We start from the raw sequence: 55,959 nt of genomic DNA, 5'->3' as shown, positions 1-55,959 counted from the left end.
TGCATGGTGACCTCGGTGCCCCACGGCGTCTCGGTCAGCCCCACCTCGGCGTGCACCGGCACCGTCCCGGCCACCGGCCGCATGGAGGTCAACGCCACCTGCGGCGTGGACGGCTCGGCCGGCGGCTGGACCAGCGCCACCCCGACGCCGGCCAGCACCGCGAGCGCGGCGGCGGCGAGCGCGGTCAGCGCGTACCGGCGGCGGGAGCGGGACCGCTCGCGGCGCTTGCGCTCCCGCGCGGCGTCGAGCAGCGCGGGCACCCGCGACGTCTCCGGCCCGACCTCCAGGAACTGCTCCAGGCCGGCCGGGTCGAGCCGGCCCAGCAGGCCGGGCAGCACGGCGATCTCGGCCACCGCCTCCCGGCACTGGGCGCAGCCGGCCAGGTGCCGCTCGTAGGCGACCCGGTCCGCCGGGGCGAGGGCACCAAGCACGTACGCCCCGTCGTCGTGCGCGAACTCGCAGCGTGTCATCCGGTCACCCCCATCTCGGCCAGCGCCAACCGTAGTGAGCGCAGCGCGTAGTGGGTACGCGACTTCACCGTGCCGGGCGGTACGCCCAGCCGCGCCGCCGCCTCCGCCACCGAACGCCCCTGGTAGAAGCACTCGACGAGCACTTCCCGATGGGTCGGGCTGAGCCGGTTGAGCGCCTCGGCCACGGTCCACGCCTCCACCGCGCGCTCCGTCTCGTCGACCGTCTCGGCGGTCTCCGGCAGTTCGTCCGTGTACACCTCGCCGACCCGGGCCGAGCGCCGCCGCCAGGCGTCGATGGCCAGGTTCCGCGCCGTGGTGAACAGCCAGGCGCGCACCGAGCCGCGTCGCGGGTCCAGCGACTCGGGGTGCCGCCAGGCGCGCAGCAGCGTCTCCTGCACCAGGTCCTCGGCGCGGGGCCGATCGCCGTTGACCAGCCGCAGGGCGTGCGCGTACAGCGCGTCGGCATGCTCGTCGTGCAGCGCGCGCAGCAGTTGGGCGTCGTGGTCGCTGATGGCGGTACCTCGCTTCCGGCGGCGGGGAGACCGGCGATGTGTACGCCCTTCCATACGTGCCGTGTCGCCGAACGGTTCAGCCGCAGGTCACGACGGAGCTGTTCACGTCCGGTTCAGCTGCGGGCCGACCGCCGCTCACGGCGCCCTGGCAGCGTCCGGCGGGTGAGCGCGGGCTCCCTCGCCCGTGCGCCTTCCCCCTCGTCCGATCTGGAGGCTCCACCTCATGAGCGACCGGCCTCGCCTGCTTCCGCTGCTCGGTGGCACCCGCCACGGCAGCCGCGACGCGATGACCTGTCTGTACCGGTGCGGCAACGCCTGCGACCACCCGGTGCCCAACCCGACCGACAACCCGTACTTCGGGGACGTGGTCGACACCGAGATCTCCCGGCGCGGCGTGGTCCGGGCCGGCGCGGTCGGCGCGCTGGTGCTCGGCTTCGGCGGCGCCGCGGCGGGCGCGCTGGCCGGGTCCCCGGCGGCCGCCGCCCCCGCCGCTCCGCCGGTGCCCGGCGAGGGCGGGGTGGCCGCCACCGGCCCGGGGCGTCCCGGCAGCGGCGCACTGACGTTCAAGCCGATCCCGCCGAACAAGCTCGACACGCTCGTGGTGCCGAACGGGTACGACCACTCGGTGGTGATCCGCTGGGGTGACGAGGTCGTGCCCGGCGCGCCCGCGTTCAACCTGGGCCGGCAGACCGCCGCCGCCCAGTCCAAGCAGTTCGGCTACAACAACGACTTCGTCGGCGTGCTGCCGATCGACCGTCGGCGCGCGCTGCTCGTGGTGAACCACGAGTACACAAACGAGGACCTCATGTTCCCCGGCTTCACCAGCCAGGACGCGCTGACCGTGGAGCAGGTGCGGGTGGCGATGGCCGCGCACGGCATGTCAGTGGTCGAGTTGGAGCGGGTGGAGAACACCGGGCAGTGGCAGCCGGTACGGCGCGGTCGGCGCGAGTACAACCGCCGGGTCACGGCGCTGGCGACGAAGTTCGAGATGACCGGCCCGGCGGCCGGGTCGGCGTGGCTGCGTACCGCCGCCGACCCGAAGGGCCGGACCGTCGTCGGCACGCTCAACAACTGCGCCGGCGGCGTCACCCCGTGGGGCACTGTGCTCTCCGGCGAGGAGAACTTCAACCAGTACTTCGTCGGCGGCGACGCGGTGGCCGAGGAGCAGAAGGCGAAGCTGACCCGCTACGGCATCCCGACCGACGTGCGCTACCCGAGCGGCAGCCGCAAGTGGGACCGGGCGGACGAGCGCTTCGACCTGGCCCGGCACCCCAACGAGGCGAACCGGTTCGGCTGGGTCGTCGAGATCGACCCGTTCGACCCGCAGTCCAAGCCGCGCAAGCACACCGCGCTGGGCCGGTTCAAGCACGAGGGCGCGAACGTCATCGTGGCGCGCGACGGCCGCGTGGTCGCGTACATGGGCGACGACGAGCGCTTCGACTACCTCTACAAGTTCGTGTCGGACAAGAAGTTCATGCCGGGCAAGTCCTCGGTGGCCCGGCGGCACAACCTGACGCTGCTGGAGTCGGGCACGCTCTACGTCGCCAGGATCGAGGGGGACAGCCCGGCGGCCGAGATCGACGGTTCCGGCAAGCTCCCGGCCGACGGCGGCTTCGGCGGCCGGGGCCGCTGGATCAAGCTGGTCAGCGGCAACCGCTCGTACGTCGACGGCATGACCGCCGCCGACGTGCTCACGTTCACCCGGCTGGCCGGGGACAAGGTCGGCGCGACGAAGATGGACCGCCCCGAGGACGTCGAGCCGAGCCTGCTCACCGGCAAGGTGTACGTGGCGCTGACGAACAACAGCGACCGCGGCAAGGCGGGCAAGGCCCCGGCTGACGAGGCGAACCCGCGCAACAGCAACCGGCACGGGCAGATCCTGGAGCTGGTCGAGGACCGCGGCGACAACACGGCCGAGACCTTCGCCTGGTCGCTGCCGATCGTCTGCGGCGACCCGGCCGACGCCTCGACGTACTTCGCCGGGTACGACAAGACCAGGGTCTCGCCGATCTCCTGCCCGGACAACGTCGCCTTCGACGCCACCGGCAACCTGTGGATCTCGACCGACGGCAACGCGCTGGGCAGCAACGACGGCCTGTTCGCCACCGCCGTGGAGGGCCCGGAGCGAGGTCACCTGAAGCAGTTCCTCACCGTGCCGCTCGGCGCGGAGACCTGCGGCCCGTTCATCACCGGTGACAACCGCTCGGTCTTCGTGGCGGTGCAGCACCCGGGCGAGGTGACCGGCGCGTCGGTGGAGAACCCGGCCTCCACCTGGCCGGACGGCGACTTCGCCAAGCCCGGCGTGGTGGTCGCCTGGCGCCTCGACGGCGGCCCGGTCGGCAGCTGACCCACCCCGGGAGCGGTCCGGCGCTGGTCCGCTCCGCGAGGGGCCGTCGACCCACCAGGTCGGCGGCCCTTCGTCAGTTCTCGGAGGCGATGCCGTCGGCGATCGACCTGGCGGCGGTGAGCAGCTTCGCGCGGACCACCCGGGCCGAGGTCATCATCTCGCCGGCCGGCAGCGCGCACGCCAGCACCACCCGGCGCTCGATGTCCTTGTCCGGGGCGACGAGCACCGCCGCGCACGCCACGCCCTGCCGGAACTGCCCGAGTTCCAGTTGCATGCCGCGCCGGTCACCGGCGGCCAGGTCGGCCTCGAACGCCTCCACGGTGGTGAGGGTGGCGGTGGTGAACGGGCGCATGCCGTACTCGCGCAGGTAGCGGAAGCGCTGTTCGGTGGTGAGCGTGGCGAGCAGGCTCTTGCCGAGCGCGGTGGCGTGGGCGCCCTCGTCGAAGCCCGGCACCAGGTCTTCCAGGAAGGGCGAGCGCGGTCCTTCGGCGGAGGCGGTCACCGCCACCTGCCCGCCGATGAAACGGCCGAGGTAGTGGCTCCAGCCGGTGTCCGACGCCGCGCGGCGCAGCGCCTCGCCGACCGCGGGCGGCCCGCGGAACGCGGTGACCAGCTCGCGGTAGCGGTCGGCGACCTCCAACCCCACGATGTACGTCCCGTCCTCGCGCCGGATCACGTAGCCCTCGTACGCGAGCGTGCGCACAAGGTGGTAGGTGGTGGCGACTGTCAACTCGCAACGCCGGGCGATCTGCTTCACGGTGAGCCCTCTCGGCGCACGGCCGACCGACTCGAGCACTCGAAGCGCGCGGGACACGCTGCGGATCAGGTCCGAGGGTTCCGCCAAGGGGTCGCGCACAACCACCTCCGCCGCCGGGGACTTACACCATATGAAAAACCGGCCGAGTGCGAAATGCCTGTTCGGATGGAGGATGCCAGATCACCGGACACAGACGGTAGGTCGACGGACACGATGAGCAGCCAAAACGTGCGGGCGTAGGGTGTGCTCGCAATGACTGAAACAGTTTCGCAAGACGCGCCCGCGTCGGCCCGGCGGGCGGTCCGGGCGGGCGTCGGCGCCACCGTGACCACGATCGTGTGCGTCCTGCCCGTCTTCCTCGTCGGCGGGCTCGCCGTGCAGCTCGGCGACGAACTCCGGTTCAGCCCGGCCGGCCTGGGCCTGGCCGTCTCGATCTACTTCGGCGTGAGCGCGCTCGCCTCGGTGCCCTCCGGGGCCCTGGTCGAGCGGTACGGCCCGGCCACCGTCGCCCGCGCCGGCATCCTGCTCTCCGCCGCCTCCCTGCTGGCCGTGGCCGGGCTGGCCCGGTCGTACCCGATGCTGGTGACGCTGCTGGCGCTCAGTGCCGCCGCCAACGCCCTCGGACAGCTCGCCAGCAACGCCGCGCTCGCCGAGCACGTGCCCGCCCACCGGCAGGGGCTCTCGTTCGGCGTGAAGCAGGCCGCCATCCCGGTCGCGACGCTGCTGGCCGGCGTGGCGGTCCCCACCGTCGCGCTCACCGCCGGCTGGCGCTGGGCCTTCGTGGTCGCCGCCGGGGCGGCGCTGGCCGCGCTGCCGGCCGTACCCCGGACCGGACGGGACCGGCACGCCCGGGCCGCCTCAGGGGGCCGCTACGGCGGCACCGCCCCGCTCGTGGTGATCGGGCTGGCCGCGACGCTGGCGGCGGCCGCGGCGAACGCGCTGGGCACGTTCCTGGTCGACTCGGCGGCGACGCGGGGTCTCTCCCCCGGCCTGGCCGGCCTGACGCTCACGCTCGGCAGCGCGGTGTGCGTGCTGGCCCGGGTGGGCGTCGGCTGGCTCGCCGACCGGCGGGCCGACGGGCACGTCGGGCTGATCGCCGGGATGCTGCTGACCGGGTCGGTCGGCCTGATCCTGCTCGCGGTGGCCGGCTCCGCGCCGCTGGTCGCGGGCGTGGTGCTCGGCTTCGGGCTCGGCTGGGCCTGGCCCGGGCTGATGAACTTCGCGGTGGTCCGGCTGCACCCGCAGGCCCCGGCCGCCGCCACCTCGATCACCCAGACCGGCGTGTACGCGGGCGGTTGCCTGGGCCCGCTCGGCCTGGGCGCGCTGGCCGGCGCGGCCGGCTACCCGGCGATGTGGCTGACGGCGGCGGCAGCCATGCTCGTGGCCGCCGTGCTGATGCTGCTCGGCGCCCGCCTGCTCCGCCGCGCCCCCGCGCTCGGCTGACCGCCCTCGCCCTGGGTGCGGGGGTCAGCTGGTGCGGTCGGCGATGTAGTCGCAGAGGGACTCCAGCGCGCGGCGCGCCGGGCTCTCGGGCAGCGGGGCCAGCCGGGCCCGCGCGTCCTCGGCGTAGCTGCGCACCGTCTCCCGGGCCCGCTTGAGCGCCGGGGACTCCCGCAGCAGGCCGAGCGCCTCGGCGTGCAGCGCGTCGTCCACCAGCGGGCCGGTGGCCAGGATCTCCCGCAGCCGTACGCTCGCCGCGTCCGCGTCGTCCGAGGCCAGCGCGTAGAGCACCGGCAGGGTGGGCACGCCCTCGCGCAGGTCGGTGCCGGGCGTCTTGCCGGACTGGATCGACTCGCTGGAGATGTCCAGCAGGTCGTCGGAGAGCTGGAACGCGACGCCGATGATCTCGCCGTACCCGGCGAGCGCCTCGATGTGCTCGGGCGACGCGCCGCCGAACATGCCGCCGAAGCGGGCCGACGTGGCGATCAGCGAACCGGTCTTCTCGGCGATCACGTGCAGGTAGTGCGCGACCGGGTCGTCGTCGCGCGGGCCGACCGTCTCGGCGATCTGGCCGTGCACCAGCCGAGCGAACGTGCGCGCCTGCAGGCGCACCGCCTCCGTGCCCAGTTCGGCGGCGATGTCCGCGGCCCGGGCGAAGAGGTAGTCGCCGACCAGGATGGCCACCGAGTTGGTCCAGCGGGAGTTGGCGCTCGGCGCGCCCCGCCGCACGGCGGCCTCGTCCATCACGTCGTCGTGGTAGAGCGTCGCCAGGTGGGTGAGTTCCATCACCACGGCGGCCGGGACGACCTGCGCGGCCTCCGGGTCGCCGAACTGGGCGCTCAGCGCCACCAGCAGCGGGCGGAACCGCTTGCCGCCGGCCTCGACCAGGTGCCGGGACGCCTCGGTCACCAGCGGGTCAGCGCTCGCCACGCTCGCCCGCAGGCTCGTCTCGACCCGGTCGAGCACGCCCAGCACCGAGGCTTCGACGCGCGGGTCCGCGAGGTGCAGGCCGAGCGCGCCGAACTGACCTGAACGCTCGCCAGCCGGATTCGCCACGTCCTCAACCATGCCACACCCGTTCGACCTGCTCGTCGAGGGGGATACGGGCCGGGGGCCGGCACGCCACGGCGTACCGGCCCCCGGTGGGATCACGTCGGTCATCTGACGAATTCGGCAGCACCGGTGGTCAGGTCGAGCAGCGGACCGGGGACCACACCCAGCGCCAGCGTGGCCACCACGCCGATGACCAGCGCCGCCGAGGTGAGCGCGCCCGGCACGGTCACCGTCGGGGTGGACTCGCCCGGCTCGGACAGCCACATCATCACCACGACCCGCAGGTACGGGAAGGCCAGCACCATGCTGGTCAGAACACCGGCGATCACCAGCCACGCCTGGTTCGCCTCCAGGGCCGGGCCGAAGACCGCGAACTTGCTGGTGAAGCCGCTGGTCAGCGGGATGCCGGCGAAGGCCAGCAGGATGAACGTGAAGATCGCCGCGAAGAAGGGCGAGCGGCGGCCCAGCCCGGCCCAGCGGGACAGGTGGGTGGCCTCCCCGTCGGCGTCGCGCACCAGCGTCACCACGGCGAACGCGGCGAGCACCGAGAAGCCGTACGCGGCCAGGTAGAACATCGTGCCGGAGAGCCCTTCACGGCTCGGCGCCAGCACACCGACCAGCAGGTAACCGGCGTTCGCGATGGACGAGTACGCCAGCAGCCGCTTGATGTCCGTCTGGGTGACCGCGAGCACCGCGCCGACCAGCATGGTCAGCACCGCGATCGCGCCGAGCACCGGGGTGAAGTCCCAGGACGCCCCGGCGAACGCCACGTGGAAGACGCGCAGCAGCGCGCCGAACGCGGCGACCTTGGTGCAGGCGGCCATGAAGCCGGTGACCGGAGTCGGCGCGCCCTGGTAGACGTCCGGCGTCCAGACGTGGAACGGCGCGGCGGCGGCCTTGAACAGCAGGCCGATGGCGAGCAGCGCCATGCCGGCGAAGAGCAGCACCGGGCTGGACGAGGAGTCGGTGACCGCCGCGTGCACGGTGGCGAAGTCCACGCCGGCCCCACGGCCCGGGATGCCGGAGGTGAAGCCGTAGATCAGGGCGACACCGAACAGGAAGAACGCCGAGGCGTACGCGCCGAGCATGAAGTACTTCAGCGCCGCCTCCTGGCTCAGCAGACGCCGGCGGCGGGCCAGCGCGCAGAGCAGGTAGAGCGGCAGCGAGAAGACCTCGAGCGCGATGAACATGGTCAGCAGGTCGTTCGCCGCCACGAAGATCAGCATGCCGGCGATCGCGAACGACATCAGCGGGTAGACCTCGGTGGCGCCACCGACGCCCTCGGCCTGCCGGCGGTCCTCGGCCGACTCGGCGGTGACCGCGGCGTGCGCCACGAACGCGCCGCCCCGCTCCACCGTGCGCTCGCCGACGAGCAGCAGCGCCATGACGGCCAGGACCAGGATCGCGCCCTGGAGGAACAGCGTGGGCCCGTCGACCGCGATGGCCCCGCCGATGGTGATGAGCCGGGCGTCCGCGTTCAGGATCACCATCACGATCGCCGCAAGCATCGCCACCAGGGCGAGCCCGAGCTGCACCGCGTTGCGCAGCCGACGCGGCACGAACGCCTCGACCAGGATCCCGACCAGGGCCGCGCCCAGCATGATCAGGATCGGAGCGAGCGCCGCGTAGTCGATCGACGGCAGCTTCAGTTCACTCACTTCGCGGCCTCCTGGACGCTGCCGACCTCAGGGGCGGGATCGGACTTGCCGACGTCCTGCATGGTCGCCTGGACGGCGGGGTTGATGACATCGGTGACCGGCTTCGGGTAGAAGCCGAGCAGCACGATCAGCGCGATCAGCGGCGCGACGACGACCTTCTCGCGCAGCGTGAGGTCCCGGCGCATGCCCTCGACCTCGGTCAGCGCCGGGTTCAGCGTGCCCTGCGTGGTGCGCTGCACCATCCACAGCACGTACGCCGCCGCCAGGATGATGCCGAGCGTGGCGATCACCGCGACCGGCTTGTTGACGGTGAACGTGCCGATCAGCACCAGGAACTCGGAGACGAACGGCGCCGTGCCGGGCAGCGCCAGCGAGGCCAGACCGGCGAAGAACAGCACGCCGGCCAGCACCGGCACGAGCTTGCCCGCGCCGCCGAAGTCGCTGATCAGGGCCGAGCCGCGCCGGGCGATCAGCATGCCGACCACCAGGAACAGCAGGCCGGTGGCCAGGCCGTGGTTGAGCATGTAGAGCACCGCGCCGGTGCCGGCCTGGGTGGTGAAGGCGAAGATGCCGATGCCGATGAACCCGAAGTGCGCGATCGAGGTGTACGACACCAGCCGCTTCAGGTCGTTCTGGCCGACCGCCAGCAGCGCGGCGTAGATGATGCCGATGACACCCAGCGCCAGCGCCCACGGCGCGAACCACCGCGACGCCTCCGGGAACAGCGGGAGGCAGTAGCGCAGGATGCCGAACGTTCCGACCTTGTCCAGCACGCCGACCAGCAGCGCGGCGGCGCCGGCCGGGGCCGCGCCACCGGCGTCCGGCAGCCAGGTGTGGAACGGGAAGAACGGCGCCTTGATCGCGAAGGCGACGAAGAAGCCGAGGAACAGCCAGCGGGCCGTGTCGGTGGCGAACTCCGCCTGGCTCAGCGCCTGCCAGTCGAAGGTCTTCCCGCCGACCACCCAGAGGCCGATCACCGCGGCCAGCATGAACAGACCGCCGACCAGCGAGTAGAGGAAGAACTTCACCGCCGCGTACTGCCGCTGGTGGCCGCCGTAGCTGCCGATCAGGAAGTACATCGGCACCAGCATGACCTCGAAGAACACGTAGAACAGGAAGACGTCGGCGGCGGCGAAGACGCCGATCATCGTGCACTCGAGGACGAGCAGCAGCGCGAAGTAGGCGGGCACCGAGCGCTTCGACGCCTCGGCGTCGTGCCAGGACGCCAGGATCACCAGCGGCACCAGGATCGCGATCAGCATCAGCATGACCAGCGCGATGCCGTCCACCTCGAAGGTGAAGTTCACGCCCCAGTTCGGGATCCACGGGTACGACTCGCGGAACTGGAACCGGTCACCACCGGCGGAGAAGGCGAACCACATCACCACCGAGAGCACCAGCACCAGCAGCGACCAGCCGAACGCCACCAGCTTGGCCAGGTCCGGACGGCTGCGTGGCAGCAGCGCCACCACCAGGGCGCCGACCAGCGGCGCCACGGTCAGCACCGAGAGGAACGGGAAGTTGGACATTATTCGGCCTTACCTCCGTCGTGACTGCGTGGCCCGCCGGCGGGGGCGGCCGCGTTGAGGTCGATCACGCCAGCCACCCCGCCTGCACCGCCAGGAACGCCGCGACCACGAGCAGCGCGCCGGTCAGGATCGAGGTCGCGTACGACCGCACGAAGCCGGTCTGCAGCCGCCGGAGCCGGCCCGAGCCCCCGCCCACGGCGGCGGCCAGGCCGTTGACCAGCCCGTCCACGCCCCGGTTGTCGAGGAACACCAGCGCCCGGGTGAGGAAGATGCCCGGCTTCTCGAAGACCGCCTCGTTGAAGGCGTCCGTGTAGAGGTTCCGGCGCGCGGCGGTGACCACCACGCCGGCCGGCTGCGGCTCGGTGGCCGTACCGCCCCGGAACAGGAACCAGGCCAGCCCGGCGCCCAGCACGGTGACCAGCAGCGACAGCGCGGTGAGCAGCCAGTGCGCCAGCACCGGCGCGTGCTCCCCGCTCTCGCCGCCGAGCCCGTTGGTGGCGGTGAGCCAGTCCGGCACGGAGGTGGCGAGCAGGAAGCCCGCGCCGACCGAGCCGATCGCCAGCAGGATCAGCGGGATCGTCATCAGCTTCGGCGACTCGTGCGGGTGCTCGATGTCCTCGGTCCAGCGCTTCGGGCCGTGGAACGTGAGCACGAACAGCCGCGTCATGTAGAACGCGGTGAGCCCGGCGCCGAGCAGCGCGGCCAGGCCGAACAGCCAGGCCGTCCAGCCCTCCCGCTCGAACGCGGCCACGATGATCGGCTCCTTGGAGAAGTAGCCGGAGAACGGGAACATGCCGATGATGGCGAGCCAGCCCATCATGAACGTCAGCCAGGTGACCTTCATGTACTTCGACAGCCCGCCGAAGCGGCGGATGTCCACCTGGTCGTTCATGCCGTGCATGACCGAGCCGGCGCCGAGGAACATGTTGGCCTTGAAGAAGCCGTGCGCCAGCAGGTGCACGATGGCCAGCGCGTACGCTCCGCCGCCGAGCCCGACGCCGAGGAACATGTAGCCGATCTGGCTGACCGTCGACCAGGCCAGCACCCGCTTGATGTCGTCCTTGGCCGCGCCGATGATGCAGCCCATCAGCAGCGTGAGCGCGCCGACGCTGACCACCACGAGCTGGAGCGTCTCGTTGGCCGAGAAGATCGCGTTGGAGCGGGCGATCAGGTAGACGCCCGCGGTGACCATGGTGGCCGCGTGGATGAGCGCGGACACCGGGGTCGGGCCCTCCATCGCGTCCGGCAACCACGCCTGCAGCGGGAACTGGCCGGACTTGCCGGCCGCGCCGAGCAGCAGGAGCAGGCCGAGCACCAGCACGGTGGTCGAGGTCATCGAGCCGACCCCGTTGAACACCTCGTCGTACTGGGTGGTGCCGAGCATGGCGAACATGATGAAGATGCCGATGGCCAGGCCGGCGTCGCCGACCCGGTTCATCAGGAACGCCTTCTTGCCGGCGGTGGCCGCGCTCGGCCGGCCGTACCAGAAGGAGATCAGCAGGTACGACGCCAGACCGACGCCCTCCCAGCCGAAGTAGAGCATCACGTAGTTGTTGCCGAGCACCAGCAGCAACATCGCGGCGACGAACAGGTTGAAGTACGCGAAGAACAGTCGCCGGCCCGCGTCGTGCGCCATGTACTCCACGGCGTAGAGGTGGATCAGGAAACCCACCCCGGTGATCAGCAGGACGAAGACCGCGGCCAGCGGGTCGAAGAGCAGACCGAAGTCCACCCTCAGGTTGCCGACCGCCATGAAGTCCCAGAGGCTCAGCTCGACCTGCTTGTTCTCCAGGCCGCGAAGCTGGAAGAAGTAGGTGAGACCGAGCAGGAAGGCGGCGCCGATGGCGCCCACGCCGAGCCAGTGGCCCCAGCGGTCCGCCCGCTTGCCGAGCAGCAGCAGGATCGCCGCGCTGACCAGCGGGATCGCCACCAGCAGCCAGACCGAGCCCAGCATCCCGTCCGCCGTGGCGAAGGTGACGGCCTCGGCTGGCTCAGACTGGGCGATCGTCAGAATCTGTTCCACCACGAGCCCCTCAGTACTTCAGCAGGTTGGCGTCGTCGACGCTCGCCGAGCGCCGGGTACGGAAGATCGCCATGATGATCGCGAGACCGACCACGACCTCGGCCGCCGCGACCACCATCACGAAGAACGCCATGATCTGGCCGTTCAGGTCGCCGTTGATCCGGCTGAACGTGACCAGGGTCAGGTTGGCCGCGTTGAGCATCAGCTCGATGCACATGAACAGCACGATCGCGTTGCGCCGGACCAGCACGCCGACGGCGCCGATGGTGAACAGCACCGCCGCGAGGATCAGGTAGTAGTCCGGGGTCATTTGTCCGTCCCCTTCGGTGCGGTCTCCTCGGCCGTCAGCTCGCGCACCGGCAGGATCTCCGGGATGCTGCGGTCGGTCAGCCGGCCGTCGGGCAGGCGGGCCGGGGTGGCCACCGAGGAGGAGGTGGCGTAGACACCCGGGCCGGGCTTCGGGCCGGGGTAGTTGCCGGGGCGGAACCGCGCCTTCATGGTGGCGATCTGGTCCATCCGGTCCGCCTTGCGCCGCTCGACGTGCGCCAGCACCATCGCGCCCACCGCGGCGGTGATCAGCAGCGCCGAGGTCAGCTCGAAGGCGAAGACGTACTTGGTGAACAGCAGCCGGGCGATGCCCTGCACGTTGCCCTCGGCGTTCGCCTCGTCGAGCCCGGCCGCCGGCACGCCGTCGAGCGCGCGGTACAGGCCGCTGCCCACCAGGCCGGCGAAGCCGAGCCCGAGGACGACGGCGGCGACCCGCTGGCCGCGCAGCGTCTCGATGAGCGAGTCGGAGGCGTCCCGGCCGACGAGCATCAGCACGAACAGGAACAGCATCATGATCGCGCCGGTGTAGACGATGATCTGCACCATGCCGATGAACGGCCCCGCCTGGAGCACGTAGAACACGCCCAGGCAGAGCATGGTCAGCACGAGCCAGAGCGCGGAGTGCACCGCGTTGCGGGCCCACACCATGCCGACCGCCCCGAGCAGGGCCAGCGGGGCGAGAATCCAGAAGGTGACCTCCTCACCCCCGGACACCTGGCCCGCAGCGGCGAGCACCGTTGCCGAGGTCATGCCTTGCCTCCCTTGCCCGCCGCGGCGGCGGACCGCTGCTCGGCCTGCTCGGCGCCGGGGAAGGTCACGCCGGGGTGCTCCTCCACCTGGTACCGGCCGGGGCCCATCGGCGAGCGCTCGGCACCGGCCGAGGTGCCCGGGTTGGTCAGCGCGCCGACGTAGTAGTCCTTCTCGCTGTCGCCCAGCCGCATCGGGTGCGGCGGCTGCTCCATGCCTTCGAGCAGCGGCGCGAGCAGCTGCTCCTTGGTGAAGATCAGGTCCTGCCGGTTGTCCCGGGCCAGCTCGTACTCGTTGCTCATGGTGAGCGAACGGGTCGGGCAGGCCTCGATGCAGAGCCCGCAGAAGATGCACCGGGCGTAGTTGATCTGGTAGATGCTGGCGTACCGCTCACCCGGGGAGAAGCGCTGCTCCTCGGTGTTGTCGCCACCCTCCACGTAGATCGCGTCGGCCGGGCAGGCCCAGGCGCACAGCTCGCAGCCGATGCACTTCTCCAGCCCGTCCGGGTGCCGGTTGAGGATGTGCCGCCCGTGGTAGCGCGGCGCCGAGACCGGCGGCTTGAACGGGTAGTCGGTGGTGACGACCTTCTTGAACATGTGCGAGAAGGTGACACCGAAGCCCTTGAACGTTCCGGTGATCGCGCCCACGTCACACCTCCCTGGAGTCCGGGCCGGCGACCACGTTGGCCGGCTCCCGCTCGGCGAGCACGCGCTTGGTACGCGGGCTCGGCGGAACCTGAAGATCCATCGGCGGCAGCGGGAAGCTGCCGTACGGCCGGCTGTCCGCCTGCTCCTGGGGCGACTGCTTCAGCTCCTTCTTCCGGCTCGGCCAGAAGAGCGTGACCAGCAGCAGCACGCCCGCGCCGACGGCGGTGACGAGCAGCCGGTCCCGGGCCTGCCAGTCCTCGATCGAGCGCAGCCCGGCGAGCACCATGATCCAGACCAGGTTCAGCGGCAGCAGCACCTTCCAGCCGAAGCGCATGAACTGGTCGTAGCGGAGCCGGGGCAGCGTGCCGCGCAGCCAGACGAAGACGAACACCAGCAGGATGACCTTGCCGAAGAACCACAGCATCGGCCACCAGCCCTCGTTGGCGCCCGACCAGATCGTGATCGGCCACGGCGCGTGCCAGCCGCCGAGGAACAGCGTCACGGTGAACGCCGACATGGTGACCATCGCGACGTACTCGCTGAGCATGAACAGCGCGAACTTCAGCGAGCTGTACTCGGTCTGGAAGCCGGCCACCAGCTCCGACTCCGCCTCGGGCAGGTCGAACGGCGCCCGGTTGGTCTCACCGACGATGGCGATGAAGAACATGATGAAGCTGGGCAGCAGCAGGATCGCGTACCAGCCGGGGGCCGCGACCTCGAAGCCGCCGATGCTCAGCCGGGTGCCGTCGCCCTGCGCGGCGACGATCCCGCTGGTCGACATGGTGCCGGCGGTCATGAAGACCGCGACCACGCTCAGGCCCATGGTGACCTCGTAGGACACCAACTGGGCGGCGGAGCGCAGACCACCGAGCAGCGGGTAGGTGGAGCCGCTGGCCCAGCCGCCGAGCACGATGCCGTACACGGCCAGCGAGGAGAAGGCCAGCACCACCAGCACCGCCACCGACACGTCGGTGACCTGCAGCGGCGTGCGGTGCCCGAAGATGCTCACCATCGGCCCGAACGGGATCACCGACAGCGCGGTGACCGCGCAGACCACGGAGATCACCGGGGCGAAGAAGTAGACCACCTTGTCGGCCTTGCGCGGGAGGATGTCCTCCTTGAAGGCCAGCTTCACGCCGTCGGCGAGCGTCTGGAGCAGACCGAACGGTCCGGCCTGGTTGGGGCCGGGCCGCACCGCCATCCGGCCCACGACCCGGCGCTCGAACCAGACGCCCAGCAGCGTGGCCGCCACGGCGACGACGAACGCGAAGAGGATCTTGCCGAGGACCAGCCACCACGGGTCCTTGCCGAAGTCGGCAAGCGTCGGGTCCTGCGCCGCGAGGTAGAGATTCACTGCACCGACCTTTCGTTCGCGACCGCGAGGCGTACTCGCTCCGCTCGTTGCCTGCGCGCGCTCACTGTGCACTCCCGGTGTTCAGCAGCGGGCCCGGCCGGTCCGCGGCGTCCGCCGCGACCCGCCCCGCCGGGACGGCCGAACCGCCGGCGGCGCCGACGGAGACCTTCACCAGCGAACCGGACGTCGCGCCGAGGCTGCGCCGCACGGTGGAGCCGGGCGAGTTGGTCGGCAGCCAGACGACGCCGTCCGGCATCTCGGTGATCGCCGCCGGCAGCGTGACCGCGCCCCGGTCGGTGCCGACGGTGACCGCGTCGCCGTCGGCCACGCCGAGGGACTCGGCGGTGCCCTTGCCCAGCCGGACCACCGGCGGGCGGGCGGTGCCGGCGAGGTGCTCGTCGCCGTCGGTGAGGCTGCCCAGGTCGATGAGCTGGTGCCAGGTGGACAGCACGGCCTCGCCCGCGCCCGGCTGCCGGACGGCGGCCGGCTCGACCGAGGGCGCCGACGGCCGCTCGACCCGGGTACGCGGCAGCGTGCCCAGCTCGCGGCGGATGCTCGGCACGTCGCCGGTGCCCAGCCGCACGTCGAGCTGCGCGGCGATCGCGTCCAGGATCCGGGCGTCGGTCATCGCGCCGGTGTCCAGCACCTTCTCGAACGTGCGCAGCCGGCCCTCCCAGTCCAGGAAGCTGCCGGCCTTCTCGACCACCGGCGCGACCGGCAGGACCACGTCGGCCCGGCGCGACACAGCGCTCATCCGCAGTTCCAGGCTGACCAGGAACGGCACCGCGTCCAGGGCCTTCTCGGCCAGGCGCGGGTCGGCCAGGTCGGCCGGGTCGACACCGGCCACCACCAGGGCGCCGAGCTGACCGTTCGCGGCGGCGGTGAGGATGCCGTCGGTGTCGCGGCCGGCCTGGCTCGGGATCACCCCGGCCGGGATGTCCCACGCCTCGCCCAGTTCCGCGCGGGCGGCCGGCTCGGTGACCACACGGCCGCCGGGGAGCAGGTTGGGCAGGCAGCCCGCGTCGACAGCGCCGCGGTCACCCGCGCGCCGCGGCACCCAGACCAGCCGGGCACCGGTACGCCGGGCGACGTCCGCCGCCGCCGACAGCCCGCCCGGCACCTCGGCCAGCCGCTCGCCGACGATCAGGATCGCGCCGGGCTTACCCAGCGCCTCCGCCACCGTGGCGTGCTCGGCCAGCACGCCGGCCTCCTCGCCCGGCACCACCCGGGCGAGCTTCGCCCCGAGCTTCTCCAGGCCGCGCGTCGCGAACGGCGCGATCGCGTACACCGTGAGCTTCTTCTTCAGGTACGCCTTGCGCAGCCGCAGGAAGAGGATCGGGCACTCCTCCTCCGGCTCCAGGCCGACCAGCACCACGGCGGGCGCGTTCTCCACGTCCGTGTAGGTCACGTCGGTGACCCCGGCGACGCTGCTGGCCAGGAAGTCGGCCTCCTCGCGGGAGACCGGGCGGGCCCGGAAGTCGATGTCGTTCGTGTGCAGTGCGATCCGGGCGAACTTCGCGTACGCGTAGGCGTCCTCGACGGTGAGCCGGCCGCCGGTCAGCACCGCCGTGCCGGTCGCGCCGTCACGGGCCTCGCGCAGCCCCTCGGCGGCCCGGGTCAGCGCCTCGCTCCAGGACGCCTCGCGCAGCTCACCGGTCTTCTCGTCGCGCACCATCGGGGTGCTGAGCCGGTCGAACGCGCGGGTGTACTGGAAGCCCCAGCGGCCCTTGTCGCAGTTCCACTCCTCGTTCACCGCCGGGTCGTCGCCGGCCAGCCGGCGCAGCACCTTGCCGCGCCGCCAGTCGGTGCGCTGGGCGCAACCGGCCGAGCAGTGCTCGCAGACGCTCGGCGTGGAGACCAGGTCGAACGGGCGGGCCCGGAACCGGTACTGCGCGCCGGTCAGCGCGCCCACCGGGCAGATCTGCACGGTGTTGCCGGAGAAGTACGAGTTGAACGGGACGTCCCCCTCGTCGCCCTCCTCGCCGTACTCCTCGTCCCGGTAGATGTTGATCTCCTCGTGCGAGGAGCGGCCCATCAGGTCGATGAACTTGTCCCCGGCGATCTCCTCGGAGAACCGGGTGCACCGCTGGCAGAGCACGCAGCGCTCGCGGTCGAGCAGCACCTGGGTGCTGATCGGCAGCGGCTTCGGGTACTCCCGCTTGTGCTCGTGGAACCGCGAGTCCGTCCGGCCGGTGGACATCGCCTGGTTCTGCAGCGGGCACTCGCCGCCCTTGTCACACATCGGGCAGTCCAGGGGGTGGTTGAGGAGCAGCAGCTCCATCACCCCCTCCTGGGCCTTCTTGGCGACCGGGGAGGTGAGCTGGGTCCGCACCACCATGCCGTCGGCGACGGTCTGGGTGCAGGAGGCGACCGGCTTGCGCTGGCCCTCCACCTCCACCAGGCACTGCCGGCAGGCGCCGGCCGGGGCCAGCAGCGGGTGGTCGCAGAAGCGGGGGATCTCGGTGCCCAGCTGCTCGGCGACCCGGATCAGCAGCGCCCCCTTGGGGGCGGTGACCTCGACGCCGTCGATGGTCAGCGTGACGGTCTCGGTCTGCTTGGCTACGTCGGTCATCAGTGCGCCCCTACCAGGGTCTTCTCCGACAGCTTCGGAGCGGTACGTCCCTCGATGTAGTCGAGGTAGTCCTGCTTGAAGTACTTCAGCGACGAGGTGACCGAGCTGGTCGCGCCGTCACCCAGACCGCAGAACGAGCGGCCGAGGATGTTGTCGCAGGTGTCGAGCAGGGTGTCCAGGTCCTCGTGGGTGCCCTGGCCGGACAGGATGCGCCGGTAGACCCGGACCATCCAGTAGTTGCCCTCCCGGCACGGGGTGCACTTGCCGCACGACTCGTGGTGGTAGAACTCCAGCCACCGGTAGGTCGCGTACACCGGGCAGTCCTGGTCGGAGAAGATCTGCGTGGCGGTGGTGCCCAGGATCGAGCCGGCCCCCGCCACCCCCTCGAAGTCCAGCGGCACGTCCAGGTGCTCGGCGGTCAGCAGCGGCGTCGACGAGCCACCCGGGGTCCAGAACTTCAGGTTGTGCCCCGGCTTCATCCCGCCGGCCAGCTCGATCAGCTCGCGCAGCGTGATGCCCATCGAGCACTCGTACTGGCCCGGGTTCGCGATCCGGCCGGACAGCGAGTAGATCATCGGGCCGGACGACTTCTCCGTGCCCATCGTCTTCCACCAGTCCGCGCCACCGAGCACGATGTACGGCACGCTGGCGATGGTGCCGACGTTGTTGACCACGGTCGGGCTGGCGTACAGGCCGTGGGTCGCCGGGAACGGCGGGCGCAGCCGGGGCTGGCCGCGGAAACCCTCCAGCGAGTCCAGCAGCGCCGTCTCCTCACCGCAGATGTACGCCCCGGCGCCGGAGTGCACCACCAGGTCCAGGTCGAACCCGGAGCCGAGGATGTTCCGGCCGAGGTAGCCCTTGGCGTACGCCTCGGCGACCGCGCTGCGCAGCCGCCGCGCGGCGTGCACGGCCTCACCGCGGATGTAGATGTACGCCCGGTTGGCCCGGATCGCGTACGAGGCGATGATGACGCCCTCGACCAGCGAGTGCGGGTCGTAGGTCATCAGCGGCAGGTCCTTGCAGGTGCCCGGCTCGCCCTCGTCGGCGTTCACCACCAGGTAGTGCGGCTTGCCGTCGCCCTGCGGGATGAAGCCCCACTTCAGGCCGGTCGGGAAGCCCGCGCCGCCACGGCCGCGCAGCCCGGAGTCCTTGACCAGCTGGATCAGGTCGTCCGGGTGCGCCTTGAGCGCCTTGCGCAGGGCGGCGTAGCCGTCCAGGTTCTCGTAGGTGCCGATCCGCCAGGCGTCCGGCGACAGCCAGCGCTTGGTGAGCACCGGCGTGAGCTTGGCCAGCGTCTCCGGCCGAGGCGTGGTCACTTGCGGACCCCCGATCCGTTGGCGTCCGCCGGGTCGGCGCCGTCCGCGCCCGTACCGGCCTCCGCTTCCTTGAGGTTGCGCTCCTGCGCGCCGGCCGCGTCGCCGGCGGGCTTGCCGTCGCCGGCCGGCGGGTTCGCCGCCGTGCCGGCCGCCTCCGCCGCCTGCGCGTCGCGCGGCACCGGCGGCGGGCCGTCCACCGGGATCTTGGTGCCCGGCGCGTCCGGTACGGCGGTGGCCGCGTCCGGCTGCCGGGTCTCGGCGGTACGCACCTGCGGCGACTTGGCGTCCGGCGCCTTCACGTCCGGCGCGGTGCTGCCGGTGGCCGCCTCCGGCAAAACCTGCTCGGCGGCCTTGGCCGGCTCGGGCGCGGGGGCCGGCTTCGCGGCCTCGGCCTTCGCCTTCGCCTCGGCGGCGGCCCGGTCGGCCTCGGCCTTGCTGCGGATCGGGGTCTTCGGGTCGAAGCCCGGCACCGAGACGCCGTGCTGCTCGGCCAGGCGCAGGCCGCGCAGGCTGGGCTCGCCCGGCCCGCCGTCGGCCACCGCGCCGTCGCGCTCGTCGGCGAAACCGGCGAGCTGGACCGCCATCTCCTTGAGCGTGCACAGGCGCGCGCCCCGGGTCGGCATCGGCCGGCCGCCGGCCCGCAGCTCCTCGACCACGTCGAGCGCGCCCTGCGGCTCCACGTTGTCGAAGAAGTCGTAGTTCACGGTCATGACCGGGCCGTAGTCGCACGCCGCCAGGCACTCGGCGTGCTCCAGGGTGATCTTCCCGTCGGCGGTGGTCTCCTCGTGCCCGACGCCGAGGTGCTCGGCCAGGGCGTCGTAGACCTTCTGCCCGCCGAGCACGTCGCACATGGTGTTGGTGCAGACGCTGACCAGGTATTCACCGGTGGGCTTGCGCTTGTACATGGTGTAGAAGGTGGCGACGGCGCCGACCTGGGCCTTGTTCAGCCCGAGCACCTCGGCGCAGAACTCGACACCGGCCGGGGAGACGTACCCCTCCTCGGACTGGACCAGGTGCAGCAGCGGCAGCAGCGCCGAGCGGGACCGGTCGGCCGGGTACCGGGCGATGATCTCCCGCGCCCGGAGCCGGGTCTCTTCAGTGAACGTGCTCATCGGTCACAACCACCCATCACGGGGTCCAGCGAGGCGCCGCCGGCGATCACGTCGGCGATCAGGCCGCCCTCGGCCATCGCCGGGAGGGCCTGGAGGTTGACGAAGCTCGGCTCCCGGTAGTGCACCCGGTAGGGCCGGGTGCCGCCGTCGGACACCGCGTGCACGCCGAGTTCGCCGCGGGGCGACTCGACGGCGACGTACACCTGGCCCGGCGGGACCCGGAAGCCCTCGGTGACGAGCTTGAAGTGGTGGATCAGCGACTCCATCGACTGACCCATGATCTTCGCGACGTGCTCCAGGGAGTTGCCCATGCCGTCAACGCCGATGGCGAGCTGCGCCGGCCAGGCGATCTTCTTGTCGGAGACCATCACCGGGCCCGGCTTCAGGCGGTCCAGCGCCTGCTCGACGAGCTTCAGCGACTCCCGGATCTCCGCGACCCGGACCAGGTAGCGGCCCCACACGTCACCGTCGGTGTGGGTCGGCACGTCGAACTCGTACGTCTCGTAGCCGCAGTACGGCATGGTCTTGCGCAGGTCCCAGGCGAGGCCGGCGGAGCGCAGCACCGGGCCGGTGACGCCGAGCGCCATGCAGCCGGTCACGTCGAGGACCGCCACGTTCTGCGTCCGCTCCAGCCAGATCGGCTGACCGGAGAGCAGGTTCTCGTACTCCTTGAGCCGCTTCGGCATCAGCTGGAGGAAGTCGCGGATCTTGCGGATCGCGTCGTCCGGCACGTCCTGCGCCACGCCGCCCGGCCGCACGTACGCGTGGTTCATCCGCAGGCCGGTGATGGTCTCGAAGATGTCGAGGACGTACTCCCGCTCGCGGAAGCCGTACAGCATCATGTTGATCGCGCCCAGCTCCATGGCGGTGGTCGCCAGCCAGACCAGGTGCGACGAGATCCGGTTGAGCTCCATCATCAGCACGCGGATGGTGTTCGCGCGCTCGGTGATGTCGTCGGTGATCCCGAGCAGCTTCTCCACCGCGAGCGCGTACGCCGTCTCGTTGAACAGCGGGGAGAGGTAGTCCATCCGGGTCACGAACGTCGAGCCCTGGACCCAGTTGCGGTACTCCAGGTTCTTCTCGATGCCGGTGTGCAGGTAGCCGACGACCGAGCGGGCCTCGCGGACCGTCTCGCCCTCCAGCTCCAGGACCAGCCGGAGCACGCCGTGGGTGGACGGGTGCTGCGGGCCCATGTTGACGACGATCCGCTCGTCGTTGATCGGGTCCGTGCCGGAGACGACCTCGTCCCAGTCCCCGCCGGTGACGGTGAAGACCTTGCCCTCGGTGGTCTCGCGCTCGGTCGCGTAGTTAGACGTGGTCACTGGTACGACCTCCTACGGTCCGGCGGCGGGATTTCCGCACCCTTGTACTCGACCGGCACGCCGCCGAGCGGGTAGTCCTTGCGCTGCGGGTGACCCTCCCAGTCGTCCGGCATGAGGATCCGGGTCAGGGCGGGGTGGCCGTCGAAGACGACGCCGAACATGTCGTACGTCTCCCGCTCCTGCCAGTCGGCGGTCGGGTAGACGGCGGTGACGCTCGGTACGTGCGGCTGCTCGGCGGAGACCGCCACCTCCAGCCGGACGATGCGGCGGTAGGTCATCGAGGTCAGCTGGTAGACCACGTGCAGGCGCCGTTCCGCGCCCAGGTAGTCCACGCCGGACAGCGACGAGAGCAGCTCGAAGCGCAGCGACAGGTCGTCGCGCATCACCTGGCAGACCTCGGCGATGCGCTCCGGGCGTACGTGCAGCGTCAGTTCGCCCCGGTCGACCACGACCTTCTCGATCGCGTCGTTGAAGTCCGGGTACGCCTCCTCCAGCGCGTCCCGCACCTCGTCGAAGTAGCTCCCGTACGGGCGGGTCGCCTCCTCGATCGGCTTGCGCTGGCGGACCAGCCCGCCGTAGCCGGAGACGTCACCGGTGCCCTGGTTGCCGAACATCCCCCGGCCGGCCGGGCTGGCCGGCGGGTACTCGGCCGGAGCGGTGGAGCTGGCCCCGACCGGGGTGGTCGGCACCGGCACCCCGCCGTCGTTGGTCTTGTCGTTGCTCATTTCGGGCCCCTATGCGACGCCTGAAGGTGGTTCTGCGCCTTCATCCAGTTCTCGATCCGCAGCTGCTCCTCGCGCCCCTCGCGGACGGCCTTCGTCCACTCGGCACGGCGGGCCTTGTCGCTGCGGTACGACGAGGGCATCGAGCCGTACGGCACGACCGGCACGTCACCGCGCGCCTGGCGGGCCTCCAGCATCTTGCGGCCGTTCGGGCCCAGCGGCTCGTGCATGATCTTCTCGCGCAGCTTGAGCACGGCGTCGATGAGCATCTCGGGCCGGGGCGGGCAGCCGGGCAGGTACATGTCGACCGGGACGACGTGGTCGACGCCCTGCACGATGGCGTAGTTGTTGAACATGCCGCCGCTGCTGGCGCAGACGCCCATCGAGATGACCCAGCGGGGCTCGGCCATCTGGTCGTAGATCTGGCGCAGCACCGGGGCCATCTTCTGGCTCACCCGGCCGGCCACGATCATCAGGTCCGCCTGGCGGGGCGAGGCCCGGAAGACCTCCATGCCCCAGCGGCCCATGTCGTAGTGCGGGCCGCCCGCCGCCATCATCTCGATGGCGCAGCAGGCCAGACCGAACGTCGCGCCCCAGACCGAGGTCTTCCGCGTCCAGTTGACCAGCTTCTCGACGCTGGTGAGCAGGACGCCGGAGGGGAGTTTCTCCTCGATGCCCATCTGCTACCTCCTCAGTCCCAGTCCAGGCCGCCGCGACGCCAGACATAGGCGTAGGCGACGAAGACCGCGACGATGAACAGGACCATCTCCACGAAGCCGAAGATCGGCAGAGCGTCGAAGGAGACCGCCCAGGGGTAGAGGAAGATGATCTCGATGTCGAAGACGATGAAGAGCATCGCCGTCAGGTAGAACTTGATCGGGAACCGGCCGCCGCCGACGGGCTGCGGGCTCGGCTCGATGCCACACTCGTACGCCTCGAGCTTGGCCTTGTTCAGACGCCGCGGGCCGGCGAGTCGGGCAGCGGCCACGGAGAACAGCGCGAACGCCGCAGCGAGGGCGAACAGCCCGATGATGGGTGCGTAAGGAGAGAGCGTCATCGTTGTCCCCTGCTCGTCCTTCCCTGACCTCGGTGGTTGGCCAAAATCACACTATTCACGTCCCTGAGACCTCGGTCGTCGGGGGGTCGATCTCTGTCCGGCTCGTGGTCGGTCGTCTTCTACACGGCCGGGGCCACCTTCGTCATCGCGTTGATGACCCGGTCCATCGCGTCCCCGCCGCGCGGGTCGGTCAGGTTGGCCAGCAGCTTGAGCACGAAGCGCATGAGCATCGGGTGCGGCATGCCGTGCTTGGTCGCCATCCGCATGATCTCGGGGCGGCCGATGAGCTTCACGAACACGCCGCCGAGCCGGTAGTAGCCGCCGAAGCGGGCCTTCAGCTCCTGCGGGTACGCCATCAGCGCCCGCTCCCGTTCCGCGCCGGCCGGGCGGGCCAGCGCCTGCACCATGACCTCCGCGGCCATCTCGCCGGACTCCATCGCGTACGCGATGCCCTCGCCGTTGAACGGGTTGACCATGCCGCCGGAGTCGCCGACCAGCAGGACCCCGCGGGTGTAGTGCGGGACCCGGTTGAAGCCCATCGGCAGCGCGGCCCCGAGGGTGGGACCCTCCGCGTTGGACTCGTCGGTCATCCCCCACTCCTCGGGGGTGTTCGCGAGCCAGTCGGTGAGCAGCTTGCGGTAGTTCGTCTTGCCGAACGCGGAGGACGAGTTCAGCACGCCGAGGCCGACGTTCACCCGGCCGTCGCCGAGGCCGAAGATCCAGCCGTAGCCGGGCAGCAGCGCGTCGCTGCCCTTGGCCCGCAGCTCCAGCCACGACTCCAGGTAGTCGTCGTCGTGCTTGGCGGGCGAGCGGTAGTAGCGGCGGACCGCCACGCCGATCGGGCGGTCCTCCCGCTTGGCCAGCCCGAGGGCGAGCGGGAAGCGGCCGGAGACGCCGTCGGCGGCGACCACGAGCGGCGCGTGGAAGGTGGCGGGCTCCTTGTCCGGGCCGACCTCGACCTGCACGCCGATCACCCGGTCGTCGGCACCGAGCACCGGGCCGAGGACGTTGACGCTGGTGCGCAGCTTCGCCCCGGCGGCGACGGCCCGCTGCGCGAGCAGGTCGTCGAAGTCGAGCCGGGTCCGCACGAGGCCGTAGTTGGGGAAGCTCGCCAGGTCGGGCCAGTCCAGCTCCAGGCGCACCCCGCCGCCGATCACCCGCAGGCCCTTGTTGTGCAGCCAGCCGGCCTCGGGCGAGGTGTCCACGCCCATCCGGATGAGCTGGCGCACGGCCCGGGGCGTGAGCCCGTCGCCGCAGACCTTCTCCCGGGGAAACTCCGTCTTCTCCAGCAGCAGCACGCGTACGCCGTGCCGCGCCAGGTGGTACGCCGTGGCCGATCCTCCGGGACCGGCGCCCACGACGATGACGTCGGCGTCGTTCTCCACCGCGGTCATCCGCGCCTCCTCCCGCATGCTCGTGAAATGCTTCACAAGCCCATCCGGATGGAGTCTATGACCGCTGTTACACCAGGACGCGTTGAGGGGGGCCTAACTTCGCGGAAACGGGCCGGTAGGCGGGCCGAAACCGGTCAGGGGCGAGCCGGCGCGGCCGGTCCGAGCCCGGCGTCGAGCCGGATCGCCTCGGGCAGGTGGTCACGCAACGCGCCACCTGCCGCACGGTCGAGCGCCGCCAGCACCTCGGCGACGACCTGCCGGACATCAGCGGGATCCGCGCCGGCCAACTCGCGGAGCTGGGCGATCAGCTCGGCGGCGTCGTCGTCGGTGGCGGCCTGGTCTGGTCCCGTCATGCAGGCGAGCCTACGGGGACAAAGTAGACCAGAACCGGATATTCACGAAATGACCGGCTAACGCCTGGTCGGCCGGTCAGTTTCGGACGGCCCGGTGCAGGGCCACCACGCCCCCGGTCAGGTTGCGCCACGCCACCCGGCCCCAGCCGGCCGCGCCGATCCGCGCGGCCAGCGCCGGCTGGTCCGGCCAGGCCCGGATCGACTCCGCCAGATAGACGTAGGCGTCGGGGTTGCTGGACACCGCGCGCGCCACGGCCGGCAACGACCGCATCAGGTACGACAGGTAGACGGTGCGGAACGCCGGGTTGACCGGGGTGCTGAACTCGCAGACCACCAGCCGCCCGCCCGGCCGGGTCACCCGGGCCAGCTCGCGCAGCGCCGCGTCGGTGTCGTTGACGTTGCGCAACGCGAAGGAGATGGTCACCGCGTCGAAGCTGGCGTCGGCGAACGGCAGCCGGAGCGCGTCCCCAGCCAGCAGCGGCACCGACGGGCGGGTGCGCTTGCCCGCGTACAGCATGCCCAGCGACAGGTCGGCGCCGACCGCGTACGCCCCGGAATGGGCCAGCTCCTCGGTCGAGACACCGGTGCCGGCGCCCACGTCGAGCACCCGCTCGCCCGGCGCCAACCCGAGCGCCGCCCGGGTGGCCCGCCGCCAGGACCGGTCCTGCCCGAAGGAGAGCACGGTGTTGGTCAGGTCGTAGCGGGCCGCGACACCGTCGAACATCGCGGCTACCTCGTGCGGCTGCTTGTCCAGGCTGGCGCGCTGGCCCTGCGGGGTACGGCTCACCCCTCCACTCTGCCAGCCGCGCCCCTTCCGCCCCGCCCCGGGTACGCGAGAGGGCGGGGTGGTCGCCCACCCCGCCCTCGCCGTGTCCACGGTGACGGTGTCAGTCCTCGGTGCGCTCCTCGCCCGGCGTGACGAGCACCACCTTGCGGCGCCGGGACAGCATCATCAGCGCCACACCGGCGGCGACCACCGCAGCGCCGATCCCGCCGATCAGGCCGACCTGCATACCGGTCACCGGCAGGCCACCGCCGCCGGTGCCGCCACCCGCGCCACCACCGGAGGTCGGCGTCGGCACCGCGGTCACGCTGCCGGTCGGGGTCGGCTGGGCGGTCGGCGTCGAGGTCGGCTCAGCGCTCGGCGTCGGGCTCGGGGTCGACTGCGGGCTCTGGTCGACGAAGACGTCGAACTGGGCGGTGTTGTCGCCGTCGTCGGCCTCGGAGAACGCGCGACGCTGCGCCGAGGTGGCGGCCTTCGGCTGCTCCTCCGGCGTGCCGGAGGCCGCCTCCAGCCCGGCGGCCCAGACGAAGCCCGGCCGGAGCAGCTTCTCGGTCACGTCCGCGCCGACCTTCACCCGCACGTCGGCGGTGTAGTACTGGCCGGGCTTGAGCACCGCGCCCAGGTCCTCGCAGTACGCGTTGGCGAAGCCGCCCAGGTTCTGCTCGACGCAGCCCTCGGGCAGCTCGGCGAAGGTGACACCGGCCGGCAGCGTGATGCCGTACGCGACGCCCGTGGCGTTCTCGCTTCCGTCGTTGAACACGGCCCAGTCCAGCGGCGCGGTCTGGCCCGGCCGGACCGGGCGCAGGTTCGCCTCACCGGCGTCGTCGCCGTCGACGACCACGTCGGCGTACACGTCCTGGACCCAGGTGGTGAGGTCGTAGCCGGGGTCGGTGACGGTGATGTCGTGCTCGACCGTGTCCAGCACGCCGGCGCCGTTGGCCGCGCTGATCGACACCGTCAGCGTGCCCGCCCCGCCCTTGCCGCCGGTGGAGAACAGCGGGATGCCGAAGTCCTCGGTGGTCCCGGCGGGCACGTCGCCCAGCAGGCAGGAGAAGGCGGTGCCGCGGATGTCGCAGTCCTTCGGCGCCAGCACGCCGACCTTGCCGGGCTTGAGGTCCTTCGTCTCGACGGTGACCCGGACGCCCTTCGCGTCGACGGTCCCGGCGGCGTTGTTCACCTGGAACTTGAACGGCTTGGCCTTGGCTTCGCTGACGCCCTTGGCGAGCTGGTAGCTGAGCGGGATGAGCTGGAGGTCGGCCTTGTCGGCGGCGTACGCCGGGCCGGCGACCGCGCCGAGGCCGGCGGTGGAGAGCAGGGCCACCACGCCGGCGCGCGCCAGCGTGGACCGGTAGCGGAAGGTCATGGTTCCCCCGGGGGTAGGGACGTGCCGATCAACGCACGGAACGAAGGGACGGTACCGGAGCGACGCATCGCCGCGCCAGCGTCGTACGGTGGGAATTCCCATCGATTCGACAGACGGCAGGGGCGGGATGGTCACCCATCCCGCCCCTGCCGCGGTGCGTTATGTGAACGGCCCTCATGGGCCGATGGAGGACGACGGTCCCCGACGGACGCCGCCAGCGTAATGGCGTCGCCGGCTTGCCGGGCGGTGCTCACCCGGGTCGCCGCCGACCTGTTACCTGCCTGCTCGCGGCCCGGATCGGTGGTGTCGCGCGGGCAGGCTAGCCGCCGGTGATCACGCAGGTGAAGACCCCTGGCGGAAGCTTCACCGGAAACGGGCGGAGCTCCGGCCGCACGACGGGAGCCGACCGGCCGAACGGGGGAACGAGGTCAGTTGACCTCGACCAGCGGCAGCGACTTCCCGGCCCCGCCGCCGGGCAGAGCGATCGACGAGAAGTGCGAGACCACGCGGTCGTCGCTCGGGTCGTCGGCGGGCGTGTGGTGCACCGCGAGCCGGTTGTAGAGCGTGTCCCGCTGGGCGGGGATCCGGTCGGCCGACCGGATCATGCCGATCAGCTCGTGCAGGTTGGAGCGGTGCCGGGCCCCGGCGGAGGAGATGACGTTCTCCTCCAGCATGATCGAGCCGAGGTCGTCCACGCCCATGTGCAGCGCGAGCTGCCCGACGTCCTTACCGGTGGTCAGCCAGGACGCCTGCAGGTGCGGCACCGTCTCGAAGAACAGCCGGGCCACCGCGACCAGCCGCAGGTATTCCAGCGTGGTCGCCTGGGTGCGGCCCTTCAGGTGGTTGTTCTCCGGCTGGTACGTCCACGGGATGAAGGCCCGGAAGCCGCCGGTGCGGTCCTGCACGTCGCGGATCATCCGCAGGTGCTCGATGCGCTCGGCGTTGGTCTCGCCGGTGCCCATCATCATGGTGGCGGTCGACTCCAGGCCCTGCCGGTGGGCCAGCTCCATGACCTCCAGCCAGCGGGCGCCGGACTCCTTCAGCGGCGCGATCGCCTTGCGCGGCCGGTCCGGCAGCATCTCGGCGCCGGCGCCGGCGATCGAGTCCAGGCCCGCGGCCTTGATCCGGGCGATGGCCTCGTCCAGGCTCACGCCGGAGACCTTCGCCATGTGCAGGATCTCGCTCGGGCCGATCGAGTGGATCGCGAGCTGCGGGTACGCCTTCTTGACCGAGGAGAACAGCTCCTCGTAGTACTCCACGCCGTAGTCCGGGTGGTGGCCGCCCTGGAGCATGACCTGGGTGGCGCCCAACTCGACCGCCTCGCCGCAGCGGCGCAGGATCTCCTCGGTCGGGTGGGTCCAGCCCTCCTTGTGCTTGGGGGCCCGGTAGAACGCGCAGAACTTGCACGCCGTCACGCAGACGTTCGTGTAGTTGATGTTGCGGTCGATCAGGTACGTGACGATGTTGTCCGGGTAGCGGCGCCGCCGTACCGCGTCGGCCGCCTCGCCCAGCGCGTGGAAGGGCGCGTCGGTGTAGAGCAGCAGCGCCTCCTCGGGCGTGATGCGCCCGCCGTCCGCGCCGCGTTGCAGGATGTCGTCGATCTCCCGGTTCGCCGTCACACTCCCGAGCGTACGTCGCGGGCCCGACGGCGGGAAACGCCACTCCTCACCCGGTGACGAGAGACCCACCCGGTCAGGGCATCCCCGGACTGGCCACCGGCAGCCCGATCGCCCTGGCCGCCTCCAGCAGCCGCTTGTCGTACGTGACGAACGCGACGAACTCGGCCGCCGCCTGCCGGGCCAGGACCTCGGCGGTGGCGAGGTGGACGGCGTCCAGGCTGCGCAGCATCGGCTCCGGATACGCGCCCGCCGTCGCACGGACCGTGGCGTCGATCTCGACCCGGTAGAGACGTCCCAGCACCGAGGGGACACCCACCAGCGCCTGTGGAGCGGCACGACGCAACGCCCGCGGCACCTCCACCTCGACGAGAGCCGACGACACCAGCGCGGTGCCGGCGCGCTCGTTCAGCCAGCCGAGCAGATCCGGCGTCTCCGCCTCCCGCCGCAGCATCTTGATGACCGCCGCCGAGTCGAGGTAGATCACCAACGCTCCTCGTCGCGTGCCTCGACCAGCGCGGCCGCGGCGTCCACCGTGGGATCCCCGAGCACCGGCGGCATCGGGACCGGGCCGGTCGTGGTCGGGGCCGTGGCCCGGCCCTCGGCCACCAACCGGCCGAGAAGCGCGTCGCCGGCCAGCACCGGGACCAGGCGGGCGATCGGCTCACCCCGATCGGTCACCTCGACCGTCTCACCGGCGCGCACCCGCGCCAGCACCCGGCTGGTGTGCTGGTTCAGCTCCCGGACGGCGATCTGCTCCATCAGGCAAGTGTAGAACGTAACGTTCTACCCGTCACGGATGGTGGTCGACCCGAAGCGCCACCGCGGGAAGCGGAGCGCTGGCGTCGCCCGTCTACGCTCTCGGCGTGTCAGTTGTATCGCCCCCGCCCACCCCCGTACGCGTGGCCGGCGCCCGCTCCGCCCTCTGGTCCCTCACGATGACCGCCGTGCTCGTCGGCTTCGGCCTCGCCGTGATCGTCGTGACCGCGGCGCTCGGCCACCTCACCGTGGGACTCCCGATCGCGGTGCCGATCTCCGTCGGCCTGGTCGGCTGCCTCGCCTTCGCGGTCGGCCTGCGCCTGCTGCACCGGGGCTGGTGGCTGACCCTCCTGTCGGTGCTGCCGGCCCTGTTCGTGCTGGTGGGCGCCGTCCAGCTCGCCCCCGAGTCGGTGCTCCGGGAGCGCGGCGTCGCCCAGCAGGTGACCATCACCGACGTGCAGACGGCCGGCAAGCGGCACGAGTTCGCCCTCCAGGGCGACGCCGGCCGGCTGGACGAGCCGCTGGTCTACCGGGGCAGTTCCCCCGGCTACCGGGTGGGCCAGCGGCTGACTGTGCTCGTCGACCCGCGTGATGAGGTGGAACTGACCGACGCGCGGGACGTGGACCCGGACGGAAAGCGGGGCATGCTCGTGTTCGGCGCGGCGGGATGGACCCTGTTCGCGCTCGTCGGCGGGTGGCGCGGCCACGTCAGCCGGGCCCGTGGCCGCGCCGCCACGGCACCGCCCGTGGTGATCTGAGCGGCGGCGCCGCTAGGCGTCGTAGTCGACGGTCAGCTCGTCGGTTACCGGACTCGACTGACAGGTCAGTACGTAACCGGCGGCCACCTCGTCCGGCTCCAGCGCGTAGTTGCGCGCCATCGTCACCTCGCCGGACGTCACCTTGGCCCGGCAGGTCGAGCACACCCCGCCCTTGCAGGCGTACGGCAGCTCGCCGCGCACCCGCAGCGCCGCGTCCAGCACCCGCTCGTCCCGGCCCATGGTGAAACTGGACGAGCGCCCGTCCAGCACGATCGTCACGTCGGTGCCCGCGCCGGGCCGCTCGGCCTCACGCCGGACCGGCTCCGGCGGGGCGTCGACGTGGAACAGCTCGGTGTGCACCGCCGCGTCCGGCACGCCGCGACCGGCCAGCACCGCCTTGGCGTCCACCACCATCCCGTACGGGCCGCAGAGGAACCACTCCTCGATCTCGTCCCCCGGCACGACGGTGTCGAGCAGCCGGGTCAGCCGGTCGGCGTCGATCCGCCCCGACAGCAGCGCCGACTCGCCCATCTCCCGGGACAGCACGTGCACCAGGTGCAGCCGGGTCGGATAGCGGTCCTTCAGGTCCGCCAGCTCCTCGGCGAACATCACCGAGTTCGCCGTGCGGTTGCCGTACACCAGCGTGAACGTGCTGCGCGGCTCGGTCGCCAGCGCGGTCGCGGCCAGCCCGAGGACCGGGGTGATGCCGGAACCGGCGACCACCGCGCCGTACCGGCGGACCCGGTCCGGAGTGAACGCGGAGGTGAAGTGGCCCAGCGGCGGCAGCACCTCGACGGTGTCGCCGCCACGCAGCGCGCCGCAGGCGTACGCGGAGAACGCCCCGCCCGGCACCTCACGCACCCCGACCCGCAACCGGCCGTGCCGGGCCAGCTCGTCGGGGGTGGAGCAGATCGAGTACGACCGCCGCACCTCCCCGCCGTCGGCGTCGGCCGGGCGGCGGACGGTGAGGTGCTGCCCGGCGGAGAACGCGAACGTCTCGCGCAGCTCCTCCGGCACCGCGAACGTGATCGACACCGAGTCGTCGGTGAGCCGGTCCACGGCGGCCACGGGCAGCGGGTGGAAGACCGGCCGGCGGCGAACCGGCCGCGTGATGGTGACAGTCACAGCGCCTTCAGGTGGTCGAAGGGTTCGGAACAGGAGCGGCAGCGCCACAGCGCCTTGCACGCGGTCGAGCCGAAGCGGCTGATCTGGGTGGTCTCCGGCGACCCGCAGCGCGGGCAGCGTACGGCCAGCGTCAGCGGCACCACGGTGTCGTCGCCGCGCGGCGCGGGCGGGGCGATGCCGGCGGCGGCGAGCTTGGCCCGCCCGGCGTCGGAGATCCAGTCGGTGCTCCACGCCGGGTGGTAGACCGTGCGGACCTCGGCGTCCGGATGCCCGGCAGCGGCCAGCGCCCGGCGGATGTCCGCCCGGATCACGTCCATGGCCGGGCAGCCGGTGTAGGTGGGGGTGATCGTGACGACGACCCGGCCGGTGCCGGGCTCCTCGTCGACGGCGCGCAGGATGCCCAGCTCGTCGATGGTGATGACCCGGATCTCCGGGTCCACCACCGCCGCCGCGGCGTCCCTCGCGCTTGTCACCAGCTCGCTCCGGGGTGGGCGCGGTGCAGCACCTGCATCTCGGCGAGCAGGTACGAGAGGTGCTCGGTGTGCAGGCCGTCCCGGCCACCACCGGGCGTCCAGCCCGTCTCCGGGCGGGTGAGCGTCGCCTCGTCCAGCACGGCGGACACGGTGGCGTCGAAGTCGGCCCGAAGGGTGGACGGGTCGACCGGCGCCGCCGGATCCGGGTTGAACAGCTCGTGGACGTACGGCCACACCTCGTCGACCGCGTCCTGCATGCGCCGGTGCGACTCCTCCGTGCCGTCGCCGAGCCGCTTCACCCACAGCGCCGCGTGGTCCAGGTGGTACGCCGACTCCTTGCGCGCCTTCGCGCCGACCGCCGCGAGCCGTTCGTCCGCGCAGCCGGCCAGCGCCGTGTAGAGCGGCACCTGGTACGCGGCCAGGAAGAACAGCTTCGCCATGGTCACGCCGAAGTCGCCGTTCGGCAGCTCGACCAGCAGGCAGTTGCGGAACTCGCGGTCGTCGCGCAAGAAGGCCAGGTCGTCCTCGTCGCGGCCCGCGCCCTCCAGCTCGCCCGCGTACGTGAGCAGCAGCCGCGCCGCGCCGAGCTGGTCGAGGGCGATGTTCGCGAGCGCGATGTCCTCTTCCATCTCCGGCGCGCGGGAGGTCCACTCACCGAGGCGCTGCGCCGCGATGAGCGCGTCGTCGCCGATGGCGAGCGTGAAGTCGAACCGGCTCATAGGTGCGCAGCCCCTTCGGGGACCTCGTAGAAGGTGGGGTGCCGGTAGACCTTGTCGGCGGCCGGGTCGAAGAACGAGTCCTTCTCGTCCGGGCTGGACGCGGTGATCGCGCTCGCCGGCACCACCCAGATGGATACGCCCTCCTGGCGGCGGGTGTAGAGGTCCCGGGCGTTGCGCAGGGCCAGCTCGGCGTCGGGGGCGTGCAGGCTGCCGACGTGGGTGTGCGACAGGCCACGGCGGGCCCGCACGAAGACCTCCCAGAGGGGAGAGGACGAGCTGCTCATGCCGCCACCGGCTCCTTTCGATCTGACCGCTTCGCGGCGTACGCCGCGGCGGCCTCCCGTACCCACGCGCCGTCGGCGTGTGCCTTGCGCCGGTGCGCCATGCGCTCCCTGTTGCACGGCCCGTTGCCCTTGATGACCCGCATCAGCTCGTCGTAGTCGGGCTGGGTGTAGTCGTACGCCTGCCGCTCGTCGTTCCAGCGCAGGTCCGGGTCGGGCAGGGTGAGGCCGAGCACCTCCGCCTGGCCGACGCACATGTCGACGAAGCGCTGGCGCAGCTCGTCGTTGGAGAAGCGCTTGATCTTCCAGGCCATCGACTGGGCGCTGTGCGTCGAGTCGCCGTCCGGCGGGCCGAACATGGCAAGTGACGGGTACCACCAGCGGTCCACCGCGTCCTGCGCCATCGCCTTCTGCGCTTCGGTGCCGTGCGCCAGCGTGTGCAGGATCTCGTAGCCCTGCCGCTGGTGGAACGACTCCTCCTTGCAGACCCGGATCATCGCCCGGGCGTACGGGCCGTAGGAGCAGCGGCACAGCGGCACCTGGTTGACGATCGCCGCGCCGTCCACGAGCCAGCCGATCGCGCCGACGTCGGCCCAGGTCAGCGTCGGGTAGTTGAAGATCGAGCTGTACTTCTGCCGCCCGTCGAGCAGCAGGTCCACCAGCTCGTCGCGGCTGATGCCGAGCGTCTCGGCCGCCGCGTAGAGGTAGAGGCCGTGGCCGGCCTCGTCCTGCACCTTCGCCAGCAGGATCGCCTTGCGCTTGAGCGACGGCGCCCGGCTGATCCAGTTGCCCTCCGGCTGCATGCCGATGATCTCGGAGTGCGCGTGCTGCGCGATCTGCCGGATCAGCGTCCTGCGGTACGCCTCGGGCATCCAGTCGCGGGGCTCGATCTTCTGGTCCGCGTCGATGACGTCGGCGAAGTACGCCTCGACGTCCTCGTCCGGCGCCGGACCGCCGCGCCGCGCCCGCGCCGCCGCTTCGCGCAGCGCCGCCTCCGCGGCCTCCACTTCGCCGAGCAGGCCGCCGCCCGGAGCGTCCTCCGGCGGAGCGAAGTCATTGCCATACATGTAGCTAGTGTTACAGCTCGGCACGATTGACACCAGAGGGTGTAACAGCATTCGCGAGCCGCCTTCCACGACCGAACAAGCGCCTGCCGTCATCGCCAGCAATCGGAGAGTGACTGTGATGTCGATCACCCAATGAAGGTGAAACCTCCCAAGGCTGGCAAAGCACGTCAATAACCCGCCCTTCCCACCAAGTCGGCGGGTGTCGAGACCTGGCATATCGACAGTCCGGAAGTAGACTTCCCCCGGCAAGCCGTTCGGCTCCAAGATCGCCACCGTTCAGGCCAACGTCCCCCGGCCTTGTGGCGACCGGAGCGAAACCTGCGGAAGCGCCGGTCCCCCCGGCCATACATCTGGAGTTCACCACTCATGCGACCTCGCGTGACCATGGTGCTCGCCATCGTGGCGGTCCTCGTCGGTGGCGTCATGCTGGTGCCCGCCGCGTACGCCAAGTTCGCCGGCGGCAGCGGCGAGGGCGGCATCGGCGGCGGTGGACAGGTCCCGGCGCCGAGCCCGACCGCCCCCGCACCGCCGACGCTCGCCAACGCGCCGGTCTCGGTGAAGTTCGAGGGCGAGTTCTTCTCCTGGGCACTGATGGACCGCGAGACGGGCACCGTCACCGGCGCGAAGAACATGAACCAGACCAGCTCCACCGAGTCGATGCTCAAGGCCTGGATCGTCGCGGACTACCTGCGCCAGCTCGGCGAGAAGGAGCCGAGCGACGACCTGAAGAAGGCGGCGATCCTGGCGATCCGGGACAGCGACGACGACGGCGCCAACCGGGTCTACCGGGCGGCCGGCGGCTCCTACAAGCCGCAGCCGGGCGGCAAGCCGGACCCGGTCATCGCGCGCGCGATCCGGATCTGCGGCCTGACCGACACCAGGCCCGGCGACGTGCCCGACTACGAGGGCTGGTGGAGCTTCACCGAGATGTCCCCCCGGGACGCCGTTCGCCTCGGCGACTGCATCGCCGACGGCCGCGCCGCCGGGCCCAAGTGGACGAAGTGGCTGCTCAGCGAGATGACCAAGGTGGCCGGCAGCGTCAAGCAGCAGGAGGAGCGCTCCGGCGGCGGCCGGTGGGGCATCATCGACGGCCTGCCCGCGACGATCAAGGCGCAGGGCCCGGTGCACATGAAGAACGGCTGGACGCGGCTCGCCTACGACGGCAACTGGCACGTCAGCTGCTTGGCGTTCACCGACAAGTGGAGTCTCTCGGTCATGATGCGCTACCCGGCCAGGGCCGGCCTGTCGTACGGCGCGAAGATGTGCGCCAGCGTCGCCACCCAGCTCGTGACGCCGCAGCCCGGCGCCGCGCTCAAGGTGCCGCAACAGCCGGCCGGGAAGCTCTGATGGCCGGCGCCCGGCGTCGACCCGGCAGCCATCGCCGCCCGCTGGCGTTCAGCGCCCTGGCAGTGGTTCTCCTCGGACTGCTCGGCCTCTCCCTGCGGGTGATCCCCGGCTCGCCGCTGGAGGCCACCGCAAGCTCGCACCCCGAGCCGACCAACGAGCGGTCCGCCCGGCAAACCGTCGACCGCAACGCGCCGCGCGTCGCTCCCTCACCGGCGCTCACCCCGCTGCCGTTCCAGGAGAAGAACCTGGACAGCCTGAAGATCAAGGGCTGGTACGCCTGGTCCGTGCTGGACAAGCGCACCGGAAAGATCATCGGTTCCGCGAACATGGACGAGACCAGCACGACCGCTTCGCTGATCAAGTCCTGGGTGGTGGCCGACTACCTGCGCCTGCGCGCCGAGGACGGCAAGACGCCGAGCGAGGCGAAGCTGGCCGACGCCACGAAGATCATTCGCGACAGCGACAACACCCGCGCCCAGGAGTTCTACGAGAGCGTGGGCGGTTCCGACTCGATCGAGCGCCTCATCTCGATCTGCAAGCTCACCGACAGCGCGGTCGCCGACGACGGCGGCTGGAGCCGCACCGAGCTGTCCCCCCGGGACACCGCCCGGCTCGGGCTCTGCATCGACGACGGCCGCGCGGCGGGGCCGAAGTGGACCAAGTGGCTGCTCAACGAGATGCGCCAGGTACGCGCCCCCGGTGACTTCGGCATCCGCAAGGCGTTCCCGGCCGCCCAGCAGAAGAAGATCGCCATCAAGAACGGGTGGATCGACCGGGACAAGGAAAAGGAGTACCACGTCAACTGCCTCGCCATCGGCGAGACGTGGACGATGGGCGTGATGGTCCGCAGCCCGTTCGGTGTCGAGGGCGGCTGGGAGTACGGCATGGACGCCTGCGAACGGATCACCAAGGCGCTGCTGCGCCCGGCCACCTGATCCGCCCGGCCGCCCACCGCGGGGTCGGCAGCCGGGCCGCACGCTCAGCCCTGGAAGAACTCCGGACCGTCGGCCGGCAGCGCCGGCACCTCCCCGTACGCGGCCGCCCGGCGGGCGAACTCGCGCAGCCCGGCCACCTGACGCTCACCGAGCGAGAAGTCCAGCGCCCGGAAGTACGTGGCGAGCGTGTCCGCGTCGAACGTCTCCCAGCGGGCCGCCGCCTCCGCCACCTGGTCCAGCTCGGCCAGGCACAGGTCACGCGAGCGCAGGAACGCCTCGTGCACCTCCTTGACCAGGCCTGGGTGGGCGGCGGCGAAGTCACGGCGTACCGCCCAGACGGCGAAGACCATCGGCAGCCCGGTCCAGTCGTGCCACGCCTGACCCAGGTCGGTCACCTCGAGGCCCTTGGCGGGCGCCTCGTACAGCGCGCGCAGCGCCACGTCGCCGATCAGCACCCCGGCGTCGGCCTCCAGCAGCATCTGGGTCAGGTCCGGCGGGCAGCGGAAGTACTCCGGCCGCACCCCGTGCCGCTCGGCGAGCAGCAGCTGGGCCAGCAGCACCCCGGTACGCGAGGTGGAGCCGAGCGCGACCCGGGCGCCGTCCAGCTCACCCAGCGGGCGGGTGGACACCATGTTCACCGAGAGCACCGGCCCGTCGCTGCCGACCGCCAGGTCGGGCAGGAGCAGCAGGTCGTCGGCGTGCTTGAGGAACTCCACGAGCGTGATCGGGCCGATGTCGAGGTCACCGGCGACCAGGTCGGCCGTGAGCCGGTCCGGCGAGTCCTTGTGCAGGTCGACGTCGATGAGCGCGCCGGACCGCATCAGCCCCCAGTAGATGGGCAGGCAGTTGAGGAACTGGATGTGCCCCACCCGGGGGCGGGCGATGCGGTCGGCCATGACCCGACCGTATCGCCGCGACCTCTCCCCCGCCGCCGGGGGATCCGATGGAGTGGTGAACCCCGCACCCGGCGGTAAGGAAGGGCCCCTTGTTAACGCCTCCGGTAGCGGAAGGGGCCCTTCTTAACACCAGCTCACGCGGCCTCCGCCGCCACGGCTGCGGCGGGGACGGCGGCGGGCTCGGCGCGTACCGCCCGGCGGACCGGCCCGGCCAGCGCCGCCACCACCAGCAGGCCGGCCACGCCGCAGCCGGCGATCAGCGTGCGCGGGCCGGCCACCTCCAGCAGCAGGCCCCCGACCAGGTAGCCGCCCATCGCGGCGCCCTGTGCCGCCGCGCCGAAGACCGCGAACGCCCGGCCCCGGGCCGCCTCCGGCACCCGCCGGGCCAGCAGGAGGTTGTTGAAGACGTTGTCGCCGCCGTTACCGACCCCGCCCAGCAACCAGATCGGCACGAGCAGCCACGCCGAGGGCACCGCCGCCGACACGAGCACCGCCAGGCAGCATCCGCCGAGCAGCACCAGCCCGGCGCCGAGCAGCGCGCCGTCGTCGGCGAGCCGGCGGGCGATCCGGGCGAACAGCCACGCGCCGAGCACGATGCCGAGCGTCCACGAGCCGGTGACCAGCCCGTACACGGTGGCGCTGCTGCCGAGCGTCTCCCGGATGAAAAAGACCTCGATCACGTTCACCGCCCCGACCGCGCCGATCAGCGCGGCCACGCTGCCGACCATCACCGTCAGCAGCGGGTCGCGCCGGAACCGCCACGGGGGCGCGACCGCCGCGGCGGCGCCGACGGTCACCCGGCGGCCACCCCTTCGGGTACGGACGAGCAGCCCGGCCGCCACCAGGGAGAGATAGCTGAGCGCGCCGAGGAGCAGCGGTACCCGGGTGCCGAACTGGCCGACCAGGAGCCCGGCCAACGCCGGTCCGGCGAGCGCGCCGAGTGTGCCGGCGGTCTGGTTGAGCGCGCCGGCCCGGGGCAGGTCCTCCGGCCGCACCATCACCGGCACCAGCGCGGAGATCACCGGCTGGGAGACCGCGAGGCCGGTGGCCAGAAGTGCCACCAGGGCGATCACCAGCGCCGGACCCGGTGCGTAGGCGAGCGCCAGGCAGGTCGCCCCCTGACCGAGCCCGGTCGCGATCAGCAGCACCCGGCTGTCCACCCGGTCGGCGAGACGACCGGTCAGCGGCGCGAGCGCGACCAGCGGCAGCGTCGCGGCGAGCAGCAGCCCGGAGACGGCGAGCCCACCGGCCCCGGCGGACTGGAGCGCGAGCGTGAGGGCGCTGGTGACCAGGAAGTTCCCGCAACTGGAGATGCCACGCGCGGTGGCCGCGAGCCAGACGTCCGGCCAGCACGAGGAGCCAGATGCGAAGGACATACTTCGAAAATAATCCTTCACACCTGGTGCGCGCAACCCCTCAGTCGATGGGCATCGCCCGGTACTGAGCCGCCACCGCACGGACCCCGGCGGGTGGATCGGCCCGATGCCGCCGCCGGTACGGCTCCATCAGCGCCTGGATCGCCTGGTTCAACTCGCTCAACTCCTCGGCGGTCACCAGCAGCACGCTGTCGCTGAACCAGGTCGCCGCGTACCACTCCGGCGACTCGTCCGGCGCGCGGCGCAACCAGTCCCGGACCCGCTGGGCGTCGCGGACCATGTGCGCCTCGACCAGGGCCGCCTCGGCGGCGCGTGCCTCCGGTTCGGCATCCGGCCCCACCTCGACGTGGAACGACGGATTCACCGCCTGCCACACCCGCTCCCGCGCGTCCCCCCGGCCGGGCGCCTGCCGGATCAGCCCGAACTTCGCCAGCTCACGCAGGTGGTAGCTGGTCGCGCTCGGCGACAGCCCGGCGATCTCGGCGCACTCGGTGGCCGTCGCACCGCCCTCCAGCGTGCCGAGATGTTCCATGATCGCCATACGGGCCGGGTGAGCCAGCGCCCGCATCACCTGCGGGTCGCTGATCGTCACTCGGCGCTGCTCGGGCCGCGCCTCGGTCATGCCCCAATGATCCCGCGCCCACAGAGGCGAGGTGCAGCCCGCCACCGGCCAGATCTTGGTACGACACCGCCCCTCTGGGGGCGGCCGCGTACCAAGATCGCTACGGGTGGGAAAAATCGGTGGTGCGGGCGGCTGGATGGCCGTAGCGTGGATGGCCGCCCGACGGCCGCGGTGAGCATGCACCGCAGCGGACGTCCCCGCGCCGGGAGCAGGCCAACCGCCCCGGACACGCGAGCGAGCCTCAGTTGAGCCATCGGAGTTCACAGTGCCCGCAACCGAACTTGAAACCACGCCCGAACGTGACGCCACGCCCGACCTCGACGCCGAACTCGCCGCCGAACGTGCCCACCTCGACGCCTCCCGAGCCGCGCTGAAACGGATGCGGGAACGCGCCGAGGCGCTCTTCGCCACCGGCGACAAGGTGGCCGGTGACTCGTACACCGCCGAGCAGCTCGGCCGGCACATGGCCCGGCGGGTCAAGGAGCTGGCCGACGACCCGACCACGCCGCTGTTCTTCGGCCGCCTCGACTTCGGGGAGACGGACCCGGACCACGCCGGGCGGGACTACCACGTCGGGCGGCGGCACGTCACCGACGAGCTGGGCGAGCCGCTGGTGCTGGACTGGCGGGCCCCGGTGTCCCGGTCGTTCTACCGGGCCAGCGCGCGTGACCCGCAGGGCGTCGCCGTACGCCGCCGGTTCGGGTTCAGCGCGGGCGTGCTGACCAGCTTCGAGGACGAGCACCTGGACCGGGGCGAGGAACTCGGCACCGCCAGCCGCATCCTCACCGCCGAGATCGAGCGCCCCCGCGTCGGCCCGATGCGCGACATCGTCGCCACCATTCAGCCGGAGCAGGACGAACTGGTCCGGGCCGACCTGGCCGACTCGATCTGCGTGCAGGGCGCGCCCGGCACCGGGAAGACGGCGGTCGGGCTGCACCGCGCCGCGTACCTGCTCTACCTGCACCGGGAACGACTGCGCCGCTCGGGAGTGCTGATCGTCGGGCCGAACCGGGCGTTCCTGTCGTACATCGCGGCGGTGCTCCCCGCGCTCGGTGAGGTCGAGGTCGAGCAGGCCACCGTGGAGGACCTGGTCGCGCGGGTCCCGGTCCGCGCGGTCGACGATCCGGCCGCCGCCGCGCTCAAGCACGACGTCCGGATGGCCGAGGTGCTGCGCCGGGCCGTCGAGGCCCACATCGGTACGCCCACCGAGCCGATCATGGTGTCGGACGGCTCGTACCGGTGGCGGATCGGGCTCGACCCGCTGCACCGGCTGGTCACCGAGACGCGCCAGGAAGGGCTGCCCTACGCCACCGGCCGGGAACGGGTCCGGGCGCGGGTGGTGGGACTGCTGCAACGGCAGGCCGAGGCGCGCCGGGCGGAGTCGCCGAGCGACGCCTGGTTGCGCCGGATGAGCCGGATCAAGCCGGTCACCGACCTGCTCGACGCGGTCTGGCCGGCGCTCACCCCGGACGGGCTGCTGCACCGGCTGCGTACCGACGCCGACGCGCTCGCCGCCGCCGCGGACGGCCTGCTCACGCCCGAGGAGCAGGAGCTGTTCCGGTCCGGCAAGCCCGCGCGCACCGCGAAGGCGACCCGGTGGACCGCCGCCGACGCGGTGCTCATCGACGACGCGGCCGGGCTGCTGGAACGGCCCGCCGGCTTCGGGCACGTGGTGGTGGACGAGGCGCAGGACCTCTCCCCGATGCAGTGCCGCGCCATCGCCCGGCGCAGCGAGCACGGCTCGATCACGCTGCTCGGCGACCTCGCCCAGGGCACCGCGCCGTGGGCCGCGACCGACTGGCGGGAGTCCCTGGCCCACCTGGGCAAGCCGGACGCCGCTGTGGTGCCGCTGAGCGTGGGCTTCCGGGTGCCGGCGGCAGTGGTGGCGTTCGCGAACCGGCTGCTGCCGGCGCTCGCCGTCGACGTACCCCCGGCCCGCTCGCTTCGCCACGACGGCGCGCTGGATGTGCGTACCGCCGAGGACCTGACGGCCGCGACGGTGGCCGAGGTGCGGGCGGCGCTCGCGCACGACGGCTCGGTCGGTGTGATCGCCGCGGACGACGCGGTGGACCGGCTGCGCGCGGCGCTCGCCGACGCGGGCGTCGAGACCGCGACCGCCGACGACGTCGAGGCCGCGGCGCGCGTCACAGTGGTCCCGGCGACGCTGGTCAAGGGCCTGGAGTACGACCACGTGGTGGTCGTCGAGCCGGCCGCGATCGTGGCCGCCGAGCCGCGTGGGCTGCACCGCCTCTACGTGGTGCTGACCCGGGCGGTCTCCCGCCTGGCCGTGCTGCACCGCGAGCCGCTGCCCGCCCCGCTGACGGCCTGACGCGGGCGGGCGGCTGCGGCCCGGCCGCGGCCCGGGCGGGCGGACCCGTCAGGCGCTCAGCGCGGCGGCGACCTCGCGCAGCGGACGGCCGGACTCGGCGATCGGCACGGTGAACGACAGCCAGGAACCGTCGGTGAAGTCGATCCGCAGCCGCTTCGGGTTGAGCCGGTGCCACCCGACCCGGGCCGAGGCGACCTCCGCACGCGCGGCCGACCACGCCACCGACGTCTCGGCCAGCGCGCGTTCCTCGGCCTCGCGCCCGGCCAGCAGCTTGACCCCGCCGGTACGGCAGACCAGCAGCCGCCGGTCGGTGACCGCGAGCAGCGTCTCCCGGACCTGGAGGTCGGGCCGGGCCGGGCGGAGCGCGCGGTGCAGGCGGGAGGCGGCCGAGCCGGGCTCGCCACGGCCGGCGATCCCCCAGCCGATCGCATCGACCAGCCGGTCGCCGCGGTCCCAGGTGGCCAGCGGCAGGAGGACGTTCAGCAGCACCGAGCCGAGCGTCCGCCGACCCGGCTCGGCAGTGGACTCCGGTTCGGGCGGCGGCGCCGGAGCGAGGCCCTGGCCGACGTCGGCCTTGGCGTGGGCCAGCACGCGCTCGCCCGGCTCGACGAGCCGGTCGATCGGGTCGCGGTATCTGGTCTCGTCCATCGGCTCAGTATCGGCCGTCGCCGTAGCCGTCGTCGGTACGGCGCTCCGCCGCCGGGGCGTTGCCCATCACCTCGCCGACGATCTCGCGTACCCGGGCGGCGGCGGCCTCCTGCGCCCGGTTCGCCGCGGCGGTGATCTCCTCGGCCAGCGTGTACGAGTCGAACCGCATGGCCCGCGCGTTGATGTCGGTGGAGAGAATCTTGCCGTCGGCGGCGGCCACCACGGTGACCAGGCCGGAGTCGCTGACCCCCTGGGCGCTGCTCTGCTCCAGCTCGGCCATCCGCGCGCCGAGTTCGCGCTGCCACCCGTCCAGGTTGCGGGCCAGCGCCTCGATCCGGTCCAGGGCCGGGAACGTCATGGGTGCCTCTCAGTTCACGATCGAGTCGAACACGTTCTGCACGCCCTTTGTGTACGGGCCGAGATCCTCGCGGTACGTGCCGTCCACCAGGTAGTTGCGGTCCTTGCGCCCGTCGGAGATGTCGTGCAGCCCCATGCCGGTGTCGAGCAGGGCGCCGCCGATACCGGGGATGTTCACCGGTGACGCCTGGTTGATGGCGAACTTGCCCGGGAACAGGATGGCGGCGCGTTTGGCCTTGAACAGCACCGCCTCCCTGGTGTAGCCGGCCTTACTGAACGCGCCGTACGCCTTCTTGGCCTTGCGGAGCTCCAGCACCACCTGGCGGTAGCGCATGAGCAGCTCGGCGACCTTCTGGAGCTTGGTGGCGAGCTTCGTGAGGATCTCCGCGAACCGCGCCACGATCTTGACCATGCGGCCGACGGTGGTGGCGAGCCGGGCCAGCACCCGCACCACTGTGGCGGCCAGGCTCACCCCGGCGCTCAGCACTGCCGCCACCGCGGCGATGATGACCTCGGTCAGGAACCAGAGCAGGAACTCCAGGATCAGCTCGACCAGCAGGTTGAACGCGTCGACAGCGGCATTGGCGGCGTCGACCAGCACCTCCTTGGTGCCGTCCAGCCCCTTGGCCAGTTCCTCCATCGCCTCCTCGATCGACTCCATCGAGGCGTGGAACTTGTCCGCCGCGTCGCCGTCCCAGGCGCCGCGCAGCCGAGCCCGGTCGGCGACCTGGTCGCCGGCGATCCGCCGGACCGCGTCGCCGGTGGTCAGCGCGAGCTGGGCCGCCCGCATCAGATCGTCCGGCTCGCCGGCGACCAGCTCCAGCAGCTGCTCGAACGGCCACAGCACGGCGTTCGAGAGCGGCTTGAACGGGTCGGGCGTGCCCGACACGATCTGCTCGAAGTAGGTCTTGTTGCGCTGCAGCGCCTCGGTGCTCATCCCGCCCCCCTCAGGCGCCCGGCTGGAACATGTCGGTGTTGGCCACGTCCGTGCCGGTGTACGCCTCGGCGGTGTCGCGGAGCCCCTCGGCGATCGTCGCCATCACCTCGGCGCCGTCCTCCAGCCCTGCCAGGCACGCCTCGAACTGCTGCTCGTACGCGGCGGCGAGACTGAACGACGCGGGCATCACGCCGAACGCGTGCCGGGCCACGTGGCCGTCGCGGAACAGCCGGTGCAGCTCACGGAACTGGCCGGCCCGGTCCCGGGAGGCGGCGGCGAACGCCGTCAACGCCTCCGGCTGCACCTCGAGATTCCTGCTCGGACTGGTCACGGACCCTCCCCAGTGTCCGGTCGGAACTTCCACCGTCCTCGACGGCGCCACCAGCCTAGGGGATGTGCGCAGTTCCACAGGGGGCGGCGACGGTTGCCCCGGCACGGTAGACAGGGAGTGCACGAGCACCCTTCCGCCGCCCGAGGAGCCCCGGATGATCCTGGCCCGCGCCGAACAGGTCAGTCGCCGCTACGGCGACGTGCTGGCCCTGGACCGGGTCGACCTGACCGTCCGGGCCGGGGAGCTGGTCGGCCTGCTCGGCCCGAACGGCGCCGGCAAGAGCACCCTGATCAACCTGCTGGTCGGGCTGCGCCGCCCGAGCGGCGGCCGGGTCGAGCTGTGCGGCGGCGACCCGCGTGACCCGGCGAGCCGGCGGCAGCTCGGCGTCACGCCGCAGGAGACCGGCCTGCCCGGCACGCTGCGGGTCGGCGAGGTGGTCGACTTCGTCTCCGCGCACTTCCCCGACCCGGTGCCCCGGGGCGAACTGCTCGACCGGTTCGGCCTCGCCGACCAGGTACGCCGGCAGACCGGCGGCCTCTCCGGCGGCCAGCGTCGCCGGCTGGCGGTGGCGCTGGCGTTCGTCGGCCGTCCCCGGCTGGTGGTGCTGGACGAGCCGACCACCGGGCTCGACGTGGAGGCGCGGCACGCGCTCTGGGACGCGATCCGCGGCTTCCACGCCGACGGCGGCGCCGTGCTGCTGAGCAGCCACTACCTGGAGGAGGTGGAGGCGCTCGCGCAGCGCGTCGTGGTGATCGGCCACGGGCGGGTGCTGGCCGACGACTCGGTGGCGGCGATCCGCGGGATGGTCGGCGTACGCCGGGTCAGCCTGGTCGCCGACGACCTGCCGACGCTGCCCGGGGTGGTCGCCACCGAACGCGCCGACGGGCGGGTGCACCTGCTCACCACCGACGCCGACCAGCTCGTCCGCGACCTGGTCACCGACGGGGTGGCGTTCCGCGACCTTGAGGTCCGGCCCACCTCGCTGGAGGAGGCGTTCCTCGCCATCACGGCCGGCGACCGGCCCGCGCCCACCCCCGCCTAGGAGACAGTCGTGCCGCTCGCCCTCGTCCACGCCCGCTACCACCTCCTGGAGATCATCCGGATTCCGGTGGCGGTGGTGGGCAGCGCCTTCTTCCCCGCGGCCGCGATGCTCTTCTTCGTGGTGCCGTTCGCCGGCGACGACCCCACCGGCGCCACCTACGCCACCGCCGCCATGGTGACGTTCGCGGTGATGAGCGCCAACATCTTCCAGTACGGCGTGGGTGTCGCCGAGGACCGCGACCAGCCCTGGAACCCGTACACCCGGACCCTGCCGACCGGACCGGCCCCGCGACTCACCGGGCGGATCCTGGCCGGGCTGGTGCTGACGTACGTGTCGATGATCCCGGTGGTGGTGATCGCCGCGGTGGCCACCGAGGCCCGGGTCAGCGCGCTGCAGTTCCTGCTCGGGCTCGGCGCGGTAGCGGTGATCTCGGTGCCGTTCACGCTGCTCGGCCTGGCGATCGGCTACGCGCTGCCGAGCAAGGCGGCGATCGTGGTGGCGCAGGTGATCTTCTTCCCGCTGGCGTTCGGCGGCGGCCTGCTCTCCGGGCCGGACGACGCGCCCGGCTTCATCAAGGCGATCGCCCCCTACCTGCCGACCCGGGGCGCGGTGGAACTGATCTGGGCGGCGGTGACCGACTTCCGGCCCGGCACCCTGTCGCTGGTGATGCTGGGAGTCTGGGTGCTGGTGCTCGCCGCGGCCGCCGGCTGGGCGTACCGGCGGGACGAGGGACGCCGCTTCACCTGACCTTTTGTCCGGTTCCGGCCCGGTGGCCGACCCGGCGGTGCCACGATGCCGACAGGGCGGGTCAGCGGGACCGTCCCCGGCGAGAGGGGTCACCGTGAACGGCGTCGAGCCCGGCACGCCCTGCTGGACCGACCTGGCCACGCCGGGGCTGGAGGACGCGCGACGGTTCTACCCCGAGCTGTTCGGCTGGACCGGGCAGATCTCCCCCGAGCCGGAAGCGGGCGGCTACACCGTCTTCCAGAAGAACGGCAAGGCCGTCGCCGGGGCCGGCCCGCCGGCCACGCCGGACCAGGTGCCGGTCTGGTCGATGTACGTGGCCACCGACGACGCCGACCTGGTCGCGACCCGGGTGGAGGCGGCCGGCGGGCAGGTGGTGGTCTCCCCGTTCGACGTCGCCACGCAGGGCCGGATGGCGGTGCTCGCCGACCCGGCGGGCGCGGTGTTCAGCGTCTGGCAGCCGATGGCGATGCGCGGGGCCGAACTGTTCAACGCACCCGGCGCGATGTGCTGGAACGAGCTGGTCACCCCCGATCCGGAGAACGCCAAGGAGTTCTACGCGCTGGTCTTCGGCTGGCACCCGGAGGAACGTCCCGCCGGGCCGGTGCCGTACACCGGGTGGCGCTGCGGCGCCCGGATCGTCGCCGGGATGCTGCCCCGGGCCGAGCCGATGCCGGAGGACCTGCCTGCGTACTGGGCCGTCTACTTCGCGGTGGAGGACGCCGACGTCACCGCCGCGCGGGCCGCCGAGCTGGGCGGCACCGTCCTGGTCCCGCCGCGCGACAACCCGGCCGGCCGCAGCGCCGCCCTGCGCGACCCGTCCGGCGCCCTCTTCTCCATCTCCACCCTCCGCTGACCCCCTCCGCCGCGCGCGAGGCGGGTCCGGTCGAGATCTTGGTACGGGTTGGCCCCCAGGAGGGCCTGTTCGTACCAAGATCTATCTGCCCTCCCGGAAATCGGAACACCTGCCCAGGATTCGGGACGACGCTCCCTGAGGGTGGGCTGTTCAGCGGCAAGGCCGCCACCCCGTCCGCCGATCTTGCAGTTGCGGCCCTCGTGGCGTTACATTCGCACCTTTTGTCGGGGCCGGAAGTGCAAGATCGACCGCGCGAAGGCGGGGCGGGTGGGGTCAGGTTGGGCGGACGGGGACCACCAAGGGGCCGTGGTCGCCGGGGATCACCCGGATGTGGGCTCGGTAGTGGCGGGCCAGCAGGGCCTCGGTGAGCACCTCGTCCGGTGGACCGGCGGCGGCCACCCGGCCGTCGGCCAGCAGCACCAGGCGGTCGGCGTACTCGCCGGCGATCGAGAGGTCGTGCATGGTGGCCAGCACGGTCAGGCCGTGCTCGCGGCGGAGCTGGTCGACCAGTTCCAGCACCTCCTGCTGGTGCCCGATGTCCAGCGCGCTCGTCGGCTCGTCCAGCAGCAGCAGGGTGGCGCCCTGGGCCAGCGCCCGGGCCAGGAAGACGCGCTGCCGCTCGCCGCCGGAGAGCGTGGCCAGCTCACGGTGCGCGAACGGGCCGAGGTCGAGCCGGTCCAGCACCTCGTGCACGGCGGCCAGGTCGGCGGCGGACTCGCGGCCCAGCGCCGGGATGTACGGGGTACGCCCGAGCAGCGTGTAGTCGAAGACCGACATGCCGGCCGGCACCACCGGGGACTGGGCCACCGTGGCCACCACCCGGGCCCGTTCGCGGCGGCGGAGCGCGCCGATCGGCGTACCGAAGAGTGCGACCTCGCCCGGGCCGGTCAGCAGGCCGCCGACGGCGCGCAACAGGGTCGACTTGCCGGCGCCGTTGGGTCCGATCACGGTGACCCACTCACCGGCGGAGACCGTGAGGTCGACGCCGGCCAGGATCGGGTTGCCGCCGAGGGCGACCCGCAGGTCGTGCACGCGCACGGCGGGGGCGTTCACATCGCCACCCGGCGGGCGGTACGCAGGACGAGGACGAAGAACGGGCCGCCGAGCAGCGCGGTGACCACGCCGATCGGGATCTCGGCGGGGGCGGCGGCGGTACGGGCGACCACGTCGGTGAGCGCGAGGAACGCGCCGCCGAACAGCATGGACAGCGGCAGGATGATCCGGTGGCTGGAGCCGAAGAGCAGCCGCATGGTGTGCGGCACGATGATGCCGACGAAGCCGATCAGCCCGGACGCGGAGACCGCTGCGGCGGTACCGAGCGACGCGGCGGCGATCAGCAGGTAGCGGGAGCGCTGCGGGTGCAGGCCGAGACCGGTGGCCTCGTCGTCGCCGACGGAGAGCACGTCCAGCTCACGCCGGTGCAGCAGCACCACCACGGCGGTGAGCACGAAGTACGGCAGGACCAGCCACACGTCGTGCCAGCCGGCGGTGGCGAGCCGCCCGAGCAGCCAGGAGTAGACCTGCTGGATGTTGTCGGAGTGCTGTTGCAGCAGGTACGTCTGCCCGGCGCCGAAGAACGCCGAGACCGCCACCCCGGCCAGGATCAGCGTGGCCGGTGACCGGTCCCGTCCGCCGGCCGCGCCGAGCAGGTACGTCAGCACGACCGCGCCGAGCGAGCCGACGAACGCAGCGAGCGGGATGGTGATCGGCAGCCCGGTCAGCGCCCCGCCGGCCCCGGCGCCGAGCACGATCGCCGTGGTGACCGCGAAGCCGGCGCCGGCCGCCACGCCGAGCAGGTACGGGTCGGCCAGCGGGTTGCGGAAGACGCCCTGGTAGCAGCCGCCGGCCAGGGCGAGGAGCGCGCCGACGAGCAGGCCGAGCACGACCCGGGGCAGCCGCAGCTCGGTGATGATCGCGATTTCCCGCTCGGTGAGCCCGCTGTCGAGGCGTACCCCGGGTAGCAGGTTGAGCAGTTCGGCGGCGACGCTGCCGGGCGGCAGGCTGACCGGGCCGAGTGAGACGCCGGCCACCAGCGCGACGAACACGGCCACGACTCCGGCGAGCAGCCAGCGCTTGCGTAGCCCGGCGGGCCGGACCGGGGCGCCGCCCGCGCCGGGCGCCCCGCGCCGCCCGGGGCGGGACAGCGACCGGCTGCCCGGCCGGGACGCCCGAGGCGTTCCGGCCGGGTTCGGGGCGGAGTCCGCCTGTCGTAGGGCCACTGTCAGGCCGGAACCTTGGCGGTGGCGTCGACGATGACCTTGAGAAGGTCGACCACGCGCGGCCCCCAGCGCGAGGCGATGTCGTCGTCCAGCTCCACGATCTGGTTGTTCTTCACCGCGTTGATGCCGGCCCACCCGCTGCGCGCCTTCACCGTGTCGGCGTTCTGCTTGCAGCACTTGGTGTCGGACAGGAAGACGAAGTCGGGGTTCGCCTTGACGATGACCTCCTGGGAGAGCTGCGGGTAGCCGCCGTTCTTCCCGTCGGCGTCGGACGGGTCGGCGATGTTCTCCAGCCCGGCGAGCGCGTAGATGGTGCCGATGAACGTCTTGCTGGTCGCGGTGTACAGCTCCGGACCCAGTTCGTGGAAGTAGGTCAGCTTCTCGGTGCGCTTGGGCAGGTCCTTGGTCAGCGCGGTGATGTCGTCCTTCATCTTCTGCACCACGGCCTCGGCCTCGGACCGGTGGCCGGTGAGCGTGCCCAGGTCGGTGAGCTGCCGGTACGTGTCGTCGAGCGTGGCCGCGGCGGGGATCTGCAGCACCGGGATCTTCAGCGCGACGAGCTGGTCGGCGATCTTGTTGAGGTTGTCCGAGATCACCACCAGGTCGGGGTTGCGGGAGGCGACCGCCTCCGCGTTCGGCTGGTAGCCGGACAGGTCGGTGCGGGGCGCGTCGGCCGGGTAGTTCGACTGGTCGTCGACGGCGGTGACCTGCTTGCCGGCGCCGATGGCGAAGAGCATCTCGGTGGAGGTCGGCGAGAGCGAGACGATCTTCTCGGGCCGCTTCTCCAGCGTCAGCTTGCCGACGGTGGCCGGGAACGCGCCGCCGGAGGCGCCGGCGGCGGGGGTGTCGGTCGAGGTCTTCTCGGCGCAACCGCCGAGAAGCAGCACGCCGGCCGCGAGCGCGGTGGCGAAGAGCCGGGGGGTACGTCGGGACATGAAGCCTCCTGTCGGTCGAGGAGTGTGGTGCTTCGCCGACAGGAAGAGAGGCCCGTCCGCGAGGCGCCCTTCCTCGAGAGCGCGTGTCGCGACCGGGCCGCAGGCGACCTGGCTCGTCCCACGTCCGTCGGCGCCGGCGGGAGGCCGACGCCGCGCGTACGGGGCATCACAGTTGCGGGACAGCGCCGGTTTCGCACCGGCTTCGCTGTGGCACGGTCGGTGCCACGGTAGCGCACGACCAGCGGAGATCGTCCGGACGGTGGGGGTGGGTGGGAACCCCGGCGGGGGTGGAACCGGGGTTCCCACCCGGTGGTGAGGTCAGCAGTACTGGCTCTGCTTGCCGATCGCCCGGTACGGGCAGTCGGCGTACTCGGACAGGATCAGCACGGCCTCCCGGTTGCGTGAGGTCTGCGCCGGGATCACCTCGTCCGGCGGGTAGAAGCCGCCTCCGGAGGCCGAGCCGGGGTACATCTCGAAGGTGTACGCCCAGATCTTGTGGGCGCCCCACATCCAGTCGATGCTGGTGCCGTCGGCGATGTAGAGGTCGCTCGACTGTTCCGGGGTGTAGTTGTTGGTCGCCGCCATCTGCCGTCCGATGGTGGCGAAGGTGTTGTACTGGTCGGTGTTCATCCCGGTGGCGGTGTTGTTGTACGTGTACCCGTACGGCCAGAGCACCAGCTGCGAGTAGGTGTGGAAGTCGATGTTCGCCTTGATCTGCTGCACCCCGCCGACGACCCGGCTGTTGACGAAGTTGCGCAGCGCCGCGGTCTCCGGCGCGGAGAAGGCGGACGGGCCCCGGTAGGTGTCCGACGACTTCGAGCTGGACGAGCCGCCGCAGCAGCCCCACTGGTAGCCCCAGTTGCGGTTCAGGTCGGTGCCGACGGCGGTGGAGCCGCTGTTGGGCTGCCGGTTCTTGCGCCAGGAGCGGTAGGAGCCGGTGGCGATGTCGTACTCGCTGCCGTCGGGGTTGACGGTGGGGACGATCCAGATCTCCCGGGTGTTGACGATGTTTGTGATCCGGGAGTCGCTGCCGTAGTTGTCGGTGAAGAGGTTGAGCAGGTAGATCGCCATTTCGACGGTCAGGTGCTCACGCGCGTGCTGCTGGGCGTTGAACAGGATCTCCGGCTCCGCCTCGTCGGTGGCGACGTTGTCGGAGATCTTCACGGCCATCAGGTCCCGGCCCTGGTAGGACGTGCCGATGCTCAGCTTCCGCGCGATGGTCGGGTGGTCGGCGACCACCTTGTTCACCACCGCTGTCAGCTCGGCGTAGTCGTGGTAGTTCGAGTCGGCGGGCGGGAACGCGTTGGCGGTCATGCCCCCGTCGGCGTGGTCGTGCTCCGGCACGACGTCCTTCTCGAGCCGGAACCCGAGCCGGGTGATCGCGTTCGCCTCGGCCTTGGTGGCCGTGACGTGCAACACACCGTGTTCGGAGTAGTCGATGGCGGCGCCGGTGCCGGCGACCGCGGTGCGGTCCGCGGCGGTGCGGGGGCCGAGCACCCGGTACGCGACGGTGGCCGGCTCGCCGGAGCCCTCCGGCGCGGGCCGGGCGACGGCGGGCGCGGCGGCCGCGCTGACGATGGTCAGGCCGACGGCGGCGGCGAGCGCCAGCCGGCGGCGGAACGGAGAGGTGCGGAAGGCCATGGACAACCTCCTGGGGGTACGGGAGAGCTCCCGTTGTCCGCACACTCCACCAGGAGACACATGGTCATATCAATATCTGTCTCTCCCTTTAGTCATCCCGACCTGATCGTAACTTCGGCAATGATTTTCCATGCCTGAACATCTGGCGAAACTTCCCGCCAGGCGCGACAGTGAACGGCAACGATGCCGTCTCCCCGTGGAGCTGCCATGTTCGGACGACCCATGCGCGCGGCCGCCCTCGCCGGCCTCACCGCGCTCACCCTCCTCGGCACCACCGCACCGGCCCAGGCACAAGCCGCGCGGCCGGGCGTCACGCACGACGAACAGATCACGTTCCAGGAGTTCTCCCGCTTCCCCGACTGGCGCAGCGGCTCCCACCAGGGCACCCGCGCCGTACCGGGCCGTCACCCCGCGCTGACCATCGACCGCCCGGTGGGCACCACCGAGTTCACCGACGAGCACACCGGCACGACCCGCACCTGGGAGTACGCCACCTGGACCTCACCCGAGCGGCGGATCGGGTTCGACGCCAGCGAGATGGTCGCGTCCTGGAACGCCGCCACCCCGGCCGGCACCTGGATCCAGGTCGAGCTGCACGGCACGTACAACACCGGGGCGCAGACCCCGTGGTTCGTCATGGGCCGCTGGGCCTCCGGCGACCAGGACATCAAGCGGTCCACGCTGGACGGCCAGGGCGACCCCTGGTCGAGCATCTGGACCGACACGTTCTCGATCGACGACGCCGACGCCGGAGTGCTGCTGCGCTCGTACCAGCTGCGGCTGACGCTCTACCGCGCGCCCGGCCAGGCCGCCGCGCCGCAGGTCCGAATGGTCGGCGCGATGGCGTCGAACGTGCCCGACCGGTTCACCGTCACCCCGAGCCGGGGCGGCATCGCCTGGGGCACCGAGCTGGCCGTGCCGCGCTACTCGCAGAACGTCCACATCGGCGAGTACCCCGAGTACAACGGCGGCGGCGAGGCGTGGTGCTCTCCCACCTCGACGGAGATGGTGGTCGAGTACTGGGGCCGCAAGCCCTCGGCCGAGGACACCTCCTGGGTCGACCCCGCCTACCCCGACCCGACTGTCGACCACGCCGCCCGGATGACCTACGACTACGAGTACGACGGCGCGGGCAACTGGCCGTTCAACACCGCGTACGCGGCGAGCTTCCCCGGCCTGGAGGGCCGGGTCACCCGGCTGCACTCGCTGGACGAGGCGGAACGCTTCATCAGGGCCGGCATCCCGGTGGTCACCTCGCAGTCGTTCCTCGCCAGCGAACTGGACGGGGCCAACTACGGCACCGCCGGGCACCTGTTCGTGATCGTCGGCTTCACCGCCGAGGGCGACGTGATCGTCAACGACCCCGCGTCCTCCTCGAACGAGGCGGTGCGCAACGTCTACAAGCGGGAGCAGTTCGAGCAGATCTGGCTGCGCACCAAGCGCTACCGCGCCAACGGCACAGTGGCCTCCGGCTCGGGCGGCATCGCGTACCTGATCAAGCCGGTCGACCGGCCGTGGCCGGTCGTCCCGGGCTCGACCAACTGGTGAGCGGCTCGACCATCCGGTGAACCGCTCGACCGGCTGGTGAACGGCGAAGGGCCCGGCGCGACGTCGCGCGCCGGGCCCCGCCGGTCCGCTCAGCTGTCGCGGCGTTCGCCGTCCGCCTCGGCCTGGTCCTCACCGGCCAGCGCGGAGCGCAGCCGGTCCTTCTCCAGGCGACGCCGCTCGGCCGCCTCCGCCATCTCCCCGGCCATCTGGTCCCGCAGGCCCTTGAGCAGGAAGAACGACAGCGTGGCGGAGAAGATCAGCGCCAGCATCAGCCGCAGGAACATGTTCATGTCGACGAACCAGAGGGCCGCCAGCACGACGACGAACAGCCCGATCCGGCCCAGCGTGTACTTGAGCGCCGCGCTCATTCCCGCATTCCCACTCTCTTCGTGCCTCAGCCCGTACGCCGGGCCAGCCAGTGCACGCCATGAAACCAGACGACCGCGTAGACCACGGTGAACACCGCCGCGGCCAACGCTCCCGTGAACAGCGCGGGCAGCCCCGAGGCCAGCCCGGCGGCCAGCAGACCGGCGAGTACGCCGAGCGCGATGCCGACCAGCGCCGCCACCACCCGGGCGGCGCCGAACTCCCAGGCCCGGAACTCGTCCCAGAACAACCAGAGCGGCAGGATCACCGCCAGCCAGCCGTTCGTGCCCCCGAAGCCGCTGTCGCCGATGGTGGCGAACGCCCATTCGAAGACCAGCAGCGCCAGCACCCCGATGACCAGGCCGGCGAGGCTCACGCCGAGCAGGTCACCGAGGGTCAGGATGCGCCCCTCGGCGTCACGCCGGGGGAAGGCGCGCTGCTGTTCCTCGCCGCTCATCGCCCGCTCAGGCCCAGACCTGCTGCGGCTCGGACCGGCGCTCGGCCAGCGACGACGGCCCGTCGTACTCACGCACGATCTCGTAGCGGGTGTTCCGCTCGACCGGGCGGAACCCGGCGTCCCAGATCATGTGCAGCAGGTCGTCGCGGTGCATGGTGTTCGGCGTGCCGTACGAGTCGGCGTCGTGGGTGATCTTGTATTCCACGACCGAGCCGTCCAGGTCGTCGACGCCGAAGTTCAGCGAGAGCTGAGCCACCGACAGGCCGTGCATGACCCAGAAGCACTTGACGTGCGGCACGTTGTCGAACAGCAGCCGGGAGACCGCGAACGTCTTCAGCGACTCGGCCGGCGAGGCCATCGTGGTGCGGGCCTGGATCCGGTTACGGATCTTGCCGTCCGCCGAGTCGACGAAGTCGTGCTGGTAGCGCAGCGGGATGAAGACCTGGAAGCCACCGGTCTCGTCCTGCAGCTCGCGCAGCCGCAGCACGTGGTCGACCCGGTGCCGGGGCTCCTCGATGTGGCCGTAGAGCATGGTCGACGGCGTCTTCATGCCCTTGGAGTGGGCCAGCCGGTGGATGCGCGACCAGTCCTCCCAGTGGCAGTTGTGGTCGACGATGTGCTGGCGGATCTCCCAGTCGAAGATCTCCGCGCCGCCGCCGGTCAGGGACTCCAGGCCGGCGTCCATCAGCTCGTCGAGGATCGCGTCGGCGGTGAGCCCGCTGATCTTCTCGAACCACTGCACCTCGGTCGCGGTGAACGCCTTGAGGTTGACGTTCGGCAGCGCGGCCTTCAGCTCCCGCAGCACCTTCGGGTAGTAGCGCCAGGGCAGCGTCGGGTGCAGGCCGTTGACGATGTGCAGCTCGGTGAGCTGCTCGTCCTCCATCTCCTTGGCCTTACGGACCGCCTCGTCGATCCGCATCGTGTAGGCGTCCTTCTCGCCCGGCTTGCGCTGGAACGAGCAGTACGCGCACGACGCCGAGCAGACGTTCGTCAGGTTCAGGTGCCGGTTGACGTTGAACATCACCCGGTCGCCGTTGAGCTCCGTACGCCTGTGGTGGGCCAGCCGGCCCAGCCAGGTCAGGTCGTCGCTGTCGTAGAGGGCGATGCCGTCCTCGCGGGTCAGCCGCTCCCCGGCGTACACCTTCGCTTCGAGTTCGCGCTTGAGTCCGGCGTCCATCCGAAAGCCACGTCCTTCCCCCTGGGTTCCCGATCGAGCGTACGTCGCGGGTCCGACCAGCCGCCGACGTGGTCGAGCCAGTTCACCCGCCGTCACTCTCCGCACATCGACATCGCTGCGACGGTGAGGTAAGACAGGGTGGGGCGGAACACACACCAGTGCCGTCCTGTCCTGACACGCCCCACCTCGCGTGGCGGGCACCAGACCGGACGGGGAGCGGAATGTCCGACAGCACCAAGGCCCGGCGGCGACGAGGCCGGCAGCCGGTGATCTCACCGGTCCTGCGTCCGGCCCTCTGGTCCGCCCTCCTCGGTGCGGTCGCGGCGGCGGCGCTCGCCACCCCGGCCTGGGCCGACCCGCTGCCCGACACCGTGCCCAGCACCGGCTCCCGCCCCCAGGTCACCGGCCCCCTGCAACTGCCCGGCAGCGTCCCCGGCCTGCCCGGCAGCGTTCCGGGCGTGCCCGGAGTAACCGTCCCGGGCCTGCCGGGCGGCACCACCGGCGTCACCAACCCCGCCGACGGCCCGCTGATCGCGCAGATCAACCAGCTCGACGCCCAGGTCGGGCTGCTGGGCGAGGAAATGCTGCGGATCAAGGGCGAGCGGGACGCCGCACAGGCCGAGCTGACCCAGTCCGCCGCCCGGCTCAAGGAGGCCCAGGACGCGCTCACCCGGGCCCAGGAGAACGCGAAGAGCGCCGCCGCCGACGCGGTCAAGGCCGACGCGGCGCTGCCGCCGGGCGAGTTCGGCGCCAGCCTGCGTGACTTCGCCAACCTCCAGCGCATCACCCGGGGCGACAAGGCCGAGGGCGCCACCACGTCGGTGACCGGCGAACTCCTCCGGGCCACGAACGCCGAGCGGATCGCCCGGGAGGCGCACGACTCGGCCCAGCGCCGGGCGACCGAGAAGGCCGCCGAGTTCACCCGCGCCGAGACCGACCTGCGCAAGCAGGAGACGACGCTCGTCGCGCTGCGCAAGGAGAACGCCGCCAAGCTGCTCGAGATCGAGCGCCTGGCCGACGCCGCCGAGCAGCAGCTCGGCAGCTCGTACGTCGTCAACCAGAGCATCGACGGCCTGGCGGCGGACCCCAAGGCGCTCGCCGCGGTCCGCTACGCCCTCGCCCAGCTCGGCGACCCCTACCTCTGGGCCGCCGAGGGCCCGGACCGGTTCGACTGCTCCGGCCTGGTGCTCGCCTCCTACCGGTCGGCCGGCTACAAGGGCCTGCCGCGGGTCGCCAAGGACCAGTACTACGCCACCCGCTCCCGCACCGTCTCACCGAACGCGCTGCTCCCCGGCGACCTGCTCTTCTTCGCCTCCAGCAGCAGCTGGACGAGCATCCACCACGTCGCCATGTACATCGGCAACGGCAAGATGGTGGAGGCGCCCCGGACCGGCGACGTCGTCAAGATCTCGGTGGTCCGCTGGTCCCGGCTCTACGCCGCGACCCTGGTGATCGGAGCCGTCGCCGCCCCGAGCAGCAGCAGCGTCGCCCCGTCGCGCAGCACGTCCGCCAGCGCTTCCGCCAGCGCGAGCGGCAGCG

54 protein-coding genes, 1 pseudogene and 1 riboswitch (1 of these 56 only partly in view) are annotated in these 55,959 nt (G+C 71.9%); of the genes and pseudogenes, 11 read left to right on the top strand and 44 right to left on the bottom strand.

The window, feature by feature from the left end:
• Positions 1-470 carry the 5' portion of an anti-sigma factor family protein gene (locus BAW75_RS19430; RefSeq protein ID WP_043327293.1) on the bottom strand. Its footprint begins 220 nt before the window's first position, so only the first 470 of its 690 coding nucleotides appear in the window; its start codon is at positions 468-470; its stop codon lies off the left edge, out of view.
• Positions 467-1,036 (bottom strand): sigma-70 family RNA polymerase sigma factor, encoded by a 570-nt coding sequence (locus BAW75_RS19425; RefSeq protein ID WP_036343884.1) that lies wholly within the window; start codon positions 1,034-1,036, stop codon positions 467-469. The genes BAW75_RS19430 and BAW75_RS19425 overlap by 4 nt, the downstream gene beginning before the upstream one ends.
• 169 nt (positions 1,037-1,205) lie before the next feature.
• Here BAW75_RS19425 and BAW75_RS19420 point away from each other — a divergent pair, with 169 nt between their 5' ends.
• Positions 1,206-3,329: a PhoX family protein gene (locus BAW75_RS19420; RefSeq protein ID WP_104114452.1), complete on the top strand. Its 2,124-nt coding sequence runs from the start codon at positions 1,206-1,208 to the stop codon at positions 3,327-3,329.
• A gap of 73 nt (positions 3,330-3,402) precedes the next feature.
• On the opposite strand, the gene BAW75_RS19415 is transcribed toward BAW75_RS19420, so the two are convergent.
• Positions 3,403-4,185, bottom strand: a complete 783-nt coding sequence (locus BAW75_RS19415) for an IclR family transcriptional regulator (RefSeq protein ID WP_030503712.1) — start codon at positions 4,183-4,185, stop codon at positions 3,403-3,405.
• A 153-nt stretch (positions 4,186-4,338) separates the two neighbouring features.
• On the opposite strand from BAW75_RS19415, the gene BAW75_RS19410 reads away from it, so the two are divergent.
• Entirely contained in the window at positions 4,339-5,529 is a 1,191-nt protein-coding gene (locus BAW75_RS19410; RefSeq protein WP_104114451.1) for an MFS transporter, read from the top strand.
• A 24-nt stretch (positions 5,530-5,553) separates the two neighbouring features.
• Here BAW75_RS19410 and BAW75_RS19405 read toward each other — a convergent pair whose 3' ends face one another.
• The 22 genes from BAW75_RS19405 to BAW75_RS19300 form a co-directional block, all read right to left on the bottom strand.
• A complete protein-coding gene (locus BAW75_RS19405; RefSeq protein ID WP_043327297.1) occupies positions 5,554-6,594 on the bottom strand; it encodes a polyprenyl synthetase family protein in 1,041 nt (346 codons plus the stop codon).
• Positions 6,595-6,683: 89 nt separating this feature from the next.
• Entirely contained in the window at positions 6,684-8,237 is a 1,554-nt protein-coding gene (gene nuoN, locus BAW75_RS19400) for an NADH-quinone oxidoreductase subunit NuoN (protein WP_043327299.1), read from the bottom strand.
• On the bottom strand, positions 8,234-9,766 hold the full coding sequence (locus BAW75_RS19395; RefSeq protein ID WP_030500781.1) for an NADH-quinone oxidoreductase subunit M: 1,533 nt from the start codon (positions 9,764-9,766) through the stop codon (positions 8,234-8,236). Before BAW75_RS19395 ends, nuoN begins: the two co-directional genes overlap by 4 nt.
• Before the next feature lie 64 nt (positions 9,767-9,830).
• Positions 9,831-11,792, bottom strand: coding sequence for an NADH-quinone oxidoreductase subunit L (nuoL, locus tag BAW75_RS19390; RefSeq protein ID WP_043327301.1), 1,962 nt, complete (start codon positions 11,790-11,792; stop codon positions 9,831-9,833).
• Between the two features lie 7 nt (positions 11,793-11,799).
• On the bottom strand, positions 11,800-12,099 hold the full coding sequence (gene nuoK / locus BAW75_RS19385; protein ID WP_013283611.1) for an NADH-quinone oxidoreductase subunit NuoK: 300 nt from the start codon (positions 12,097-12,099) through the stop codon (positions 11,800-11,802).
• Complete coding sequence (locus BAW75_RS19380) at positions 12,096-12,866, bottom strand: NADH-quinone oxidoreductase subunit J (protein ID WP_043327303.1); 771 nt, start codon at positions 12,864-12,866, stop codon at positions 12,096-12,098. Before BAW75_RS19380 ends, nuoK begins: the two co-directional genes overlap by 4 nt.
• Positions 12,863-13,510, bottom strand: a complete 648-nt coding sequence (gene nuoI, locus BAW75_RS19375; RefSeq protein ID WP_030500778.1) for an NADH-quinone oxidoreductase subunit NuoI — start codon at positions 13,508-13,510, stop codon at positions 12,863-12,865. The genes BAW75_RS19380 and nuoI overlap by 4 nt, the downstream gene beginning before the upstream one ends.
• Position 13,511: 1 nt before the next feature.
• A complete protein-coding gene (gene nuoH, locus BAW75_RS19370) occupies positions 13,512-14,864 on the bottom strand; it encodes an NADH-quinone oxidoreductase subunit NuoH (RefSeq protein WP_104114450.1) in 1,353 nt (450 codons plus the stop codon).
• 61 nt (positions 14,865-14,925) lie between these two features.
• Positions 14,926-17,436 carry an NADH-quinone oxidoreductase subunit G gene (locus BAW75_RS19365; RefSeq protein ID WP_104114449.1) on the bottom strand — a complete coding sequence of 837 codons (2,511 nt, stop codon included), beginning with the start codon at positions 17,434-17,436 and terminating at the stop codon, positions 14,926-14,928.
• Positions 17,436-18,752, bottom strand: coding sequence for an NADH-quinone oxidoreductase subunit NuoF (gene nuoF, locus BAW75_RS19360; RefSeq protein ID WP_043327309.1), 1,317 nt, complete (start codon positions 18,750-18,752; stop codon positions 17,436-17,438). The genes BAW75_RS19365 and nuoF overlap by 1 nt, the downstream gene beginning before the upstream one ends.
• On the bottom strand, positions 18,749-19,864 hold the full coding sequence (gene nuoE, locus BAW75_RS19355) for an NADH-quinone oxidoreductase subunit NuoE (protein WP_043327311.1): 1,116 nt from the start codon (positions 19,862-19,864) through the stop codon (positions 18,749-18,751). The genes nuoF and nuoE overlap by 4 nt, the downstream gene beginning before the upstream one ends.
• Complete coding sequence (locus BAW75_RS19350) at positions 19,861-21,186, bottom strand: NADH-quinone oxidoreductase subunit D (RefSeq protein ID WP_043327313.1); 1,326 nt, start codon at positions 21,184-21,186, stop codon at positions 19,861-19,863. Before BAW75_RS19350 ends, nuoE begins: the two co-directional genes overlap by 4 nt.
• Positions 21,183-21,911, bottom strand: a complete 729-nt coding sequence (locus tag BAW75_RS19345; protein ID WP_043327315.1) for an NADH-quinone oxidoreductase subunit C — start codon at positions 21,909-21,911, stop codon at positions 21,183-21,185. The genes BAW75_RS19350 and BAW75_RS19345 overlap by 4 nt, the downstream gene beginning before the upstream one ends.
• A complete protein-coding gene (locus BAW75_RS19340) occupies positions 21,908-22,588 on the bottom strand; it encodes a NuoB/complex I 20 kDa subunit family protein (RefSeq protein ID WP_013283602.1) in 681 nt (226 codons plus the stop codon). The genes BAW75_RS19345 and BAW75_RS19340 overlap by 4 nt, the downstream gene beginning before the upstream one ends.
• An 11-nt stretch (positions 22,589-22,599) precedes the next feature.
• Positions 22,600-22,965, bottom strand: a complete 366-nt coding sequence (locus tag BAW75_RS19335; RefSeq protein WP_013283601.1) for an NADH-quinone oxidoreductase subunit A — start codon at positions 22,963-22,965, stop codon at positions 22,600-22,602.
• Positions 22,966-23,084: 119 nt separating this feature from the next.
• Complete coding sequence (locus BAW75_RS19330; protein ID WP_104114453.1) at positions 23,085-24,359, bottom strand: geranylgeranyl reductase family protein; 1,275 nt, start codon at positions 24,357-24,359, stop codon at positions 23,085-23,087.
• Positions 24,360-24,493: 134 nt separating this feature from the next.
• Positions 24,494-24,712, bottom strand: coding sequence for a hypothetical protein (locus tag BAW75_RS19325; RefSeq protein ID WP_030500769.1), 219 nt, complete (start codon positions 24,710-24,712; stop codon positions 24,494-24,496).
• A 76-nt stretch (positions 24,713-24,788) separates the two neighbouring features.
• Positions 24,789-25,499 (bottom strand): demethylmenaquinone methyltransferase, encoded by a 711-nt coding sequence (locus tag BAW75_RS19320; RefSeq protein ID WP_064448431.1) that lies wholly within the window; start codon positions 25,497-25,499, stop codon positions 24,789-24,791.
• A 100-nt stretch (positions 25,500-25,599) separates the two neighbouring features.
• The gene (locus tag BAW75_RS19315; RefSeq protein ID WP_104114448.1) at positions 25,600-26,859 is read right to left on the bottom strand and encodes a COG1361 family protein; all 1,260 of its coding nucleotides are present in this window, start codon (positions 26,857-26,859) and stop codon (positions 25,600-25,602) included.
• 428 nt (positions 26,860-27,287) lie between these two features.
• Entirely contained in the window at positions 27,288-28,478 is a 1,191-nt protein-coding gene (gene mqnC / locus BAW75_RS19310; RefSeq protein ID WP_030500766.1) for a cyclic dehypoxanthinyl futalosine synthase, read from the bottom strand.
• Positions 28,479-28,551: 73 nt separating this feature from the next.
• Positions 28,552-28,962: a type II toxin-antitoxin system VapC family toxin gene (locus tag BAW75_RS19305; RefSeq protein ID WP_043327321.1), complete on the bottom strand. Its 411-nt coding sequence runs from the start codon at positions 28,960-28,962 to the stop codon at positions 28,552-28,554.
• Positions 28,959-29,237 carry a type II toxin-antitoxin system Phd/YefM family antitoxin gene (locus BAW75_RS19300; RefSeq protein WP_013283593.1) on the bottom strand — a complete coding sequence of 93 codons (279 nt, stop codon included), beginning with the start codon at positions 29,235-29,237 and terminating at the stop codon, positions 28,959-28,961. The genes BAW75_RS19305 and BAW75_RS19300 overlap by 4 nt, the downstream gene beginning before the upstream one ends.
• Before the next feature lie 104 nt (positions 29,238-29,341).
• Between BAW75_RS19300 and BAW75_RS19295 the strand changes: the two genes are divergently transcribed.
• On the top strand, positions 29,342-29,992 hold the full coding sequence (locus BAW75_RS19295; protein ID WP_244206176.1) for a DUF3592 domain-containing protein: 651 nt from the start codon (positions 29,342-29,344) through the stop codon (positions 29,990-29,992).
• A gap of 12 nt (positions 29,993-30,004) precedes the next feature.
• Here the strand turns inward: BAW75_RS19295 and paaE are convergent, their stop codons facing one another.
• The 5 genes from paaE to paaA are packed head-to-tail and all read right to left on the bottom strand — an operon-like array spanning position 30,005 to position 33,657.
• Positions 30,005-31,117, bottom strand: a complete 1,113-nt coding sequence (gene paaE / locus BAW75_RS19290; protein ID WP_043327325.1) for a 1,2-phenylacetyl-CoA epoxidase subunit PaaE — start codon at positions 31,115-31,117, stop codon at positions 30,005-30,007.
• Positions 31,114-31,590 (bottom strand): 1,2-phenylacetyl-CoA epoxidase subunit PaaD, encoded by a 477-nt coding sequence (gene paaD / locus BAW75_RS19285; RefSeq protein ID WP_043327327.1) that lies wholly within the window; start codon positions 31,588-31,590, stop codon positions 31,114-31,116. The genes paaE and paaD overlap by 4 nt, the downstream gene beginning before the upstream one ends.
• Positions 31,587-32,309 (bottom strand): 1,2-phenylacetyl-CoA epoxidase subunit PaaC, encoded by a 723-nt coding sequence (gene paaC / locus BAW75_RS19280; RefSeq protein WP_043327329.1) that lies wholly within the window; start codon positions 32,307-32,309, stop codon positions 31,587-31,589. The genes paaD and paaC overlap by 4 nt, the downstream gene beginning before the upstream one ends.
• Positions 32,306-32,593 (bottom strand): 1,2-phenylacetyl-CoA epoxidase subunit PaaB, encoded by a 288-nt coding sequence (paaB, locus tag BAW75_RS19275; protein WP_064448426.1) that lies wholly within the window; start codon positions 32,591-32,593, stop codon positions 32,306-32,308. Before paaB ends, paaC begins: the two co-directional genes overlap by 4 nt.
• On the bottom strand, positions 32,590-33,657 hold the full coding sequence (gene paaA / locus BAW75_RS19270; RefSeq protein ID WP_064448425.1) for a 1,2-phenylacetyl-CoA epoxidase subunit PaaA: 1,068 nt from the start codon (positions 33,655-33,657) through the stop codon (positions 32,590-32,592). Before paaA ends, paaB begins: the two co-directional genes overlap by 4 nt.
• Positions 33,658-34,023: 366 nt before the next feature.
• Here paaA and BAW75_RS19265 point away from each other — a divergent pair, with 366 nt between their 5' ends.
• Positions 34,024-35,004, top strand: a complete 981-nt coding sequence (locus BAW75_RS19265) for a hypothetical protein (protein WP_069088833.1) — start codon at positions 34,024-34,026, stop codon at positions 35,002-35,004.
• Positions 35,004-35,939: a serine hydrolase gene (locus BAW75_RS19260; RefSeq protein ID WP_104114446.1), complete on the top strand. Its 936-nt coding sequence runs from the start codon at positions 35,004-35,006 to the stop codon at positions 35,937-35,939. Before BAW75_RS19265 ends, BAW75_RS19260 begins: the two co-directional genes overlap by 1 nt.
• Positions 35,940-35,983: 44 nt before the next feature.
• Here BAW75_RS19260 and BAW75_RS19255 read toward each other — a convergent pair whose 3' ends face one another.
• The 3 genes from BAW75_RS19255 to BAW75_RS19245 form a co-directional block, all read right to left on the bottom strand.
• Entirely contained in the window at positions 35,984-36,835 is an 852-nt protein-coding gene (locus BAW75_RS19255; RefSeq protein ID WP_104114445.1) for a menaquinone biosynthetic enzyme MqnA/MqnD family protein, read from the bottom strand.
• Positions 36,836-36,969: 134 nt separating this feature from the next.
• The gene (locus tag BAW75_RS19250) at positions 36,970-38,211 is read right to left on the bottom strand and encodes an MFS transporter (protein WP_104114444.1); all 1,242 of its coding nucleotides are present in this window, start codon (positions 38,209-38,211) and stop codon (positions 36,970-36,972) included.
• Between the two features lie 40 nt (positions 38,212-38,251).
• On the bottom strand, positions 38,252-38,833 hold the full coding sequence (locus tag BAW75_RS19245; RefSeq protein ID WP_043327342.1) for an ArsR/SmtB family transcription factor: 582 nt from the start codon (positions 38,831-38,833) through the stop codon (positions 38,252-38,254).
• A gap of 265 nt (positions 38,834-39,098) precedes the next feature.
• Between BAW75_RS19245 and BAW75_RS19240 the strand changes: the two genes are divergently transcribed.
• The gene (locus BAW75_RS19240) at positions 39,099-41,162 is read left to right on the top strand and encodes a HelD family protein (RefSeq protein WP_104114443.1); all 2,064 of its coding nucleotides are present in this window, start codon (positions 39,099-39,101) and stop codon (positions 41,160-41,162) included.
• 48 nt (positions 41,163-41,210) lie between these two features.
• Here BAW75_RS19240 and BAW75_RS19235 read toward each other — a convergent pair whose 3' ends face one another.
• Genes BAW75_RS19235 through BAW75_RS19220 form a run of 4 tightly spaced genes read right to left on the bottom strand, consistent with a single transcriptional unit; the run spans position 41,211 to position 43,435 of the window.
• A complete protein-coding gene (locus tag BAW75_RS19235; protein ID WP_043327348.1) occupies positions 41,211-41,810 on the bottom strand; it encodes a hypothetical protein in 600 nt (199 codons plus the stop codon).
• 4 nt (positions 41,811-41,814) lie between these two features.
• Complete coding sequence (locus BAW75_RS19230) at positions 41,815-42,168, bottom strand: YbaB/EbfC family nucleoid-associated protein (protein WP_043327350.1); 354 nt, start codon at positions 42,166-42,168, stop codon at positions 41,815-41,817.
• 9 nt (positions 42,169-42,177) lie between these two features.
• Complete coding sequence (locus tag BAW75_RS19225) at positions 42,178-43,104, bottom strand: WXG100 family type VII secretion target (RefSeq protein WP_043327351.1); 927 nt, start codon at positions 43,102-43,104, stop codon at positions 42,178-42,180.
• A 10-nt stretch (positions 43,105-43,114) separates the two neighbouring features.
• On the bottom strand, positions 43,115-43,435 hold the full coding sequence (locus BAW75_RS19220; RefSeq protein WP_043327353.1) for a type VII secretion target: 321 nt from the start codon (positions 43,433-43,435) through the stop codon (positions 43,115-43,117).
• 154 nt (positions 43,436-43,589) lie between these two features.
• Here BAW75_RS19220 and BAW75_RS19215 point away from each other — a divergent pair, with 154 nt between their 5' ends.
• The 3 genes from BAW75_RS19215 to BAW75_RS19205 all read left to right on the top strand — a co-directional run bounded on the left by BAW75_RS19215 (position 43,590) and on the right by BAW75_RS19205 (position 46,077).
• Complete coding sequence (locus BAW75_RS19215; protein ID WP_104114442.1) at positions 43,590-44,477, top strand: ABC transporter ATP-binding protein; 888 nt, start codon at positions 43,590-43,592, stop codon at positions 44,475-44,477.
• A 9-nt stretch (positions 44,478-44,486) separates the two neighbouring features.
• A complete protein-coding gene (locus tag BAW75_RS19210) occupies positions 44,487-45,224 on the top strand; it encodes an ABC transporter permease (protein ID WP_043327358.1) in 738 nt (245 codons plus the stop codon).
• Between the two features lie 94 nt (positions 45,225-45,318).
• Positions 45,319-46,077 (top strand): VOC family protein, encoded by a 759-nt coding sequence (locus tag BAW75_RS19205; RefSeq protein ID WP_104114441.1) that lies wholly within the window; start codon positions 45,319-45,321, stop codon positions 46,075-46,077.
• A gap of 273 nt (positions 46,078-46,350) precedes the next feature.
• On the opposite strand, the gene BAW75_RS19200 is transcribed toward BAW75_RS19205, so the two are convergent.
• From BAW75_RS19200 to BAW75_RS19185, 4 genes and pseudogenes are all read right to left on the bottom strand, one after another.
• The gene (locus BAW75_RS19200) at positions 46,351-47,130 is read right to left on the bottom strand and encodes an ABC transporter ATP-binding protein (RefSeq protein WP_043327362.1); all 780 of its coding nucleotides are present in this window, start codon (positions 47,128-47,130) and stop codon (positions 46,351-46,353) included.
• A complete protein-coding gene (locus BAW75_RS19195; protein ID WP_069088714.1) occupies positions 47,127-48,221 on the bottom strand; it encodes a FecCD family ABC transporter permease in 1,095 nt (364 codons plus the stop codon). The genes BAW75_RS19200 and BAW75_RS19195 overlap by 4 nt, the downstream gene beginning before the upstream one ends.
• Before the next feature lie 77 nt (positions 48,222-48,298).
• On the bottom strand, positions 48,299-49,231 hold the full coding sequence (locus tag BAW75_RS19190) for an ABC transporter substrate-binding protein (protein ID WP_043327365.1): 933 nt from the start codon (positions 49,229-49,231) through the stop codon (positions 48,299-48,301).
• A gap of 107 nt (positions 49,232-49,338) precedes the next feature.
• Positions 49,339-49,432, bottom strand: a riboswitch (cobalamin riboswitch).
• 120 nt (positions 49,433-49,552) lie between these two features.
• Positions 49,553-50,872 (bottom strand): annotated as a pseudogene (locus BAW75_RS19185) (M14 family metallopeptidase); the annotation flags it as partial.
• 207 nt (positions 50,873-51,079) lie between these two features.
• On the opposite strand from BAW75_RS19185, the gene BAW75_RS19180 reads away from it, so the two are divergent.
• Positions 51,080-52,420: a C39 family peptidase gene (locus tag BAW75_RS19180; protein WP_104114440.1), complete on the top strand. Its 1,341-nt coding sequence runs from the start codon at positions 51,080-51,082 to the stop codon at positions 52,418-52,420.
• An 89-nt stretch (positions 52,421-52,509) separates the two neighbouring features.
• Here BAW75_RS19180 and BAW75_RS19175 read toward each other — a convergent pair whose 3' ends face one another.
• The 3 genes from BAW75_RS19175 to mqnE are packed head-to-tail and all read right to left on the bottom strand — an operon-like array spanning position 52,510 to position 54,420.
• The gene (locus tag BAW75_RS19175) at positions 52,510-52,788 is read right to left on the bottom strand and encodes a DUF4229 domain-containing protein (RefSeq protein WP_104114439.1); all 279 of its coding nucleotides are present in this window, start codon (positions 52,786-52,788) and stop codon (positions 52,510-52,512) included.
• 26 nt (positions 52,789-52,814) lie between these two features.
• A complete protein-coding gene (locus tag BAW75_RS19170) occupies positions 52,815-53,243 on the bottom strand; it encodes a hypothetical protein (RefSeq protein WP_104114438.1) in 429 nt (142 codons plus the stop codon).
• A 7-nt stretch (positions 53,244-53,250) separates the two neighbouring features.
• Positions 53,251-54,420 (bottom strand): aminofutalosine synthase MqnE, encoded by a 1,170-nt coding sequence (gene mqnE, locus BAW75_RS19165; RefSeq protein ID WP_104114437.1) that lies wholly within the window; start codon positions 54,418-54,420, stop codon positions 53,251-53,253.
• A gap of 221 nt (positions 54,421-54,641) precedes the next feature.
• On the opposite strand from mqnE, the gene BAW75_RS19160 reads away from it, so the two are divergent.
• Positions 54,642-55,959 (top strand): C40 family peptidase (locus BAW75_RS19160; RefSeq protein WP_244206175.1); only part of this gene is annotated, 1,318 nt, incomplete at its 3' end.

This window comes from Micromonospora chalcea, assembly GCF_002926165.1.
In the GTDB taxonomy this organism is placed as follows: domain Bacteria; phylum Actinomycetota; class Actinomycetes; order Mycobacteriales; family Micromonosporaceae; genus Micromonospora; species Micromonospora chalcea.
The sequence above is the reverse complement of the archived record's forward strand: the minus strand, read 5'-3'. Positions and strand labels throughout refer to the sequence as shown.

What these genes read in the sequence shown, in the direction of transcription:
- BAW75_RS19425 (WP_036343884.1), bottom strand. Translation starts at nt 1,036, where the DNA reads ATGGAAGGGCGTACACATCGCCGGTCTCCCCGCCGCCGGAAGCGAGGT.
- BAW75_RS19420 (WP_104114452.1), top strand. Translation starts at nt 1,206, where the DNA reads ATGAGCGACCGGCCTCGCCTGCTTCCGCTGCTCGGTGGCACCCGCCAC.
- BAW75_RS19410 (WP_104114451.1), top strand. Translation starts at nt 4,339, where the DNA reads ATGACTGAAACAGTTTCGCAAGACGCGCCCGCGTCGGCCCGGCGGGCG.
- BAW75_RS19405 (WP_043327297.1), bottom strand. Translation starts at nt 6,594, where the DNA reads ATGGTTGAGGACGTGGCGAATCCGGCTGGCGAGCGTTCAGGTCAGTTC.
- BAW75_RS19395 (WP_030500781.1), bottom strand. Translation starts at nt 9,766, where the DNA reads ATGTCCAACTTCCCGTTCCTCTCGGTGCTGACCGTGGCGCCGCTGGTC.
- nuoK (WP_013283611.1), bottom strand. Translation starts at nt 12,099, where the DNA reads ATGACCCCGGACTACTACCTGATCCTCGCGGCGGTGCTGTTCACCATC.
- BAW75_RS19380 (WP_043327303.1), bottom strand. Translation starts at nt 12,866, where the DNA reads ATGACCTCGGCAACGGTGCTCGCCGCTGCGGGCCAGGTGTCCGGGGGT.
- BAW75_RS19365 (WP_104114449.1), bottom strand. Translation starts at nt 17,436, where the DNA reads ATGACCGACGTAGCCAAGCAGACCGAGACCGTCACGCTGACCATCGAC.
- nuoE (WP_043327311.1), bottom strand. Translation starts at nt 19,864, where the DNA reads ATGAGCACGTTCACTGAAGAGACCCGGCTCCGGGCGCGGGAGATCATC.
- BAW75_RS19345 (WP_043327315.1), bottom strand. Translation starts at nt 21,911, where the DNA reads ATGAGCAACGACAAGACCAACGACGGCGGGGTGCCGGTGCCGACCACC.
- BAW75_RS19340 (WP_013283602.1), bottom strand. Translation starts at nt 22,588, where the DNA reads ATGGGCATCGAGGAGAAACTCCCCTCCGGCGTCCTGCTCACCAGCGTC.
- BAW75_RS19335 (WP_013283601.1), bottom strand. Translation starts at nt 22,965, where the DNA reads ATGACGCTCTCTCCTTACGCACCCATCATCGGGCTGTTCGCCCTCGCT.
- BAW75_RS19330 (WP_104114453.1), bottom strand. Translation starts at nt 24,359, where the DNA reads ATGACCGCGGTGGAGAACGACGCCGACGTCATCGTCGTGGGCGCCGGT.
- BAW75_RS19325 (WP_030500769.1), bottom strand. Translation starts at nt 24,712, where the DNA reads ATGACGGGACCAGACCAGGCCGCCACCGACGACGACGCCGCCGAGCTG.
- BAW75_RS19315 (WP_104114448.1), bottom strand. Translation starts at nt 26,859, where the DNA reads ATGACCTTCCGCTACCGGTCCACGCTGGCGCGCGCCGGCGTGGTGGCC.
- BAW75_RS19300 (WP_013283593.1), bottom strand. Translation starts at nt 29,237, where the DNA reads ATGGAGCAGATCGCCGTCCGGGAGCTGAACCAGCACACCAGCCGGGTG.
- paaC (WP_043327329.1), bottom strand. Translation starts at nt 32,309, where the DNA reads ATGAGCCGGTTCGACTTCACGCTCGCCATCGGCGACGACGCGCTCATC.
- paaB (WP_064448426.1), bottom strand. Translation starts at nt 32,593, where the DNA reads ATGAGCAGCTCGTCCTCTCCCCTCTGGGAGGTCTTCGTGCGGGCCCGC.
- paaA (WP_064448425.1), bottom strand. Translation starts at nt 33,657, where the DNA reads ATGTATGGCAATGACTTCGCTCCGCCGGAGGACGCTCCGGGCGGCGGC.
- BAW75_RS19265 (WP_069088833.1), top strand. Translation starts at nt 34,024, where the DNA reads ATGCGACCTCGCGTGACCATGGTGCTCGCCATCGTGGCGGTCCTCGTC.
- BAW75_RS19260 (WP_104114446.1), top strand. Translation starts at nt 35,004, where the DNA reads ATGGCCGGCGCCCGGCGTCGACCCGGCAGCCATCGCCGCCCGCTGGCG.
- BAW75_RS19255 (WP_104114445.1), bottom strand. Translation starts at nt 36,835, where the DNA reads ATGGCCGACCGCATCGCCCGCCCCCGGGTGGGGCACATCCAGTTCCTC.
- BAW75_RS19250 (WP_104114444.1), bottom strand. Translation starts at nt 38,211, where the DNA reads ATGTCCTTCGCATCTGGCTCCTCGTGCTGGCCGGACGTCTGGCTCGCG.
- BAW75_RS19245 (WP_043327342.1), bottom strand. Translation starts at nt 38,833, where the DNA reads ATGACCGAGGCGCGGCCCGAGCAGCGCCGAGTGACGATCAGCGACCCG.
- BAW75_RS19235 (WP_043327348.1), bottom strand. Translation starts at nt 41,810, where the DNA reads ATGGACGAGACCAGATACCGCGACCCGATCGACCGGCTCGTCGAGCCG.
- BAW75_RS19230 (WP_043327350.1), bottom strand. Translation starts at nt 42,168, where the DNA reads ATGACGTTCCCGGCCCTGGACCGGATCGAGGCGCTGGCCCGCAACCTG.
- BAW75_RS19225 (WP_043327351.1), bottom strand. Translation starts at nt 43,104, where the DNA reads ATGAGCACCGAGGCGCTGCAGCGCAACAAGACCTACTTCGAGCAGATC.
- BAW75_RS19215 (WP_104114442.1), top strand. Translation starts at nt 43,590, where the DNA reads ATGATCCTGGCCCGCGCCGAACAGGTCAGTCGCCGCTACGGCGACGTG.
- BAW75_RS19190 (WP_043327365.1), bottom strand. Translation starts at nt 49,231, where the DNA reads ATGTCCCGACGTACCCCCCGGCTCTTCGCCACCGCGCTCGCGGCCGGC.
- BAW75_RS19180 (WP_104114440.1), top strand. Translation starts at nt 51,080, where the DNA reads ATGTTCGGACGACCCATGCGCGCGGCCGCCCTCGCCGGCCTCACCGCG.
- BAW75_RS19175 (WP_104114439.1), bottom strand. Translation starts at nt 52,788, where the DNA reads ATGAGCGCGGCGCTCAAGTACACGCTGGGCCGGATCGGGCTGTTCGTC.
- BAW75_RS19170 (WP_104114438.1), bottom strand. Translation starts at nt 53,243, where the DNA reads ATGAGCGGCGAGGAACAGCAGCGCGCCTTCCCCCGGCGTGACGCCGAG.
- mqnE (WP_104114437.1), bottom strand. Translation starts at nt 54,420, where the DNA reads ATGGACGCCGGACTCAAGCGCGAACTCGAAGCGAAGGTGTACGCCGGG.